Consider the following 53,557-nt stretch of genomic DNA (forward strand, 5'->3'; position numbering starts at 1 on the left):
CGGCGGTCTTGGCTTCCTCGGCCCTGAGGACGGCGCGGCCGTCCGACACCGGCGCGCCGTAGCTGCGCAGAAGGGCCTTGGCCTGGTATTCGTGGATGTTCATCGCTGATCCCCGTTCCATTCGGTCTGGCCCGCTCATCGCATGGGAGAGGCCCGTGACGAAGCGATAAATGCGGGAAAACCCGCCCGGAGGGGATAATTCGACATTTTGTGATCACGGCTCGAAAAAGTGTGATCACAAAGTCGAAAACCCGATTCGCGCAGGCCGAGATCAGTTGAAGTAGAGCGCGAAGCCCCCGGCGTTTCCGGCCGTCAGCCGCTCGAACGCGCGCCAGCTCTGGGCGCTGATGCGCGGGCCCTTCGCGGCATAGGGGTAGGCGCCCTTGCCGTGGATCCATTCGAGGATGTCGATGGGCGCGGGATCCTCGATATAGGCGGAAAGGTCGATCCCGTAGCCCGGCGGCAACAGCGGATGCGGCACGAGGAGCCGGCCGTCGAGCACCGCCTCGGCATCGGCGAGGATCGCTTGCCAGGCCTCGGCCACGCCGGGCGGCAGGGTCACCGGCAGCGCGGCGCTCTGAGACGGGTTCGGGATCCATTCGCGGTCGTCGTCGGTCTCGGCGGTGAGCGCGGCCCAGAACCGCCGGTTCTCGGCGATCATCGCGCGCCAGTCGTCGCGGGCGGCGGCGAGCCGCGCGGGGTCGGGTTGCTGGCGGAGCGCGGTGAGGACGACGAGGAGCGTGTCGAACTCGGGCTCCATGCCGGGCTTCGGCAGGGTGTCGCGGCCGGGCAGCCTGGCCTTGGCCGACTCGAGTTCGGCGCGGATCATCTGCTGGTCGCGGAAGAGCGCGTTCCGGGCCTCGTTCAGGGTGCGAAGCTCCTCCAGAAGCGGGTCAAGTTCGGCCTTGAGCGCCTGTTTCGCGGTTTCGTCGGTCGCCGTGTGCATGGCTTCGACGAGTTCCCGCTGGCGCTCGCGCAGGGGCTTGAGCTGGTCCTCCAGCGGTTCCAGCCGCGCGTCCAGATCGCGCCGTTGCGCCTCGAGTGCGGCGATATCGGCCGCCACCTGGTCCATGTCGTAGAAATTCTCGATCTCGGGCGCCTCCGCCAGCGCAGCGCGGGCGCGGGCCATGTCCTCGAGCGCCGCGGTCGGGTCGAAGGCGAGGAAGAGGTTGCCGAAACCGCCGAGCATCCGGGTATAGGCCATGAGCCAGGCGTGATCGGCCTCGTCGAAGCGGATCGTGATCGGGGCGGCGAGCGTGCCGTCCTGCAGCGCGATCCGGCCGACCCGGCCGAGCACGATCGGGGCGAGAAGCTCCACCGCGCCCTCGCCGGCGGCGCGCTGGCCATCGGCGTTCAGATCGAACCAGAGGTCCTGCAGCGTCAGCTCGAAGGGCTGGGCTTTGGCGCCGGCGGCGGACAGGGTGGCGCGCGCCCGGTCGAGATCGGCGAGGAAGGTCTCGACGATCCGCGACAATGTGTCGGGCGCAGCCAGCTTGGGGCGGGGGTTGATGTCCACCACGGGCCCGATGCGGAAGACCGGCACCATCCTGAGGTTCTGCCCGACCCCGTATTCATAGCGCGTCTGCAGCGCCTTCTCGACCGCGCGGAGGGTTTGCAGCATGCCGAGCTCGAATCCATGCGTCTCCGCCTCGCCCGCCAGCGCGTCGATCCGCGCCTGCAGACCGGGGGGCGTCTGGCTCTGGGCCGGGGAGAGGCCGGCCATCGCGAGGAGGCCGCCGAGAACGATCGGGGGGAATAACTTGCGCATGGGCTCAACACCTTGGGTCAAAACAAAAGCGCGGGCCGGTGACGGCCCGCGCTTCAGGAGATTTCAGTTTCGGCCCGAGGTCAAGCCAGCGACGGGTCGATCCCCTTGCAGGCGGCGACGAGGCCCTTCACCGCATCGACCGACTTGTCGAACATCGCCTGCTCGTCGTCGTTGAGCTTGATGTCGACGATGCGCTCGACGCCGCCGGCGCCGAGGATCGTCGGCACTCCGACATAGAGCCCCTTGAGGCCAAAGGCACCGTCGACGTAAGCCGCGCAGGGCAGCAGCCGCTTCTGGTCCTTGAGATAGGCTTCCGCCATCTCGATCGCCGAGGCGGCGGGGGCGTAGAAGGCCGAGCCGGTCTTCAGGAGCCCGACGATCTCTGCGCCGCCGTCACGGGTGCGCTGGACGATGGCGTCCATGTTCTCCTGCGTGGTCCAGCCCATCTTGACCAGATCCGGCAGCGGGATGCCGGCGACGGTCGAGTAGCGCACCAGCGGCACCATCGTGTCGCCGTGGCCGCCGAGCACGAAGGCGGTGACGTCCTTCATCGAGACGTTGAACTCGAGGCTGAGGAAGTGGCGGAAACGCGCCGAATCAAGCACGCCGGCCATGCCGACGACCTTCTCGGCCGGCAGGCCCGAGAACTGCTGCAGCGCCCAGACCATGGCGTCGAGCGGGTTGGTGATGCAGATCACGAAGGCGTTCGGGGCATGGGTCTTGATGCCCTCGCCCACCGACTTCATGACCTTGAGGTTGATGCCCAGAAGATCGTCGCGGCTCATGCCGGGCTTGCGCGGCACGCCGGCGGTGACGATGCAGACGTCGGCGCCGGCGATGTCGCTGTAATCATTGGCGCCCTTGAGCTTCGCGTCGAACCCTTCGACCGGACCGGACTGCGCGATGTCGAGCGCCTTGCCCTGCGGCGTGCCTTCGGCGATGTCGAAGAGGATGACGTCGCCGAGTTCCTTGATCGCGGCGAGATGGGCGAGGGTGCCGCCGATCTGCCCCGCGCCGATGAGGGCGATCTTGGGTCTGGCCATGATTTGTCTCCGGGTCCAGGTGAATGTCGCGGCATTGGGTAGCCCCTCGCGGCCTTTCGCGCAAGTCCGCTGCGCTGCGGCATCGCGAGATTGCTTTGCGCCGGGCGACCCATCGGCTATGCCGGGCGACATTGTCGGGCGGGGTTCCGGGTGATGGAAGGCGGCGTCTTCTGGGCGGTTGCAGTGCTGGCGGCGGTGCTGGTCGGGCTGTCGAAGGGCGGGCTGCCGGTGGTCGCGATGCTCGGGGTGCCGGTCTTGGCTCTCGTGGTGCCGCCGGTGACGGCGGCGGGGCTGCTCTTGCCGGTGCTGATCGCCTCGGATGTCTTCGGGCTCTGGGCCTACCGCCGCGTCTTCGACCGGCGCGTGCTCGCGATCCTCACGCCGGCGGCGGTCCTCGGCATCGGCTTCGGCTGGCTGACGGCGGCGCAGGTGTCCGAGCGGCTGGTGACCGGGATCGTCGGCGCGATCGGGCTTGTGTTCGCGCTGAACCTCCTGCTGCGCCCCGCGCCGCCGGCGGCCCCCGGACCGGCGCGGGTCGGGCCGGGGCTCTTCTGGGGGGCGGTCGCGGGCTACACGAGCTTCGTCAGCCATGCCGGGGCGCCGCCGTATCAGGTCTACGTGCTGCCCCTGCGGCTGGAGAAGGCGGCCTTCGCCGGCACGGCGACGGTGTTCTTCGCCTTCGTCAACGCGGTGAAGCTCGTGCCCTACTGGGCGCTCGGCCAGCTCTCGCCGGCCAATCTCGGCGTCGCGGCGGTGCTGATGCTGCCTGCCGTTGCGTCGGTCTTCGCCGGGGTATGGCTGGTCCGGGTGATCCCGACGGAGCTCTTCTTCCGGCTGGTGACCTGGGCGCTCTTGCTGATTTCCCTGAAGCACCTCTTGTCGGTGGTCTGACGGGCGTCAACGGTGATTGCCGGGTGCGGACGGGCCGGTGCGCCGAAGGCGTACTCGGTGGCGAGGATCACCCCAACGAAGCCGAGCGACAGGGCGAAAAGCTGCTGTTTCATGGGCGTCCCTTCCTATGGCCCGCGCTTCCGGCGGGCGGTGACGGGGCGATCCTGCGCCGCGATGCGGTAAATGTGGTTAACCCGGCGCGCGCCCGCGTTCCGGTGCCGGGAATCTGCTAGGATCGGTCCCGTGCAACATCGGAGGGACAGATGGGCAACGACCGGATCGACCTCAGATCGGACACCGTGACCGCGCCCGGCGAAGCGATGCGCGCCGCGATGGCCGCCGCCCCCGTCGGCGACGACCAGTACGGCGAGGATCCGAGCGTCAACCGGCTCCAGCAGGTCGTGGCCGAGCGGCTCGGCAAGGAGGCCGCGCTCTTCGTCGCGAGCGGCACGATGGCCAACCAGATCGCGCTGAAGCTCCTGACCCGGCCCGGCGACGAGGTGATCGTCGGGCAGGAGGTGCATGTCGCCTGGCACGAGACCGGCGCCGCGCCCGCCAATGCCGGGGTGCAGTTCGCGGCGATCGGGAGGGGCGGGCTCTTCACCGCCGCCGATCTCGACGCCGCCTTCAAGCCCGCGGGCCATGTCGTCTACCCGCCGACCACCCTCGTCGTGGTCGAGAACACCCACAACCGCGGCGGCGGCATCGTCTTTCCCCAAGCCGAGGCCGAGGCGGTCTGCGCCCGCGCCGCCGCGCTCGGGATGGCGAGCTATCTCGACGGCGCGCGGCTTTTCAACGCGGCCTGCGCGACCGGGCTGGCGCCGGAACGGCTCGCCGCGCCCTTCGACCTCGTGTCGATCGCGCTCTCGAAGGGGCTCGGCTGCCCGATCGGCAGCGTCATCGCCGGGCCGGCCGAGACCATCGCCCGTGCCATCAGGATCCGGCGGATGCTCGGCGGCGCCTGGCGGCAGGCCGGGATCGTCGCCGCCGCCGGGCTCCACGCGCTCGACCACAACATCGACCGGCTCGCCGAGGACCACGCCAATGCGCGGCTGATCGCCGGGGCGCTGGCCGGGGCGAAGGGGGTGGCGCTCGACCTCGCGACGGTGCAGAGCAACATCGTCGTCTTCGACCTCGCGCCCGGCGCGCCCGACGCCGCGACCCTCGTGCGGCGGGCGGCGGAGCGCGGGGTGCTGCTCGTGCCGTTCGGGCCGCGCCGGGTCCGCGTCTGTACCCATCTCGACGTGAGCCGAGAGGCCTGCGCCGCGGCGGCCGGGATCCTGTGCGAGCTTCTCGCCGCCTGACCGGCGGGTTTTCGCGGTCGCGAAGAAATTTCTGCGCTGCGGCATTTATGGGCTTGCGGAATCTGCCGGGAATGTGGTCATTTGCGAAATAATATTGCGAGGAGAGTTCGATGCCCCTTTCCGACGACCGGATGCGCCCCTACCGCTCGGTGCTCTACATCCCCGCCGCCCGCGAGCGTGCGCTGGAAAAGGCGCGCGAACTGCCGGCCGACGCGATCATCTTCGACCTCGAGGACGCGGTGGCGGCCGACGAGAAGGACAATGCCCGCGCGCTCCTCGCCGGTGTGCTCGCCACGGCCGATTACGGCACCCGTGCGAAGATCGTGCGGATCAACGGGCTCGACACGCCCTGGGGGCGCGAGGACGCCGCCGCCTTCCGGGGCGCGAAGGTCGACGCGATCCTCATCCCCAAGGTCGGTTCGCCCGCCGATGTGGATGCGGTGGCCGCCCTCATCCCCGACGTACCGCTCTGGGCGATGATGGAGACGCCCGCCGGCATCCTCAACGCCGCCGCCATCGCCGCCCATCCCCGGCTCGCCGGGATGGTCATGGGGACCAACGACCTCGCCAAGGAGCTCGGCACCCGCTTCCGTCCCGACCGCGAGCCGATGGTGGCGAGCCTCGGGCTCTGCCTTCTGGCCGCCCGCGCCTTTGGCCGCATCGCCATCGACGGCGTCTACAACGCCTTCAAGGACGATGACGGATTGCGGGCCGAATGCCGCCAGGGCCGCGACATGGGCTTCGACGGCAAGACCGTGATCCACCCCGCGCAGATCCCGGTCGCCAACGAGGAATTCGCCCCCTCCGAGGCCGAGATCGAGCTCGCCCGCCGCCAGATCGAGGCCTTCGACGCCGCGCAGCGCGCCGGTCAGGGCGTGGCCGTGGTCGACGGCAAGATCGTCGAGAACCTGCATGCCGTGACGGCAAGGCAGATCCTCTCGCGCGCCTCGGCTATTGCGGAACGCGCGATTTAGGGGAAACTGCGGCCCGGTTTCCCCGGCGCGCGAGGTGCGACATGCAAGTGATGATCCTTGGCCTGGTCCTCTGGACCGTGGCGCATCTCTTCAAGCGGGTGGCGCCCGGCCTCCGGGCGCGGCTCGGCGTCCTGCCGGGCAAGATGCTGGTGACCGTGCTCTCGATCGCCGCGCTTGCGCTGATGGTGATCGGCTACCGCCGCGCCGGGGTCGATCCGGTCTACACCCCCTGGCCCGGCATCGGGCATCTCAACAACCTCCTGATGCTGATCGCGGTCTTCCTGATCGGCGTGCCGCATTCGAAGGGGATCGTGAAGACGAAGCTGCGCCACCCGATGCTGCTCTCGGTGGCGCTCTGGGCGGTGGCGCATCTTCTGGTGAACGGCGACATGGCCTCGGTCGTGCTCTTCGGCTGGCTGGGGCTCTGGGCCCTCGTGTCGATGGCGCTGATCTCGTCGCAGGAGCCCTGGACGCCGCCGGCAACCGGCAAGCTCCGCTCCGACCTGATCGGGGCCGCAATCACGCTCGTCGTCTACGCGCTGATCGCGGGCGCGCATTACTGGCTCGGCTACAGCCCGTTCCTCGGGACCTACGGATGAAACTCTACCGCTTCCTCTCCGACGACGACACCTCGGCCTTCTGCCACAAGGTCACCGCCGCGCTCAATCGCGGCTGGGCGCTTCACGGCGCGCCGACCTACGCCTTCGACGCCGCGAAGGGCGTGATGCGCTGCGGACAGGCGGTGGTGAAGGAGACGGCGGGCACCTACACACCTGACATCAGACTGGGCGAGCAATGAAGACCAATCCGGGCCGTTTCTTCGAAGACTACACCCTCGGCGAGGTGATCGCCCATGCCGTGCCGCGCACCGTCTCGGGCGGCGAGCGGGCGCTCTACCACGCGCTCTACCCGGCGCGGGGCGCGCTCTATTCCTCGGACGAATTCGCGCGGGCCTCGGGCCTCGCCGCCGCGCCGATGGACGACCTCATCGCCTTCCACACCGTCTTCGGCAAGACCGTGCCCGACATCTCGCTCAACGCCATCGCCAATCTCGGCTATGCCGAGGGCCGCTGGCTGAAGCCGGTCTGGCCCGGCGACACGCTCCGGTCGGAATCCGAGGTCATCGGGCTGAAGGAAAACTCGAACGGCAAGTCGGGCGTCGTCTATGTCCGCACCCGCGGCCTGAACCAGGCGGGCGAGGCGGTGATGGAATACGTCCGCTGGGTGATGGTCAGGAAGCGCGACGCGAGCGCGCCCGCGCCCGAGACCGTGATCCCCGCGCTCGCGCCCGCCGTCGCCGCCGCCGACCTGGTGATCCCCGAGGGGCTCGATTTCTCCCGCTACGACTTCACGCTCGCCGGTGAGCCGCACCGCTGGGGCGACTACGCGATGGGCGAGCAGATCGACCACGTCGACGGCGTCACCGTCGAGGAGGCCGAGCACATGCTCGCCACAAGGCTCTGGCAGAACACCGCCAAGGTGCATTTCGACGCCACCCAGCGCGAGGACGGCAAGCGGCTGATCTACGGCGGCCATGTCATCTCGCTCGCCCGCGCGCTCTCGTTCAATGGCCTTGCGAATGCTCAGGTGATCGTCGCCCTCAACGCCGGCGCCCATGCCAACCCCTGCTTCTCCGGCGACACCGTGCGCGCCTGGTCGGAGGTGCTCGACAAGGCCGAAACCGCGGCGCCGGGCGTCGGCGCGGTCCGGCTGCGGCTCGTGGCGGTGCGCCACGGCGCCGAGCCCTTCGCGCTCAAGGGCGCGGACGGCAAGTACCTGACCGACGTGCTCCTCGATCTCGACTACTGGGCCTTGATGCCGATGTGATCGGATCGCGATGGACCGGAACGGGCAGGCGCTGCTAAACTTCGGCCATGACACGGTTTCGCGCCGCCCTCGCCGGGGCCCTGAGCCTCGTCGCCCTCACTCCGGCGCAAGCCGGGGCCTGCGAACTCGCGCTTCTTCTTGCGGTCGATGTCTCGGGCTCGGTCGACCGGCGCGAATACGCGGTGCAGATGCGCGGACTGGCCGAGGGGCTGCGCGATCCGGTCGTGACCGAGGCGCTCGTCCGGGGCCAAGCGGTGGTCGCGCTGATGCAATGGACCGGCGCCTCGCGTCAGGACCTCACCATCGGCTGGACCAAGGTCGGCTCCGTTGCCGACCTCAAGGCGCTGGCCCGCCGGGTCGAGACCGCGCCGCGGATCTGGACCGAGTTCTCCACCGCCATCGGCGAGGCCCTGAGCTTCGCCACCGACGTCGTGATCGACGCACCAGCCTGCCGCCGCCGGGTGATCGACATCTCCGGCGACGGGCGTTCGAACGAGGGCGCCGAGCCCGCCGAGATCCGCCCCGACCTCGAGGCGCTGGCGATCACCGTGAACGCGCTGGTGATCCGCGGCGACGACGAGGGCCTGCCGGACTATTTCGCGCAGAACGTGATGACCGGCGGCAATGCCTTCGTGGTCACGGCCGAGGATTACGACGAGTACCCCGAGCGGATGCGCCGCAAGCTCCGCCGCGAGACCGAGCGGCAGATCTCGGCGGACGAGGACGCAACGATCCGCCCGGCCGCGCTGCGCTGAGGGCCGCTCCTCGCCTCAGCCTTGGGCCGCAGGAAGCGCCATCTCCGCCATCCGCTCCATCAGCCAGCTGCGGAACGCCCGCGCCGGACGGCGGAGCGTGCCCGGATCGGGATAGATGAGGTGGTAGTATTCCAAGCCCGGCACCGCGACGCCCGGCAGGCAGGGCACCAGCCCCTGCGCCCGCACGATCGGGTCGCTCGCCGGCGCGCGGGCGAGCGCGATCCCGGCGCCGTGGCCGGCCAGCGCCGCCGCCATCACCGTCGAATCCACCATCACCACCCGCGCCCCGGCGCCGAGGAGCCGCAGGCTCTCGAACACATGCGGCCAGCCGGCGCGGTGGGTCGCGACCTCCAGCAAAGGATGCGCCAGAAGGTCGGCCGGGGCCTTGATCCGCGCCGCGATCTCAGGCGTCGCCACCGGGTAGAGCACCTCGCCGATAAGCCGGTCATGGGCGCGGCCGAAGGCCGAGGGCGCACCGAAGATGATCTTCAGGTCTGAAAAGGCATGGGTGAAGTCCTCGACCGCGTTGCCCGTGGTCAGGGTGAGCGCGATATCGGGATGGCGGGCGGTGAAATCGGTGAAGAGAGGCGCCAGCACGCCTTGCGCGAAGATATGCACCGCCTGGACGTAGAGCCGCTCCTCCCGCGCCCGGCCGAAGAGCCCCGCCGTCGAGGTCTCCAGCGAGACGAGCGACATCTGCACCGAGGGCAGGTAGGCCCGCCCCGCCTCGGTCAGCCGCACCGCATGCGCGTGCCGGGTGAAAAGCGGCATGCCGAGATGGCTCTCCAGCGCCTTGACCTGCTGGCTGACGGCAGGGGGCGACATGTTCAGCTCCGCCGCCGCGCGGGCGAAGCTTTCGGTCCGAGCCGCCGCCTCGAAGACGCGGAGCCAGTTCAACGAGGGGATGCGGGTGCGGTCCATGCGGGGAGGATAAGCTCAGCTTAACCTGACCGGCAAGAGATACCGTTCTGAACTTTGGCGCATCCGCGTTAGCGTTCCCCAACGCGACGGACAGGAGACTGCGATGTGTGTGCCCTTGATCGAAGGCCGCCTCACGGAGGCCGAGAAGGCGAGATACTGGGAGGACGGCTATCTCTTCCCGATCCAGGCGATTCCGGCCGAAAAGGCCCGCGCCTGGCGCTCGGAACTGGAGACAATCGAGCATGACTGGCTCGACGCCGGCCTGCCGCTGCCCTTGAACACCTACAAGCGCGTCAACGCCAACTGTGTGCTGCCGTTGGCGCACCGGATCGGCACCGACCCCGCGATCCTCGACATCGTGGAGGGCATCCTCGGGCCCGACCTCCTGATCTACGGGGTGGAGTTCTTCGTCAAGGAGCCGCGCACCAAGCATAAGGTCTCGATGCACCAGGACCTGACCTACTGGGGCCTCGGCGCGATCGACGGCATGGTGACGATGTGGCTGGCACTCTCGCCCGCGACCCGCGCCTCGGGCTGCATGGAGTTCGTGCGCGCGAGCCACCTCAACCCGATCCTGCCGCACGAGGACACCTTCGCCGAGGACAACCTCCTCTCGCGCGGACAGGAGGTCAAGGTCGACGTCGCCCCCGAGGACCGGGTGCCGATCGAGCTCATGCCCGGCCAGATCAGCCTCCACCACGGGCTGACGATCCACGGCTCCGGCCCCAACACCACCGACGACCGCCGCATCGGCGCCGTCGTCCGCTACGTGACCCCGGAAATCGCCCAGCTTGTCGGCGACAAGGACTACGCGATGCTCGCTCGCGGCGCCGACCGGCTCGGCAACTTCATCAACTACGCCGCCCCCACGGCGAACTTCACCCCCGCGAGCCTTGCGCTCTACGAGGAAATCCGCTCCGCTCAGGCCAAGTTCCTGATGCATGGCACCACCAACGACAAAGGTCTGTACGCAGAGGCACGCTAATGGAAAAAGTCAGCTTTACCCAGATGAAGGACGGCACGAAGGAAGAATACGAATTCCTCACCGCCCACGAGATCGACCACACCAAGCACACCGCCGACCGGCTGCTGACGGCCCTCGTCGACCTCGACAAGAGCCTCTCGGGCTACCAGATCACCCGGCTCGGCCATTCGGTGCAAAGCGCCACCCGCGCCTGGCGCGACGGCGCCGACATCGACTGGGTGGTCTCGGCCCTCCTCCACGACATCGGCGACATCTACGCCCCCTACAATCACGACGAATACGCCGCGACGATCCTGAAGCCCTTCGTCCGCGAGCAATGCTCCTGGTGCGTCCAGACCCACGGCGACTTCCAGATGCTCTACTACGGCCACCATCTCGACGGCTTCGACCAGAACAAGCGCGAACGCCACCGCGGCCACCCCTATTTCGACGACTGCGCCGAGTTCTGCGAACGCTGGGACCAGGCGAGCTTCGACCCCGACTACGACGACCTGCCGCTCGAATTCTTCGCCCCGATGGTCCGCGAGGTCTTCGCCCGCAAGCCCTACGACCCGAAGGTCATCCGCCGGGGCGAACGGGTGCCCTTGACGGATGCGAAGGTCGCCGCCGAACGCTGACGGGGCATATGGGCAAGCCGCGCGATGCGGACGGAACGCCGCCCGGCCCTTGCCAAACCCCGCCAACGCGGCTATAGGGCGCCACTCGAATACCCCGCGAGGCCGGCCAAGTGGCATTGCCGAGTCGCGCGTTCACTCTGACGAGGAGATGGAAATGCCCAAGATGAAGACCAAATCGGCCGCCAAGAAGCGGTTCAAGATGACGGCCTCGGGCCGCGTCAAGGCTGGTGTCGCCGGCAAGCGTCACGGCATGATCAAGCGCTCGACGGACTTCATCCGCAAGGCGACCGGCACGATGCTGCTGGCCGACGCGGATGCGAAGATCGTCAAGAAATACATGCCGTACAACCGCTGAGGAGAGTGACCCATGTCCCGCGTTAAATCCGGCGTCGTCACCCACGCCCGCCACCGCAAGGTGATCAAGAAGGCGAAAGGCTACTACTCGGCCCGTTCGCGCAACTTCCGCACCGCCACCCAGGCCGTCGACAAGGCGCAGCAGTACGCGACCCGCGACCGCAAGGCCCGCAAGCGCAATTTCCGCGCGCTGTGGATCCAGCGGATCAACGCCGCGGTCCGGGCGCTCGACGCCGAAATGACCTATTCGCGCTTCGTCAACGCGCTCTCCAAGGCCGGGATCGAGGTTGACCGCAAGGTGCTCGCCGATCTCGCCGTGCATGAGCCGGCGGCGTTCGAGGCCATCGTCGGAAAGGCGAAGGCCGCGCTCGCGTAAACTCTCTCTCCAGAGGGACAGTGTGAACCCCGCGAGTGGCCGGAACGGCCGTCGCGGGGTTTTTCTTTGGCGGCCTTGAATTCGGGGGGCCGTGTGATAGCAGAAGGCCGGTAGCCGCCGGAGGGTCATATGGACGGATTGGACACGCTCAAGGGCAAGTATCTGGAAGGGATTTCCGGGGCGGGGGACGAGACCGCGCTGGAGGAGATCCGTCTTGCCGCGCTTGGCAAGAAGGGCGAGATCTCGCTGAAGATGCGCGAGCTTGGCCAGATGGACCCCGCCGTGCGGCAGGCCGCCGGGGCGGCGCTGAACCGGCTCAAGGACGAGATCGACGCCGCACTTCGCGCGAAGAAGGCGGCGCTGGCGGATGCAGCACTCGACGAGCGGCTGAAGGCCGAATGGCTCGACGTGACGCTGCCGGGGCGGCCGCGGCGGATGGGGACGATCCATCCGGTGAGCCAGGTGACCGAGGAAGTCACCGCGATCTTCGCCGACATGGGCTTTGCCGTGGCCGAGGGGCCGCAGATCGAGAGCGACTGGTACAATTTCGACGCCTTGAACATCCCGCCCGAGCATCCCGCGCGGCAGGAGCATGACACGTTCTTCATGGCGCGCGCGGAAGGCGACGACCGGCCGCCGCATGTCTTGCGCACCCATACCTCACCGGTGCAGATCCGGGCGATGCAGACCCACGGCGCGCCTTTGCGGGTGATCGCGCCGGGCCGGGTCTACCGGATGGACATGGACCAGACCCACACGCCGATGTTCCACCAGGTCGAGGGGCTGGCGATCGACCGCGATCTCTCGATGGCGAACCTGAAATGGGTGCTGGAGGAGTTCTGCCGCGCCTTCTTCGAGGTCGACACAGTGGAACTGCGGTTCCGCGCCTCGCATTTCCCCTTCACCGAGCCCTCGGCCGAGGTCGATATCCGCTGCTCCTGGGAGGGCGGGCAATTGAAGATCGGCGAGGGCGACGGCTGGATGGAGATTTTGGGCTCCGGCATGGTGCATCCGAAGGTGCTGGCGGCGGGCGGGATCGACCCGAACGAATGGCAGGGCTTTGCGTTCGGGCTCGGCATCGACCGGCTGGCGATGCTGAAATACGGGATCCCGGATCTGCGGGCGTTCTTCGAGAGCGACCTCAGGTGGCTCAGGCATTACGGCTTTGCCGGCCTTGATTTGCCGACGGTGCATGGGGGGTTGAGCAGGTGAGTGACTGGCCATCCGTAATAATATGGATTCTTGGCGCTGTCGTTTTTGTTGCCATTTTTGTTAGTAACGCTACGAGTTATAGGTCATTTTGTCTATGTGCCCCTAACTTGGTAAATCTGAAGAAAAGAATGGTGGCCTACGCCTCTCTCTCTGCAGGTAATGTCAAGGGATCTGAGCACGGTAGCGGAGCAATCTTGGACAAGGATGCTCACGGAATTCTGCTTGGAACGCTGAAAAAGGTTGAAAGCAAAAACGCAAACCTTGCTACGATCATTGCGCTTATTTTGGGTTTTTCTCTAAATGCGACCATGAGTCAAAGCGTGCAATACCTTAAGGTTGCTGGGGCGGTCGGGTCATTTGTTATGCTGATGCCGTTGTATTTTTCTCTCGCGGGAATGCGTCAAATAGATCAGCACGATTTCTTGAACCTGCCGAATATGGATAGAGAGCGCGTAATGCAACGTGAGCTAATGCGTGATCTGCTCAATAAGGAGCGGATGTTTAGGATGGCGAGGGCGCTCGTGTTGGGAATATCATTATTCCTTGTCTCCGTGACCGCAGGGGGCGCAGTGATAGGAAAACCGCCAGTGTACTCTGCAATGCGTGCTGACGTGAAGAAATTGGATGTGAACCTAACTGTTGCGGCGCATGGGTTCTATGAAGATAGGGCAAGAAAATGAAATTCACCCTCTCCTGGCTGAAAAAGCATCTCGACACCGCGGCCTCGCTTGCCGAGATCACCGAGGCGCTCACCGATCTCGGGCTCGAGGTCGAGGAGGTCGTGGACCCGGCCGAACGGCTGGGCGCGTTCCGCATCTGCCGTGTGATCGAGGCGGTGCAGCATCCGAATGCCGACAAGCTGCGGCTCTGCCGCGTCGCCACCTACCCCGACGGCCCCGGCGGCCGGATGGAGGAGGTGCAGGTGGTCTGCGGCGCGCCGAATGCGCGGACCGGGCTCTACGGCGTCTTCGCGCCGGTCGGCACCCATGTGCCGGGCACCGGGGTGGACCTCAAGCCGGGGGTGATCCGGGGCGTCGAGAGTAACGGGATGCTCTGTTCGGAGCGGGAACTGATGCTTTCGGACGACCACGAGGGGATCATCGACCTGCCCGAGGAGGCCGAGCTTGGTGCGCGCTACATCGACTGGAAGGGTCTCAACGACCCGATGATCTACATCAAGATCACCCCGAACCGGCCCGATGCCTTGGGCGTGCGCGGCATCGCCCGCGACCTCGCGGCGCGGGGGCTGGGTACGCTCAAGCCGCAGGTGGTGGAGCCGGTCGCGGGCAGCTTCAGGAGCCCGATCGGGGTGACGATCGACGAGAGCCTGAAGGAGAAGGGCTGTCCTCTCTTCACCGGGCGGGTCATCCGGGGCGTGAAGAACGGGCCGAGCCCGGAATGGTTGCAGCGGCTCCTCCTTGAGACCGGGCACCGGCCGATCTCGGCTTTGGTCGATATCACCAACTACTTCACCTTCGACCAGAACCGCCCCCTGCACGTCTTCGACGCCGACAAGGTGAAGGGCGGCCTGCGGATCCATGCCGCGACGGGCGGCGAGGAACTGGAGGCGCTCGACGAGAAGACCTACCGGTTCCAGCCGGGCATGATGGTGATCTCGGACGACGAGGGGCCGGAGAGCATCGCCGGCGTGATGGGCGGGGCGCCGACCGGCGTGACCGAGGAGACGGTCAACGTCTTCCTTGAAAGTGCCTACTGGGACCCGATCACCATCGCGACGACGGGACGGGCGCTTCGGATCCATTCCGACGCCCGCTACCGGTTCGAGCGCGGGGTGGACCCGGCGTTCACCCTGCCGGGGCTGGAGATGGCGACGCGGATGATCCTCGAGCTTTGCGGCGGCGAGGCCTCGGAGGTGGTGATGGACGGCGCGGTGCCGGAGACGGCGCGGGCCTACCGGTTCGATCCGAAGCGGGTGGTCAGCCTCGTCGGCATGGACATTCCCGAGGGCGCGCAGCGGGGCACGCTGGAGGCTTTGGGCTTCACGCTCGAGGGCGGGATGGCGAGCCCGCCGTCGTGGCGGCCGGACATCCTCGGCGAGGCCGATCTCGTGGAGGAGGTGGCGCGGATCGCGTCGCTGACGAAGCTCGAGGGCAAGCCGATGCGGCGGGCGCGGCCCGGCGTGCCGAAGCCGGTGCTGACGCCGATGCAGATGCGCGAGAAGGCGGCGCGGCGGATGCTCGCCGGGCTCGGCTACAACGAATGCGTGACCTATTCCTTCATCGACGCCGAGGCCGCGACCTTGTTCGGCGGCGGCACCGAGGCGACGCGGGTGGAGAACCCGATCTCCTCGGAGATGACGCATATGCGGCCCGATCTTCTGCCGGGGCTGCTGGCGGCGGCGGCACGCAACCAGGCGCGGGGCTTTGCGGATCTGGCGCTCTTCGAGGTCGGGCCGGCGTTTGCCGGCGGCGAGCCGGGGGAACAGTCGCTTCATGCGACCGGGCTTCTGGTCGGCGCCTCGGCGGCGCGCGATCCCTACGGCTCGCGCCGGGCGGTCGATCTTTACGACGCCAAGGCCGATGCCGAGGCGGTGCTGTCGGTCCTCGGCGCGCCGGCGCGGATGCAGGTCAGCCGCAAGGTGGCGGGCTGGTGGCATCCGGGACGCGCGGGCGTGATGGGGCTCGGCCCGAACGCTTTGTGCGCCTTCGGCGAGGTGCATCCCAAGGTCTTGAAGGCGATGGGCGTGAAGGGCCCGGCGGTGGCCTTCACGGTCTTCGTCGAGAAGGTGCCGTTCCCGAAGGCGAAGTCCGCGACGCGGGCGGCGCTGGGGATCTCCGACCTGCAGGCGGTGGAGCGCGATTTCGCCTTCGTCGTCGACAAGGGAGTCGAGGCGCTGACGCTCGTGAATGCCGCGCAGGGCGCCGACAAGGCGCTGATCGAGGCGGTTTCGGTCTTCGACCAGTTCACCGGCGAGAAGGCCGAGGCGCAGATGGGCGCGGGCAAGAAGTCGCTCGCGATCTCGGTGCGCCTGCAGCCGCGCGACAAGACCCTCACCGACGAGGAGATCGAGGCGGTTTCCGCGAAGATCGTCGAGAAGGTCGCCAAGGCCACGGGCGGGGTGCTGAGGTCGTAACATGCGCTGGCTGGCGCTTCTGCTGGCGCTGGTGGCCGGGCAGGTTCGGGGCGAGGCCTTGTGCGTCGTCCCGCTCGCCGGCGGTGGGCCGATCACGGAACTGGAACGGGAAGATCCCAGGCGCATCGCCTGGGACGCGACCGTGATTCCGGGTTATCCGTGGCTGATCGTCAAGCCGCAGAGCCGCTATCCGCTCTACACGGTGCGGGGACTGCGGTTCGAGGAACTGGGCGCGGATTACCCGGCCACGGATCTATCCCAGTACAAGTTCTTCGCGCAGCGCCGCGACGGGAGCGTGATCGGCTTTGGCGCGAATCCGCGCCAGCTCTGGCTGCTGGAGCCGGGCGCGCGGGAGTTCAGGCCGGTGCCGGGGCTTCGGGACTATATGCTGAGCCGATATGATCCAGAACAGGACCGGATCTACCAGTTGCTTCGCGACGGCAGGCTTTATGAAGTCGCGAACGGACGGCAGCGCCTTTCCGAGCTGAACGGCCTGTCCTACTCAAACCGGGACGGCTTGGACCTCGGCGGAGACACCGCGCTGCCGCGATATGTGCCCGTCCTCGGCGGATATCTTGCCGCGTCCGACGGCCAGATCTGGTTTCACCCCGAGCGCGGCGGGATGTGGGAGCCGCTCGACTTCGGCGAGCCGGTCGCGCTGGGGTGGCGATTGCCAGAAGCTCCGGTTCTCGTCGACAGTGGCGGGCGGGTTATTCTGGACATGCCCATGCAAGTTTTCGTGCTGGATGCGAGCGGCGCGGTTCCGAGGCTTCTTTACAGCGTCGCGACGCGGCGCCGGCCGGTCATGGCCGGTGGGCGTGCCATCGTCTGGCGCGTTAATGGCCGGTCGACATGGTTCGAGCGTGTGATCCTCGGAAACGATTCCGATGAATGGCTGCCGGACCTCGTCCTCTTGGGGCCGAATGGGGTAGAGCCGGTCCCGGGCAGTCCGGTTCGGGCGCGCAATGCCGAGCAGGAGGGCCTTAGGCTGGGGCAGTCTGATGCGCGGAACTTGCCCGTGCCCGGGCGGGATCAGGTGATCGTCGAGGACGACGAGCGGAATCGCTACCTGTGGGACGGAACGCGGATGGTTGCGATGCCACAGCTCGCGCCGTCGCGCATTGGCCGTTATGTGCGTTTCGCCCGGCTCGGGGATCTCGACGTCTTCCTCAGCGAGCAGGGGTTCTTCTCGTTCGACGCGGATTTCGCGGTCGAGAAGCTGCCGATGCCGTTCGAGCCCTCCGGCCTTCTGTCCCCCGTGCATTCAGAAAACTTCGGCGGGTCGTTCCTCGTCGCGCCGGATGGCGGGGGGCTCTGGCTCACGCGGGACGGTCGCGACTACGAGCCCGTTGAGAACCGCACCAATGCGAAGATACTGGAAGTCGTCGCCGACATCCCGGAGCGCAGGGCGACACTCGTATCGACTGGGGGCGGAGCGGCGCTGCTTCTCGACTGCGCGCAACGGAGGTAGGATGGAAGCGTCCCGAACGCGGGAGGTAATCGCCGAGGCGGATGTCGTCATGGTGCTGCAGGGGCGCGAGCCCCCACGCGCGCCGAAGGAGATCGAGGCGGTTTCCGCGAACATCGTCGAGAGGGTCGCCAAGGTCACGGGCGGGGTGCTCCGGGGCTGATTCTGGATTGTCCGTCCCGGCCGCCGGTGCGATCCTGCATCGGCGACCGGGAGGGTGACATGCAGGTCAGGGCGCTTCTCTTCGATATCGGCGGCACGGTGTTTGACTGGCACACGCCGATTGTTACCACCTTGCGGCGGCACAGGGAGTTTGCGGGTCTCGATCATGCGGGGTTCGCGCGTGAGTGCCGGGCGGCATTCCTCGAAGAAGCGGGTGCCGCGGCTGAGGGCGTCTCCGGCCGGCGCGGTTCTGACGAGATGCTCGCGGGCGTGATGGACGCCCTTCTGGCGCGATCCGGCCTGCTGCCGGACGCCACGGTGCGGCGCGATCTCCACCATGCGTGGCGGAGGATGCCGGCCTGGAGCGGAGCCCGCGACGGCCTTCGCGCGCTGCGCCTGACATACCCGGTCCTGCCGCTGACGATCCTCAGCTGGCCGATGGCCGCCGGTTCGTCGAGGGTGAGTGGCCTCGAATGGGACGGGTTTCTCTGCTGCGAGATGATCGGCAGCTACAAGCCCGATCCGAGTTGTTACGCCCGTGCGGCGGAGATCGTCGACTGCCGGCCCGAGGAGATCGCCATGGTGGCCGCGCATCCGAGCGATCTGCGCGCGGCCAGTCTATGCGGATATCGCACCGTCTACGTCTTGCCGCAGATCGAGGATCCGGGCGAGGACTACCACGCGGACGGGCTTGAGGACGAGTTCGATCTGGTCGCCTCGGATTTCGGCGATCTCGCCACCAGGCTGTCGCCGGGCGCTTAGCGCGGCTGATACGCGCTGTTCGTGCGATGCGATGGCGGGCGTGCCCTCAGGTTGCCTGCCCCAGATAATCGGCGAGAAGGTCGAAGACCAGCCGGATGCGCCGGCTGGTGTGGAGCTCGCGGTGGGTGGCGAGCCAGATCGGGAAGACGATCGGCGGCAGCTCGGGCAGGATCCGCTCCATGCCGGGATCGCGGGCGGCGAGTTCGTCCCACATCGGCGCGATGCCGAAACCCTGACGGGCGAGTTCCCAGGCGACGATGCCGTTCTCCGAGCCGATGCGGAAGTTCGCGGTAGACAGCGGCATGCCGAGCGGGCGGAGGTAGTCGAGCATCCGCTCGTTGTCGCCGAAGCCCACGAAATCGTGCCGGGCAAGGTCGGCGAGGCTTTGAGGTCTCCCGCGGGCGTCGAGATAGGAGCGGGCGGCGTAGAAATGCGCCTCGGCCTCGCGCACGAGGCGGGCGACGAGGTCGGGCTGCTCGGGGCGGACATGGCGGATCGCGATATCGGCCTCGCGCCGCATGAGATCGCGGATGTCGTCGGCGGCGACCACGTCGATCTCGAGCCGCGGCGCGGCCTCCCTCAGGCGCTTCAGCGCGGCCGGGAGGACATAGGCCGACATGCCCTCGCTCGCGGTGATCCGCACCTTGCCCTCGATCGACTGCGACTGGCCCGCGGCGGCGAGCGCGACGCGGTTCGCGGCCTCGCCCATCGCGCGGACATGGGCCAGAAGCTCGCGCCCCGCACCGGTCAGTTGCAGCGAGCGACCGATGCGTTCAAAAAGGAGGAGGCCGAGATCGTCCTCGAGTGCCGCCACCTGGCGGCCGAGCGTCGGCTGGGTGAGGCCGAGAACCCGCGCGGCGGCCGAAAGCGAGCCTTCCTCGGCGGTGGCGAGGAAGGCGCGGACATGGTTCCAGTCGAAGCGGCCGGGACGGTCATTCATGCGTATATGTATAAGCCAACTGCGGATTTCGGCAATTCCCCGAGGGGAAACGCATGGATAATCTTTGCGGTAAAGGAGACACGACATGCAGACCGCCGCGAAGTTCTGGGATGGCATCGCCGAGAAATATGCGAAGTCGCCCATCCGGGACATGGAGTCCTACACGTACACGCTGGAGCGGACCCGCTCCTACCTTTCCCCGGACGACCGGGTGCTGGAGCTTGGCTGCGGCACCGGATCGACCGCGCTGCTTCTGGCGCCGCGCGTCGGCGAGATCACGGCGAGCGATGTCTCGCCGGCGATGATCGCGGTCGGGCGGCGGAAGGCCGAGGCGGAGGGGGTTTCGAACATCCGCTTCACCGCCGTCGATGTACTCGACGAGGCGCCGGGCGAGGGGGAATATGACGCGGTTCTCGCCTTCAACCTCCTGCATCTCCTGCCCGATCCGGAGCGGGCCCTGCGTCGGATCGCGGCGCGTCTGAAGCCGGGCGGGCTCTTCATCTCGAAGACGATCTGCCTGCCCGAACCGGGCTCGGGCTGGACGCGAGAACGGCTGGTGCTGACGCTTATGCGGGGGGCGCTGCCGGTCATGCAGCTTTTGGGAAAGGCACCCTTCGTGCGGTTCACGCGCATCGCCGAGCTGGAGGCGATGGTGACGGCGGCCGGGTTCAGGATCATCGAGACCGGTAACTATCCCGTCCAGCCGCCGCGGCGTTACATCGTGGCGCGGAAGGTGGCGGGCTGACCGGGGCGCCGCGCTTGGCCGGGGCGGGCGGGTCTGGCAGACTGGGACGGTTCCGATCGGAAGGAGGGCCGCATGTTCACCGACCGCGTCGAGGCCGGGCGGAAAATGGCCGACGAGATCGAGGCGCTGGCGCCGGAAATGCCGGTCGTGCTGGCGCTGCCGCGCGGCGGCGTGCCGGTGGCGGCGGAGATCGCGGCGCGGCTCGGTGCGCCCCTGGGGCTGATCCTCGTGCGCAAGATCGGCGTGCCGGGGCATGAGGAACTGGCGGCGGGCGCGGTGGCCGAGGGCGGCGCGCCGGTCTTCAATCCCGATGTGCTGGCGTCGATCCGGCGAGGCCCGGAGGATTTCGCCGATGCCGTCGCGGCCAAGCGGCGCGAGATGGCGGAACGGAGACGGATCTATCTTGGCGACCGGGCCGAGCCTGACCTCGCGGGAGCGACCGCGATCGTCGTCGACGACGGCATCGCCACCGGCGCGACGCTTCGGGCCGCGCTCGGGGCGCTGAGGGCGGCGGGGCCGGCGGCGATCGTGCTCGCCGTTCCGGTGGCGCCGGAGGAGGCGCTGGCGGAGTTCGCGGGTCTTGCCGACCGGGTGATCTGCCTTCAGACGCCGCGCCCCTTCATCGCCGTCGGCGCGCATTACCGCGCCTTCCCGCAGGTGGCGGATGCCGAGGTGGTGGCGCTGCTCGATTCCGCCGACGGGCGCGGCGGCTAGCGCCGGGGGCTTGCCATCCGGCCCATGCCCCGTGCTAGGCTCGCGCGGCGCAACATTTACCGGCAGGGACAGGATATGCTCAAGGAATTCAGGCAGTTCGTCGCTCGCGGCAATGTCATGGACATGGCCGTCGGGATCATCATCGGCGCGGCGTTCACCGCGATCGTGACCTCGGTTGTCGAGGACCTGATCAACCCGATCATCTCGCTCTTCACCGGCGGGCTCGACTTTTCCGGCCTCGGCGTCCGGCTCGGCGAGGGCGAGGGGGCGGCGGTCTTCGGCTACGGCAACTTCATCATGGCGCTGATCAACTTCCTGATCATCGCCTGGGTCGTGTTCCTGCTCGTCAAAGGCGTGAACCGGATCAAGGACGCGGTGATGAAAGCCGAGGAGGCGGCGCCGGCGCCGTCCGGGCCGACCGAGATCGAGCTTCTGACCGAGATCCGCGACGCGCTGAAGAAGGGCTGAGGGGGCGGGCGCAAGGCAGGTGGCGCGATCGCGGGCCCGCGTGCTTTGCGGGCACTGCGGTCACCTCTCGGGCGCCGCCTCTCCGAGGCTTTGTTGCGCTCGTCGGTGAGCAGGACTCACTTCTCGAATCCAGAGCGTTAGCGCATGCTAGAACCATCTTGCGCCCGCTCCCGAATGGCCGACCGGTCGGACCTGACGCGTCGCCGTCCCCGCGTCTGGCAATGGCCGCGTAGCGGGCGCGGGTGGCGCAAGCGCCCTTTGCCGTGACCCTCTCGATGGCCCCGACCTCCGACGCATCGGCGTCGATGCCGAAAGGCACTTCCGGCCATGCGCGCCGCCTGGATGGCCCGTGTTTCCCGGCGAGCCACACCTCGTCATTCCCGGCCCTGATACCCCTCACCGGTTCGGCGTGCTGAAAGCCGGTACCGGCAATTCGAGCCCGGCCAGGTCCGGCAGGCTGGCGGCTTCTGTCTGCCCGCACAGCCCGGCGAACCGGCTGGAGTCGCATGGTGAGACCTTCACCCGATTTGCCCCACAAACCCCGGGGCGGAAAACAGCACATGCCGGGCAGGTTCGGTGTCGAACCCCATGCCAGAAAGCCGTGGGAAAGCCCCATCGAAGCACCGCAACTTGGCAGCGTGACGCCCGGCCGTGCAAGCACCCTGCAGCGGCAACAGCCCGAAGCAGACCGGCGGCAAGGTCCGAGCCCCGCCCCTTTCCCTTCCCGCGCCCTTTCGCTAAGGAAAACGCGACAAGGAACGGGACCCGACGATGCCGATGGAAAAGACCTTCAACGCGGCGGAAGCCGAAGAACGCCTCTACGCCGCCTGGGAAAGCGCCGGCGCCTTCAAGGCCGGCGCCAACGCCAAACCGGGCGCCGAGACCTTCTGCATCATGATCCCGCCGCCGAACGTGACGGGCTCGCTCCACATGGGCCACGCGTTCAACAACACGCTCCAGGACATCCTCGTCCGCTGGCACCGGATGCGCGGCTTCGACACGCTCTGGCAGCCGGGGCAAGACCATGCCGGCATCGCCACCCAGATGGTCGTCGAGCGCGAGCTCGCCAAGGACAAGTCCAACGCCACCCGCCGCGAGATGGGCCGCGAGAAGTTCCTCGAGAAGGTCTGGGAGTGGAAGGGCAAGTCCGGCGACACGATCATCACCCAGCTGAAGCGCCTCGGCGCCTCCTGCGACTGGTCCAGGAACGCCTTCACCATGTCCGGCGCCCCCGGCGCCCCCGCCTCGGACGAGGGCAATTTCCACGATGCCGTGATCAAGGTCTTCGTGGACATGTACGACAAGGGCCTGATCTACCGCGGCAAGCGCCTCGTGAACTGGGACCCGCATTTCGAGACCGCGATCTCCGACCTCGAGGTCGAGCAGATCGAGGTGCAGGGCCACATGTGGCACTTCAAGTACCCGCTCGCCGGCGGCGAGACCTATGAGTACGTCGAGAAGGACGAAGACGGCAACGTCACCCTGCGCGAGACCCGCGACTACATCTCCATCGCCACCACGCGCCCCGAGACCATGCTCGGCGACGGCGCCGTCGCGGTCCACCCGTCGGACGAGCGCTACGCCCCGATTGTCGGCAAGCTCTGCGAAATCCCGGTGGGACCGAAGGAACACCGCCGCCTGATCCCGATCATCACCGACGAATACCCCGACCGGACCTTCGGCTCGGGCGCGGTGAAGATCACCGGCGCGCATGACTTCAACGACTACGGCGTCGCCAAGCGCGGCAATATCCCCTGCTACCGGCTGATGGACACCAAGGCCCATATGCGCGCCGACGGCGCGCCCTACGCCGAGGCCGCCGCCGTGGCCATGGCCGTCGCCCGGGGCGAAAAGACTCTGACCGAGGCCGAGACCGACGCGCTCAACCTCGTCCCCGACGACCTCCGCGGCCTCGACCGCTACGAGGCCAGGAAGCGCGTGATCGACCAGATCACCGCCGAGGGCCTCGCGGTCACGGTCCTCACGAAGTCCATCGACAAGGAAACCGGCGCCGAGCACCTCGAACGCCTGCCGCTGGTCGAGCAGAACAAGATGATGCAGCCGCATGGCGACCGCTCCAAGGTCGTCATCGAGCCGATGCTGACCGACCAGTGGTTCGTCGACACCGCGAAGATCGTCGAACCGGCGCTGGAGGCCGTCCGCAAGGGCATGGCAGCGCAGGAGGCAGGGCAGTTCGACGAGACTGCGAACTACACCCGGATTCTCCCCGAACGCGACGCCAAGACCTATTTCCACTGGCTCGAGAACATCGAGCCCTGGTGCATCTCCCGCCAGCTCTGGTGGGGCCACCAGATTCCGGTGTGGTACGGGCCGGAAGAAAACACAATTGAAGGTCGAAAGAACGGTTTCGCCGCCGAGGATTATGTTGTCCCGTTCTGTGGCGCGCATTTTTCAGACGTCGTCGCTCGAGCTGCGGCGAAATATGGCGTCTCGAATGTCGTTGAATTCGAAGAAGTCCAACCGAGCGGTGGGCAGTGGACACCGGACGACGAGTATTGCTCCAGACTCTCCGAAGGAAAGACCGAGGAAGAAGCGCTCGATTTCGTCATGCTCCGCCGTGACCCCGACGTCCTCGACACCTGGTTCTCCTCCGGCCTCTGGCCCATCGGCACGCTCGGCTGGCCCGAGGAGACCGAGGAGCTGAAGAAATACTTCCCGACCGACGTCCTCGTCACCGGTTTCGACATCATCTTCTTCTGGGTCGCCCGGATGATGATGATGCAGCTTGCCGTCGTCGATCAGGTCCCCTTCCACACCGTCTATGTCCACGCCCTCGTCCGCGACGAGAAGGGCAAGAAGATGTCGAAGTCCCTGGGCAACGTCCTCGACCCCCTCGACCTCATCGCCGAATACGGCGCCGACGCGGTCCGCTTCACCCTGACCGCGATGGCCGCGATGGGCCGCGACCTCAAGCTCTCCAAGGACCGCATCGCCGGCTACCGCAACTTCACGACGAAGCTCTGGAACGCCACCCGCTTCGCCGAGATGAACGGCGCGCTTCGCCGCGACGTCGGCCATACGCCTGCCATACATTTTTCCGACACTTCGCATACCGTGAACCGCTGGATCATCGGCGAGACCGCCCGCGCCCGGCTGGCGGTGGACGAGGCGCTCGCGGCCTACCGCTTCAACGATGCCGCCAACACCCTCTACGCCTTCGTCTGGGGCAAGGTCTGCGACTGGTATGTCGAGTTCGCCAAGCCCCTGATGGACGGCGACGACGCCGCCGAGACCCGCGCGACGATGGCCTGGGTGCTCGACCAGTGCTACATCCTCCTGCACCCCTTCATGCCCTTCATCACCGAGGAGCTCTGGGGCCAGACCGGAACCCGCGAGAAGCTCCTCGTCCACGCCGAATGGCCGGAGTACGGCGCTGATTTCATTGACGAAACCGCCGACCGCGAGATGAACTGGGTGATCGCCCTCATCGAGGAAATCCGCTCCGCTCGCGCCCAGATGCACGTGCCGGCGGGCCTCAAACTCCCCCTCGTGATGACCGCGATGGACGAGAAGGGCCGCGCCGCCTTCGCCCGCAACGAGCCGATGATCACCCGCCTCGCGCGGCTCGACGGCATGACCGAGGGCACGGCCCCGAAAGGCGCGATCACGGTTCCGGTCGAGGGCGGCAGCTTCGCCATCCCGCTCGAGGGCGTGATCGACATCGCCGAGGAAAAGGCGCGCCTTTCCAAGACCTTGGAGAAACTGGAGAAGGATCTGAACGGCCTCAGGGGCCGTCTCTCCAACCCCAAGTTCGTCGAAAGTGCCCCCGAGGAGATCGTCGAGGAAACCCGCGAGAAACTCACCCTCGGCGAGGACGAGGCCGCGAAACTGAAAGCCGCCCTGAAGCGCCTGTCCGAAATCGGCTAGGCTTCTTCATTGCCCAAATACCCCGGGGGTCCGGGGGCAGCGCCCCCGGCCTCGCCACCTGACGAGAGGCCAGCCATGACCGGACCCCGCTACACGCAACTCGTCGCAAGCCTCCCCGCCACCGTGCCCTTCGTCGGCCCGGAAACCCAGGAACGCACCCGCAACCGCCCCTTCGCCGCCCGACTCGGCGCCAACGAGAACCTCTTCGGCCCCTCGCCGAAAGCCGTCGAGGCGATGGCGAAAGCTGCCCGCGATATCTGGATGTACGGCGATCCGGAAAACCATGACCTCCGCCACGCGCTCGCCGCGCATCACCGGGTCGAACTGGAAAATATCGTTGTGGGAGAAGGGATTGACGGCCTTCTCGGCTACCTCGTCCGGATGCTCGTCGGCCCCGGCGACGCGGTCGTCACCTCCGAGGGCGCCTATCCGACGTTCAACTTCCACGTGGCGGGCTTCGGCGGCACGCTCCACAAGGTGCCCTACCGGGGCGACCACGAGGACCCCGAGGCGTTGATCGCGAGGGCCAGGGACACCCGGGCGAAGCTCATCTACCTCGCCAACCCCGACAATCCGATGGGCTCGTGGCACAATGCCGAAACCATCTCCCGAATGATCGCGGCGATTCCGGACGGCACGCTTCTCGCCCTCGACGAGGCCTATGTCGAGCTTGCCCCCGAAGGCACCGCCCCCGCCATCGACGCGGACGACCCGAGGGTCATCCGGATGCGCACCTTCTCCAAGGGCTACGGCATGGCCGGCGCGCGGGTGGGCTATGCCATCGGTGAGGCCGGCCTCATCACCGCCTTCAACAAGATCCGCAACCATTTCGGCATGTGCCGCATCAGCCAGGCCGGCGCGCTCGCGGCGCTTCAGGACCAGCCTCACCTCGCCGACATCCGCGCGAAGGTCGCCGCCGCCTGGGACGAGATCGGGCGTATCGCCTCGGCGAACGGCCTCGTGGCGCTGCCCTCGGCCACCAACTTCGTGACGGTCGATTGCGGCCGGGATGGCAGTTTCGCGCGTCTCGTGCTCGCCGAACTCACCGCCCGCGACATCTTCGTCCGCATGCCCTTCGTCGCCCCCCACGACCGCTGCATCCGGGTGAGCTGCGGCCGCCCTGAAGACCTCGCCCGCTTCGCCGAGGCCCTGCCGGAGGCGCTGGCGGCCGCGCGCGGCTAACCAGCCCCGGCCACGACCTCGGCGGCCGCGTCGAGCGCCCCTGGCCCGTGGGGGATGTCGAGCGCGCGCATCCCGGCCTCCATCACCGCGAGCGTTCCGAGCGTCATGTGGGCGTTCACATGGCCCATATGCGCCACGCGCAGGAAATCGTCGCGGGCCGGATCGTCCGGCTCGACCATGCCGATCCCGACCCCGAGCGTCACCCCTGCCACCGCTTCGCACCAAGCCCGGAGCCGCGCGGCGCCGCCGCCGCCGATCCGCGCTGCCGTCACCGCATGGCTGCGGTCACCCGGGGCGGCGATGTTGAGTGCAATGTCACCGCCCCGACCCCAGGCGTCGAACGCCGCCCAGACCGCGCGGGCGAGCACGGCATGGCGCGCCCAGGCGGCCTCCAGACCCTCCTCGTGCAGCAGCATCGTCAGGGCTTCGCGCAGGCCGTAGAGGTGATGGGTCGGCGGCGTGCCGCCGAATCGGTGCCAGAACTCCGCCGGATCGGCGCGCGACTCGAACTCCCAATAGGGGGTGCGCAGGTCGGCATCGCGCGCCGCGGTCCGCGCCCGGTCCGAGAGCCAGAGGAGGCCGATCCCCGGCGGGCACATCAGCCCCTTCTGGCTCGCCGCGACGAGCACGTCGATCCCCCAGTCGTCCATCCGGAGCGCCTCGCAGCCGAGCGAGGCGACCGCGTCCACCGCGAGAAGCGCGGGGTGGCCGGCCACGTCGATCGCCGCCCGGACCGCGGCGAGGTCGTTGCGGACCGCGGTCGCGGTATCGACATGGGTCACGAGAACGGCGCGGATCTTTCGATCGGTGTCGGCCCCGAGCGCCGCGGCAATGGCGGCCGGATCGGCCGGTCGGCGCAGGCCGAAATCGATCCTCTCGACCGCGACGCCCATTCCTTCGGCGGCATTGGCCCAGCCCGCTCCGAAGGCACCGGTCACCGCCACCAGCGCCCGGTCGCCGCGCGAGAACATGTTGGCAATCGCCGCCTCCCAGGCGCCGTGGCCATTGCCGACATAGATCGCGACGGCGGCGCGGGTCGCGGCGGCCCGGCGGAGATCGGCGAGAACCCCCTCGGCCATCGCGATCAGCTCGCCGGCATAGATGTCGGGTGAGCCGCGATGCATCGCGGCGAGCACGCGGTCGGGCACGACGGTGGGGCCGGGAATGGCGAGATAGCGGCGACCGTTCGACAGCGTCATCGTCTGGCTCCTCCTGTCAGGAACGACTATGCGCGGGCCCCATCGCAGGTCAACCGCGTCGAGAGCCCTTTACCTCCCGCGCCCGGAACGGCATCTTGCCGGTCCCGCCCCCGAGGGCGGTCAGGAAGAAGGACGCGAACGATGACGGGCGAAGCCGCACCAGACCGCCGGGTGTTCGAGATTGCCGGGCGGGACGCGAAGCCGTTCCTGCAGGGCCTTGTCACGAACGATCTCGGGCGCCTGTCGGAGGGGCTCGTCTATGCCGCGCTCCTGTCGCCCCAGGGCAAGTACCTTGCCGATTTCTTTCTCGTTCCGGACGGGGACCGGATCCTGCTCGATGCCCACGCGACCCAGGCCGAGGCGCTCGGCCGGCGGCTCGCGATGTATCGGTTGCGGGCGGAGGTGACGATCACCCTGACCGATCTCAAGGTCACGCGCGGGCTCGGCGACGCGCCCGAGGGCGCCTTCGCCGATCCGCGCCACCCGGCGCTCGGCTGGAGGCGCTACGGGACCGAGGCGGGCGGCGCGCCGCAGATCGACTGGGACGCGATCCGCGTCGCCCAGTGCATCCCCGAGACCGGGATCGAGCTGATCCCGGAGGAGAGCTACATCCTCGAAGCGGGCTTCGAGCGGCTCAACGGCGTCGACTTCCGCAAGGGCTGCTATGTCGGCCAAGAGGTCACCGCGCGGATGAAGCACAAGACCGAGCTCAGAAAAGGGCTCACCCGCGTGACAGTCGATGGCGAGGCTCCGGCCGAGACCGAGATCACCGCCGAGGGCAAGCCCGTCGGGCGGCTCTTCACCCGGTCCGGAGATCACGCAATCGCTTATCTGCGGCTCGACCGCGCGGGCGGCGAGATGCGGGCCGGTGCCGCGCGGATCGCGCTGGCATGAAAAAGCCGCCCGTCGGGGCGGCTTTCGGGTCAGGCAGTGCGGCGCGGCTCAGGCGCGTTCGCTGTATTCCATGAATTCGGTGTGGACGACGATGTCCTCGTCCTGGCCGATGAACGGCGGCACCATGATCCGGACGCCGTTGTCGAGGATCGCCGGCTTGTAGCTGTTGGCGGCGGTCTGGCCCTTCACCACCGGCTCGGTCTCCACGACCTTGCAGACGACCTTCTGCGGCAGCTGCATCGAGAGCGCCTCGTCGCCGTAATACTCGATCGTCGCGACCATGCCGTCCTGCAGGAACGGGCGGCGGTCACCGAGGAGGTCGGCCGGCAGCTCGATCTGCTCGAAGGTCTCGTTGTCCATGAAGACGAGCATGCCGTCGTTCTCGTAAAGGAACTGCTGGTCCTTCTGCTCGAGCCGCACCTGCTCGACCTTGTCTTCCGACCGGAAGCGCTCGTTGAGCTTGCGGCCGTCACGGAGGTTCTTCAGTTCGACCTGTGCGAAGGCGCCGCCCTTGCCGGGCTTGACGTGGTTGACCTTCACGGCAGCCCACAGGCCACCGTCGTGCTCCAGGACGTTGCCGGGGCGGATTTCGTTGCCGTTGATCTTGGGCATGTCTCTAAACCTTGACGGAAGGTTGAATGGAACTGGGCGGCACATATATATGCCGGGCTTCGAGGTGACAAGCAGGCTAGATACTGTAGGCCCCGGAACGACCTATGCACAAGATGCATGGCAGTCATTCCAAAAGGGGAATACCGAATCGGGGGCGAAACACCATAGACAGCGGAACGCCGAGAAACACAAGAGCAAGAAGAACGGAAGTCAGGAAATGCGCGATTTCGTGGATGGCACCGCATTCAACTACGAGCAAGGCCAGAGGTCGCGTAAGCTTTTCGCGGCGGTGGTCCTTGCGGCGCTGGATGATGCGATTGCCGACGACAAGAAGTATGGCAACGGGCCGGAGCAGATTGCCCGCTGGGCGCGGTCGCGTGACGGCCGCGAGGTTCTGTCCTGTGCCGGGATCGACCCCAACGAGCGGGTCGTCAAGGGCCTGATGGAATTCGTCGGCAAGGGCATCCGTACCTCCGTCGCGCTGTCGCGCGAGGAAAGCGAACGGCGCCACGCGGCCGAGGAAGCCGAAGCGGCGTAAGCAGGCCGGCGCAAGCAAAACGAAAAACGCGCCCCTCGGGGCGCGTTTTTCGTTTCCGTTTCCAAGACCGGGGCGCGGTTCAGTCGGACTTGCGTGCGTCGAGCGCCCGTTGAATCTCGCGTCGAACCAGCATGCGCATGTTGCGGGTCACGCGCTCGCCGAGAGGTCCTTGCAGCTCCTGCCGGATCAGCTCGGCCACGAGCGCGCGCAGGGCTTCGATCTCGGCGTCCTCGACGTGGTCCTCGACATCATCGGACCAGAATGCGCTTGCTTGTCCGGGGGCAGCCGCGGGCTCAACGGCGGAGTCCGGCTCCGTCATTCCGGTGTCAGCAACCGCGTCGGCGGCCGTCAGATGGAGCCGGCGTGCCGGTCCGGGTTCAGCTGCCTCCTCGACCTCGATATCAGGATCGGGGGCCTCGGCCGTCTCATCGCGATCAGGCGACTCGGGCTGTACGTCCGGAGCGTCGGACATGGGGTTTTCGTCGTCATCGGTAAAGACTGCCCATGGCTCGTCATCGTAGCGATCCTGTGATGCCTCGGTGTGGCGGTCGCCCTCTTCGTCGGCCAAGTCGACATCTGCACTCGCTTCCGCGAAGCTCGGTGCGGAATCCCCGGCCGCCGGCTCGTCCGTCTCTAAGCCGTCTTCGATGAACTCCTCTTGCGCGAGGGCCTCGTCCGGCACCGCGATCTCGCTGCCGTCCGGCTCGAAGTCGTCGCCGATTCTGGCGACCGCGACCTCGAGTTCGGCGATCGTCGCCTCCAGAGACTGCCGACCTGTGTCGGCGTGCAGTGCTTCGACCGCCGTCGGTGACTCGAGGTCGGCGGCCGTATCGAGGGCAGCGTCGGCGCCTTCCTCGGCCTCCGGCAGCAGCTCTTTCTCGTTCCCGGCGACCCTCAGCGCGTCGGTCAGGACCAGCTTGTCATCCGAATCGTCAGGCGCCGGAGTCCGCTCTGGCGCGGGGGCCGGGCGATGGCGCCCATCCTCTGACACTAGGCGGCGAATCGAGGAAAGCACGTCCTCAATTTCCGGATTCGTCCGCAGATCAGACATGGAAACACCTCAACCGTTCGGACTCTCATTGTAGAGCGCCCCGGCCGAGCCGGCAACCGAGGCCGGCGCTCAGTTCCTGCCGATCGCCTTCATGACCCGATCGAGGCTCTCGCCCTGCACCGAGGTCAGCGGCGCGGACTTGACGGCGTTGTAATAGCCTTCCGGATCGTAGATCGGCACGCCAAGGCCCAGTTGCTCGGCCGTCAGCAATCCCATCGACGACAGGAGCGCATAAATCGCGATCTGGTATCTCGCCTCGGCGGAAATCCGGTTGCCGCGCGCGTCCAGAAGCTCCTGCTCGGCGTCGAGCACGTCGAGCGTCGTGCGGGCGCCGAGCTTGGCCTCTTCGCGTACACCGTCATAGGCGATCGTGGCGGCCTCTATCTCGAGCTCGGCGGCGGAGATCTGCGCACGCGCGACCTCGATCTCGGCCCAGGCGGTGCCAAGGTCGCGAACCACGTTCACGCTCGACTGCAGCAGCACCGACCGCGCCGCGTCACGCTGCGCGATCGACTTGCGATGCAGCGACGAGAGTCGGCCGCCCGCATAGAGCGTCTGGTTCAGCTCGACGCCGACGGATGACGAGTCGTTGCCGTCCTCGTCGATGCCGACCGAGGCCCTGCCGATGATCGTGGGCATCCGCTCCGCCGCCGCGAGCGTGACCTGGAGGTCGGCCGCACGCGCCTGGAACTGCGCCTGGCGAATGGACGGATGGCTGCGCTGCGCGATCGCGCGGGCTTCCTCGATCGAACGCGGCAGGGCGGGGCCGCGCGGCGCCGCCGCAAGGCTGCCGGGATACTGGCCGGTGGCCGCCCGATAATCCTCGCGCGCCACGGCAAGCTCGCGCTCGGCTGCGGCAAGACCGGCCCGTGCGGCGGCAAGCCGCGCCTCGGCCTGCGCGACGTCGGTCCGCGTGACCTCGCCGACGTCGAACTGGTCTTGGGCGGCGCGCAGCGTCTCGCTCAAAACACGGACCGAGTTCTCGTTGATCGCGACGTTCTCGACCTGGCCGCGGACGACGAAATAGGCACGGACAGCCTCGAGCAGCACGTCCTGCTCGACACCGATCAGCGACTGGCGGGTCGCCAGAACCGTTTCCTTGGCGATGTCGACCCCGATCCGGTTGCGGCCGAAATCCAGCAGCGTCCACTGCGCATTGAGCCCCAGAAACGACCTCAGCCCTTCGTTCTGCAAGTCGTTGGTATATCCGACGTCCAGCGCCCAGGCGGCAACCGGCCGCAGCGTCGAGACCGCGGTGGCCACGTCCTCGTCGGCGGCGCGCAGCACGGCGCGGTTCTGCTCGATGATATTGGAGGTCCGGTAAGCGGCAACCAACGCGTCGGCGAGAGTCTCGGCCCAGGCCGGAGCCGCCGCGACCAGCGAGAGGGCCGTTAGCCCGGCGGTCAGCGCACGCCTGGAGGGGAGGAATTTCGTCGAAGGTTTCATTCGGTCTCTCTCTCCCGTCGCCGTTGGCCGTCTCCCACTGCGGGAGCCGACCTAGAGTGTGAACGTCCGCTTTTGATCGAACCCCGGCAGCACCGGTGCCGAAGCATTGAAGGCCAGCCGCCAGGTCACCTGGCCGTCGGCCTTGTGGCCGATCCGGCAAAGCCCGAGCGGTCCTTCCATGAACAGGCAGGCGATGCGCCCGCCTTCCTTGAGCTGGGCGAGAACCGCGGCGGGCACGGTCTCGGCCGCACCTTCGACCACGATCGCGTCATAAGGGCCGTGCTTGGCGGCGCCGCCAGCAAGCGGAGCCTCGATCACCGCGGCATTGTCGGCGCCCTCGGCCGAGAGCCGGGACTGCGCCTGAGCGGCAAGCTCGGGATCTTCCTCGACCCCCACGACCGCCTCGGCGATCCGCGCGATCACCGCCGTCGTGTAGCCGAGCCCGCAGCCGATATCGAGCACGAGGTCGCTCGGCTGGATGTCGAGAGCGTCCAGCATCTTGGCGAGGGTCCGCGCCTCGAGCATCTCGCGGCCGGCGCCGATGGCGAGATTGCCGCCGACATAGGCGGCCTCGCGGCGAGAGCCCGGCACGAACGCCTCACGCGGGACCGAGAGCATCGCTTCGATGATCGGAAATTTCGTGACGTCGTTGGGACGGACCTGGGTATCGACCATCATCGTGCGAAGGGCGGCGAAATCGGTCATTGACTGAACTCATGGCATTGGCTTCAGGTTGCCCAACCTCTTGCCACAGAAAGAAAGGAGGGGCAACGGGGCAGGATGTCCTCAACTGGCAACTTCCGGCGCGCTATCGGCTTGCGCGACGATTTGGCATGGTATATCTCGCTTCCACCTCCGGCGGGTTGGCGGAGAGGTTACGCAGCGGATTGCAAATCCGTGAAGACCGGTTCGATTCCGGTACCCGCCTCCACTTCCTTCTGAAACATGGGCTTGGCGGCCGGACGGTCGGGTGTGATGACTGGTGGGGCACACGCCCTAGGAAGCCGTTATCCCATCTAAGTTCTTCAAGACACGGGATTTCTCAATTCCGATGGCTACCCCACTGCCCCTGTGGCCAGGGCCCACTGATTTCGCGTCGGTGGCATGGTTCGGGCTCCGCAAGCGGATCTGAACATGACCAACCCTTTCTAGCTGACGGATGGAGGAGGATCAGAAATCGGTTCAGCGGACCGTTTTCCCGACGACCCAGATGGTGCGTCTTCAACCGATCGCCGCTCGGTCGATCCACTGGATCGCTTGCTGACGCGCCTCGAGTCCCACGAGCCATGGCAAGCCGCGATTAGATGACCGGCGCGCGGCGAGTGGCATTGTCTTTATTAATCGCCATGGGTCGCGGTGGTGCGATGCACCTTGCGGGTGCGGACCGCCCAAGACCCTCTACAACCGCTGGAAGCGACGCGGCGACAGGGGGGGCTTCGCCCCGGATCGTGGAAGGTCTCGCCTCCGAAGGTCGGCGCTCCTGCACCACCCCGTGGGGCACCATCCAGGCTGGTTCCGAGAAGCACTAAAAGACAAGGGGATACGCCTCTGTATCCCCGGCCGTGAGTCCAACGCAAAAGCCGTCCGCTCCGACAAGCGCCGCGACATGCGGCGCAACCGGATCGAGATCATGTTCGGACGTCCGAAGGGCTGGCGCCTCGTCGCAACCTGATACGGCGGATGCCTTCTGAAGATCCATGTGTCTGGAACCCGGCCCGCGAAACCTGCCGCCGCCGCCGGGCGCAGATCACTTCATTGTCAGGGCGCCAAACTTGTGCGGCTCCGTGCTGCCACTTACCCTTCGGGCACCACTTTTCCCAAGCGGATGTCATCTGGATGTCCTGTCGTCAGGTATTTCACCGAAGGACTTCGACATGAGCGACAGAAAGCAGTGGCTTACCCTCGCCTTCCTCGCGGCTCTGGCCGCCGGGCCCGTCTTCGCCGATACCGAAATCACCAAAGACGTCGTGATGAGCCACCTTCAGGGTGTGGGTCAGCTCGACGTGGGCGCGGCGGTCGCGCCGTATGCTGACGACGCCACGCTCATCTTGGCCGACAAGGTCTACCACGGGTCCGACGAAATCCGTGGCTTCTTCAAGACCTTCTTTGCCGAGTTCTCGCAGGCCGACGTCTCCATGGAAACCGAAGCGCTCGTATTCGAGGGAAACACCGCTCTCACGACGTGGAATGCCGAGTCGCCGAACAATGTCTATGAATTCGGTGCGGATACTTTCGTTGTGCAGTATGGAAAGATCGTGAGCCACACGATGGCCGCGCGCATTACCCCGAAATAGCGGCTCGCGATTTGGGCCGCGGCGGCGGTTTCTTCCCCGCCGACTTCAAGCAGGAGCAGTCGCCGTCCGACCCGGAAACGAAAAGGCCCGCCGGGGGGCGGGCCTTTGGCGTCGCGTGAGGGGCGATGTCAGATCTTCAGCGCGGCTTCGGCGGTGATCGTCTCGAGCCCGAGTGCCTCGCCCACGGCGGCATAGGTGAGCTTGCCGGCATGGACGTTGAGGCCGTTCAGGAGATGCACGTCGTCGGCGCAGGCCTGGCGCCAGCCCTTGTTGGCGAGGGCGAGCATGAACGGCATCGTCGCGTTGCCGAGCGCGATCGTCGAGGTGCGGGCGACGGCGCCCGGCATGTTGGCCACGCAGTAGTGCATGATGCCGTCGACCTCGTAGACCGGGTCCTGGTGCGTCGTGGCGCGCGAGGTCTCGAAGCAGCCGCCCTGGTCGATGGCGACGTCGACGAGCGCGGCGCCGGGCTTCAGCTCTTTCAGCTGCGCCCTGGTGATCAGCTTCGGCGCGGCGGCGCCGGGGATCAGCACGGCGCCGATGATCATGTCGGCCTGGCGTGCCAGCTCGATGATGTTGCCGGCCGAGGCATAGGAGGTCTTGAAGGTGCCGCCGAAGACGTCGTCGAGATAGCGCAGGCGCGGGATCGAGCGGTCGAGCACGGTGACATCCGCGCCCATGCCGGCCGCGATCTTCGCCGCATGGGTGCCGACGACGCCGCCGCCGATGACGATGACCTTGGCCGGGCCGACGCCGGGCACGCCGCCCATCAGCACGCCGCGGCCGCCGTTGGCCTTCTGCAGCGTCCAGGCGCCGACCTGCGGCGCGAGACGGCCCGCGACCTCGGACATCGGCGCGAGGAGCGGCAGGCCGCCGTTGCGGTCAGTCACGGTTTCGTAGGCGATGCAGGTCGCGCCGGAGGCGAGGAGGTCCTTGGTCTGCTCCGGATCGGGCGCGAGGTGGAGGTAGGTGAAGAGGATCTGGCCCTCACGCAGCATCTTGCGCTCACCCGCCTGCGGCTCCTTCACCTTCACGATCATGTCGGCTTCGGCGAAGACATCGGCAGCCGTCGGCAGGATCGTCGCGCCGACCGCGGTGTAGTCCGCGTCAGCGAAGCCCGCGCCGAGGCCGGCGCCGGTCTCGATCACCACCTGGTGGCCATTCGCGATGGCCTCGCCCGCGGCGTTCGGCGTCATGCCGACGCGAAATTCCTGCGGCTTGATTTCCTTGGGGCATCCGATCTTCATGGGGTCCTCCCGAAATATTCATGCAGGGCAGGATGGCGCAGGCGGCATGAAATTGCTTTGAGATTTTTCTGGTCATTTGGGGTAGCTTTCGTGATAACTTCGAAGAACATGGGATTTGTTCGAAGGATCTTGCGTGATTATGCAACTCGACGCGACGGACAGGCGAATCCTGACGGTTCTGCAGAAGCAGGGGCGGATCACCAATGCCGAGCTTTCAGAGCAGGTGAACCTCTCGCCCTCGGCCTGCCACCGGAGGGTGCAGCGGCTCGAGGAGGAGGGCTATATCGATGGCTTCGTGGCGCTCCTGAACGCGCGCAAGCTCAGGCGGCCGACCACGGTCTTCGTCGAGATCACGCTCTCGGGTCAGGCCGACGAGGTCCTGGAGGAGTTCGAGCGGGCGGTGAAGCTGGTGCCGGACATCCTCGAATGCCACCTGATGGCGGGGTCGGCGGATTATCTCCTCAAGGTCGTGGCCGAGGATACCGAGGATTTCGCCCGCATCCACCGCCAGTTTCTCGCCCGGCTGCCGGGGGTGGCGCAGATGCATTCGTCCTTCGCGCTCAGGACGGTGCGGCAGACGACGGCGATCCCGGTCTGAGGTCGTCGTTCAGTCGCTCCCCGGCCCGAAACGCCGTGGCATGACCCGGCCACTTTCATGGGCCTGACCGTCTCGGATCAGCAGGCTTGAGAAAGTTTCGCTGGCGGTAATTCGGATCAGAAGGTTTGAGAGCGTTTCGCTGGTGGCGATTCGGGCGGGCGGGAAGAAAAGCACTGTGCCGACGAGAATCTGAAGCACGACGACGATGTTGAGCCAGGTGCGGAACGGTTCTTTTTTGGTCTTATGCCGCAATCGGTGTTGCGCGAGTTTCGCGCCGCCGCCACCGAAAAACGCGGCGAGCAACAGAGTTTGCTCGGAGATACGCCAGTCGCCGGTTCGCGCCCTTTTCTTGTCGATGGCGAACAAGAGGTAGGAAAATGCGTTCGTGACCCCGAGAACGCCGACGATCCAGGGCACTAATTCCACGAATGCACCCATCAACCGCGCAGGCCGGTTTCTTCGAGGAGGCCCATGCGCTTGGCCTCGTAGTAATAGCCCTTGGAGTACCACATCACCGCCCGGTCGCGGTTGCCGCGCGCGACAAGCCAGGCGCCGCGCAGGTACTTGCCGGCGTAGCGCAGGTTGGTTTCGGCATCGAGGAGCCCCGCGGGGCGGCCGCGATAGCCCATCGTGCGGGCGGTCTGGGGATGGATCTGCATCAGCCCGTAGTAGGGGCCGTTGCGGGCTTCGGGGTTGTAGCCGCTCTCGCGCCGCACGACGCGGTGGATCAGATCCTCGGGCATGTCGTAGATGCGGGCGTATTTCGAGATCAGGCGGTTGACCTCGGCGGAGCCCTGCGGGCCGTCGCCACGGTGGCGGTGGCGCCGGGAGCCGCAGCCGGCGAGGCCGGCGAGGAGGAGCGCCAGGGCGGCGCGGCGGGGCAGGTCTGTCATCGGGGTCTCCTTCCGTGGCGATTTGGTAGCCGAGTGGCGCGGCGGGGAAAAGGGGGCGGGGCCCCGGATGGGCGCGGCGGGCGATTTGGTGTATGTTTCTCGCGCGGCGCCGGCGCGGACGCGCCGCGGTGCCGCCTGCAAATGGGGGGGCAAGACATGGCTTATGTGGACTGGGAGATCCGGGGGCCGAAGATCGCCGGGTGCAGCTGCGACTACGGCTGCCCGTGCGAGTTCAACGGGAGGCCGAGCCGGGGCTATTGCCGGGGGGTCGAGGCGCATCTGATCGAGAAGGGGCATTTCGGCGAGGTGCCGCTTGACGGTCTGGTGGTAGCGGCCTGGTATCGCTGGCCCGGCGCGGTGCACGAGGGCGGCGGCGAGGTGCAGGGCATCATCGACAAGCGCGCGAGCCCGGAACAGGTCGAGGCGCTGTTCAAGATCCTCGGCGGCGAGGAGCAGGAACCGACCACGATGTTCAACATCTACGGTTCGACGATGGAGAAGGAGTTCGATCCAGTCTTCGAGGAGATCCAGTTCGCCTGCGACATGGCGGCGCGGACGGGCTCGTTCCGGGTGGGCGACATGCTGCGGCTCGACATCGAGCCGATCCGCAACCCGGTGACGGGCAAGCCGCACCGAGCGCGGATCGTGCTGCCGGAGGGGTTCGAGTTTTCGGAGGCCGAGATGGGCAGCGCGGACCTCAAGGTGAATGTCGAGGGGCTGGCCGATTTCGGTCACGACAAGTGCTATGGCGCCTTGTTCCATGCGGCTTACGGGCCGCAGGGGATCATCCGCGGCGCGGCCTGACACGGCGATGCTCGCCGCCTTCGAGAGGCTGGCGCGGGACGGGCGGCCGGTTCTGGTGACCGCGCTCGGGCTCATCTTCGCGGCCGCGGCGCTCTGGATGCTCTGGGGCGCGGGGATGGGCATGACCGCCTGGGCCATGACCCGGGCGGCGCTCTTTCCGCATCTTCTCGGGTTCGAGGCCGAGGCCGGGATGGAGATGGGCCGCAATCTCGTCGGGCCGGCGGGGTGGAGGCTGCGCTACGTCGCGCTGATGGCGCTGATGTGGTGGGCGATGATGATCGCGATGATGCTGCCTTCCGCGCTGCCGATGATCCTGATCCATGCCCGCGTGGTCGCACGCGGCCGGGCGCGCGGGCACGCGATGCGCGCGTCACCGGGCTGGTTCGCGGCGGGCTACCTCGCGGTCTGGCTCGGCTTTTCGGTCGTCGCGGCGGTCATGCAGCTTGCGCTGGTCGAGACGGGGCTGATCTCGGGGATGATGCTCTGGTCGGAGAGCCGCTGGCTCTCGGCCGGGCTGCTGGTGCTGGCCGCCGCCTATCAGGTCTCGGGGCTGAAATACCGCTGCCTCGTCGAGTGCCGCTCGCCGATGGAGTTCCTCGCGCGGCACTGGCGGGACGGCGCCTGGGGCGCCTTCGGCATGGGGCACCGCCACGGCGCCTTCTGCCTCGGCTGCTGCTGGCCGCTGATGCTTCTCTTGTTTGTCGGCGGGGTGATGAACCTGCTCTGGATCGCGGCGCTGGCGCTTCTGGTGCTCGTCGAAAAGCTCGCGGGGCCGGGCGTGGCTGTGGCGCGCGCGGGCGGTGCGTTGCTTCTGGTCTGGGCCGCGGCCACGCTCGCGGTCTGAGGCGGGCAACGAAAAACCCCCGGGCGCTGCCTCGGGGGTCCTCGTCTTTGCGGGGTTGCCCCCGCCAGCAATTCCAGTCGCCTCAGAGAGCGCCTTCGCGCTGGGCCTTCTTGCGCGCCAGTTTACGGGCACGGCGAACGGCCTCAGCCTTCTCGCGCGCTTTCTTGACGGAGGGTTTCTCGAAATGCTGCTTGAGCTTCATCTCGCGGAACACCCCCTCGCGCTGAAGTTTCTTCTTCAGAGCACGAAGCGCCTGTTCGACGTTGTTGTCGCGAACGCTGACCTGCATGTGGTTGTCACCACCTTCCTAAGTTAGAGTTGCAATCGGTTGCAGGAAGCGCCCCTATAGCAAAGCCCTCCGGTTTTGTCTATGGGAAGGCGATCGGGGGCGGAGCGCATGGAAAACAACGGCTTGGATATTGGATCGGCGCCAGACCGGCTTCTGGACGCGGCACTTTGCCATGTCGCCTTCGACGGCTGGTCGGAGATGACCTTCCGTGCCGCAGCGGAGGATTCGGGGATCGGCGTGGACCTGGCGCGGGTGGTCTGCCCGCGCGGGGCGCTGGACCTCGCCGCCGCCTATCACCGGCGCGGCGACCGGCTCATGGCGGCGGCTTACATGGCGACCGATCTGACCGGGCTCAAGATCCGCGAGCGGGTGGCGCTGGCGGTGCGGCTGAGGCTCGAGGCCGCCGACCGCGAGGCGGTGCGGCGTGGGGCCGCGCTCTTCGCGCTGCCGCAGCACGCGGCGGAGGGGGCGGCGCTCATCTGGGGCACGGCGGACGCAATCTGGCATGCGCTCGGCGACACGTCGGACGACATCAACTGGTATTCGAAGCGCGCGACGCTTGGCGCGGTCTATTCGGCGGTGGTGCTCTACTGGCTCGGCGACGAGAGCGAGGGCCACGGGGCGAGCTGGGAGTTCCTCGACCGCCGGGTCGAGGACGTGATGCGGTTCGAGAAGTTCAAGGCGCGGGTACGCGAGATGCCGGTGCTCGGCGCCGCACTCGCGGGGCCGCTGAAGGCGCTGGGGCGGATCAAGCGGCCGGACGGCGCACCGCGCGACCTGCCGGGACGGGTCGGGGAAGGGGAGAGGACATGACGCTGCCGAAGACGATGCGGGCGGTCGAGATTTCGAAGCCGGGCGGGCCGGAGGTGCTGCAGCTGATCGAGGCGCCGGTGCCGGTGCCGGGGCCGGGGCAGATCCTGATCGAGGTCGCCTGGGCCGGCGTGAACCGGCCCGACGCCCTGCAGCGCGCGGGCGCCTATGCGCCGCCACCCTCGGCCTCGCCGCTGCCGGGGCTGGAGGCTTCGGGACGCGTGGCGGCCCTCGGGCCGGACGTCGCGGGCTGGAAGGTCGGCGACGCGGTCTGCGCGCTCCTGCCGGGCGGCGGCTATGCCGAGTACGTCGTGACGCCTGCCGCCCACGCGCTGCCGGTGCCGGCCGGCATGGAACTGCGCGAGGCGGCCTGCCTGCCCGAGACCTGCTACACGGTCTGGTCGAACGTCTTCCAGCGTGGCGGGCTGAAGGCGGGCGAGGTGTTCCTCGTCCACGGCGGCTCCTCCGGCATCGGCACGACGGCGATCCAGATCGCCTCCGCGCTCGGCGCGCGGGTCTTCACCACGGCCGGATCGGCGGAGAAGTGCACGGTCTGCGAGGAATTGGGCGCCGAGCGCGCGGTCAACTACCGCGAGGCGGATTTCGTCGAAGCGGTGCGCGCGGCGGGCGGGGCCGACCTGATCCTCGATATGGTCGGCGGCGACTACATCCCGCGCAATGTCAAGGCCCTGGCCGATGACGGGCGGCTGGTGCAGATCGCCTTCCTCTCCGGGCCGAAGGTGGAACTGAACTTCGCCCAGTTGATGACCCGGCGGCTGACGATCACCGGCTCGACCCTGCGCCCGCAGAGCGACCTCGCGAAGGCGCGGATCGCTGAGGACCTGCGCGCTCATGTCTGGCCGCTGATCGAGGCCGGGCGGGTGCGCGTGGTGATGGATTCGGAATACCCGCTCGCCGAGGCTGCCGAGGCGCACCGGCGGATCGAAAGCTCCGGCCATATCGGCAAGATCGTGTTGAAGGTGAAGTGAACGCCGCCTGACCGCGACGATTCCGCACGTGCAATCCCCCGAGAAGGGCGTTACGCTGCGGCGCAGCAAGAACGACACGTTCGGGGGACGGAATGACAGGCAAGGTCATCGCGGTCGTGCAGCAGAAGGGCGGGTCGGGCAAGACCACGCTCGCGGTCAACCTCGCCACCGCCGCGATCCGGCGGGGGATGACGGTGGCGCTTCTCGACACCGATCCGCAGGGCTCGCTCGGGCGCTGGTTCATGACCCGGCGCGAAAGGCTGGGCGAGGCAGGGCTGGAGTTCTCCACCTCCTCGGCCTGGGGCGTGTCCTACGAATGCGAGAAGCTGAAGCGTGACGTCGATCTCGTCATCGTCGACACGCCGCCGAAGGTCGATGCCGACCTCAGGCCCGCCTTGCGCGAGGCCGATCTGGTGCTGGTGCCGGTCGCCTCCTCGCATGTCGATCTCTGGGCCACGGACGGTGTCCTCGACCTCGCCGCGCGCGAGCACAAGCGCGCCTGGCTGGTGCTCAACCGCACCCGCGCCGGCACCCGGCTCTGCGAGGACGTGGCGCGGGCGGCCGAGGAGCTGACCGCGGGCGTCGCGGCGTCTCGGATCGCCAACCGGGTCGTCTATGCCGAGACGCTGGGCCTCGGCCTCGGCGCGGTCGAGTCCGGGCAGAAGGCGGCGCGGGAAGAGGTCGAGGCTTTCGCCGACGAGGTGATGGGGCTTCTGGAGGCCTGACTTGCATCGGCGGCGCGCGGCCCCATATCGGTCGGGATCCAACACGCGAGGAAAGGCACCGCCCGATGAAATGTCCCGCCTGCACCACGACCCTGACCATGACCGAGCGCTCAGGGGTCGAGATTGACTATTGCCCGAACTGCCGGGGGGTCTGGCTGGACCGGGGCGAGCTCGACAAGATCATCGACCGTACCGTCGCCGCCGCCGCGCCCGCGGTGGCGCTTAGCGAACCCCAACGCCAGGTTGCGCGCGACGAGGACCGGCGCTACCGCGACGACGATGGCGACCGGCGCTACCACAAGAAGAAGCGCGAGAGCTTCCTGTCGGAGCTTTTCGATTTCTGATCGCGGTTTACAGCCGCCCGGCCGGGCGCGATAGTTGATCCGAACGCGCCCGGAACGGAGTGAGGCAATGCCGACGATTGACAAGGAATTCACGGGGCAGACCGTGATCACGACATTCGAGATGACGCCCGGGACGGCGCAGGATCTGATGGACGAGCTCACCAACGCCTATCAGGAGTTCATACGTCACCAGCCCGGCTTCATCGGCGCCGGGCTGCACATGAACGACGCCCAGACCCGGATCGCCAACTACTCGCAATGGCGCGACCGCAAGGACTTCCAGGCGATGCTGCGCAGCCCCGAGATGCGCGAGCGCAACCGCCGGATCTCGGCGCTTTGCTCGCGGTTCGAACCGGTGATGTACGAGGTCGTCGAGGCACTCGGCTGAGGCCCGCCGTCAGTAGTGGATCCTCAGGCCGAGCCGGAACGTGTCCGCATCGGCCGAGGCCTTGTTCAGCCCGGCATTCGACATGTGGAAATAGCCGAGCGAGACGGCGAGCCGCTCGTTCAACGGCAGGCTGATGTCGAGCCCGGTGCGGAACTGGATGGTCTCGTCATCGATGAAGGTGCCGCTCTGGCCGCTCTCGAACAGGGCGGTGCCGGTGTGCGGGGTCAGCGTGATTCTTCCCCAATGGAAGTCCTTGCGCAGACCGGCGGTGAGATAGGCGCCGCCGTCGCCGAAGGCGCCGAGGCCGTAGAGCGGCTGCAGCCCCCAAAACAGCTCTCCGTCAGGCAGGTAGTCGACCGACCAATGGTTGCGGGAGCCGACGAGAGCGGTCGTGTCGTTGAGCATGCCGCCGGAGATCAGCCAGCTTCCCCGGCTTTCGGCCGAAGCGGTGCCGGCTGCGGCGACGAGTGCCGCGATGAGAAGCGATGTCGTGAAACGGGCCATAACGGTGTTTTTGCCGGAAAAGTTATCCATGATGGGAACCCTGCCACCGCAATCCGCTCCCGCAAACCGCGGAGTTGTGGAAAATCCTCCTCTGTGGCGCGCGCGCCTCGCGTCCGGGCGGCGAATGCGCACGCGCCCGGCGGTCAGGCGAACCAGGTGCCGCCGTGGTGATCGCGCAGCGACCAGGCCGCGAGAAGCAGCGTCGCGAGGCCGGTTGCGACGAAGTTGCCCGTCACCAGGCCGTCTGCGGCCGTCATCGCGGCGAAGCCGAGCACCCAGGGCGAGACGATGAGCCAGAGCCCGATCGCCATGTCCACCCATTCCTCCCAATCGTGGAACTCGACGATTGCGGCGATGGCGATGCCGACGATGATCGCGCCGAACAGGAGCGCGTTCCAGAATGCCGGTGCCAACGCGGTGAATCCGAGGATCCACGGCGACAGAAGCAGCCAGGCGCCGAGCAGGAGGCAGATCCAGTCCTGCCAGGTGCCAGTGGATTTCTTCATGAAGTTTGTCATTGCTTACCCCTCCTCTGAGCGGTCAGCCGCGACGGTGTCCCGCCGCGGCAGGACCGTAAGGCCGGCGCATCGTTGACGTGCCGGCACGTTGCTGAATCTGGTAAGGGTTCCCCGGATTTCAAGAGGTTGCGGCAACCGGGCGCACAAGTTCCGATTGTCCCGAGGGATCCGGGTCGGCCGGCTATCCGTCCGCGCGCAGGATCGAGGCGATCGGACCGATGCCGCTGTCGGCCGCGCCGGTATAGATGATCCTGACCGTGTCGCCGGCAACGAGGTCGGGCGCGAGTTCGGTCTTCTCGTCGAACTGCCACACCGTCTTGTCTTCGAGCACGATGACCCGGTCGACGCGGTCGAAGGCGAGGATCGTGCCGGTGGTCTCGTCGGCGGTCGCGGCGGTGGCGAGGAGCAGGGGGAGGGCATAGAGAAGCGCACGCATGGCCATCACTCCGAGGGACTGCCGGGCGATGGTAGCATCGGCCGGGCGAGTCGGGCAGGGAAACACCGGGCCTCGCGAAACTCCGCCGGGGATGGCTCCGGCGCTTGCATGGCGGGCCTTCGCGAGACATAAGGCGCGCGGCCCGTCCCTCCCGTGGCGGGCGGGAAAACGGACCATTCGGGGGGCGGTGAGGCGGATGAAGACGTTTGCGGTTCTGGTATCGCTGGTGGCGCTTCTTTTCGTTGCGGGCTGCGCCGCGGCGCCGGGTGCGGGCGGCGGCGCGGAGGTCGCGAAGCTGGCTGCGGGGATCCGGGCACTCGGTCCCGAGGTCGATCCCGAGGAGGCGGCGCGAGCCGCCGAGATCGCCTATTCCTGGTCGCAGCACCTCGCGGTCGAATACGAGATCACCGACCCGCCGCTCGTCCACAACACCAAGGTCAACATGGGGCTGCGTCCGCGCGGGCTCTGCTGGCACTGGGCCGAGGACATGGAAAAGCGGCTGAAGCAGGAAAACTTCCGCACGCTGGAGGTCCAGCGCGCCATCGCGACGCCGGACTTCCTCGGCATCGACCATTCGACGGCGCTGGTGAGCCTGCCGGGCGGGACGATCTACGACGGCATGGTGCTGGATCCCTGGCGGAACGGCGGCAAGCTCTTCTGGTCGCCGACGCTGGCGGACCCGCGCTACAAGTGGCGCCCGCAGGGCGAGGTCCATGCCGAGAAGCGCCGACTGGAGGTCGCGCGGGGCAAGATCGCGGTCGGAGGGTAAGGCCGGGCAGCGGCGCCGCGGCATGCGTTCGCCCGTTGCGCGGCGACCACCACGTCGTGTAGCCTCGATACGATCCGGATCAGGTTTCGTGCCGCCATGCGCCCGCGCATCAAGATCGCCGAGGACAACTACTTCTCGACCTTTTCCGGGATGACGGAGACTCTGCCGACCGGGGTGGGCCTCGATCTGGAGGGGGCGCTGCACATCCACTGCGGCGCAGACATCGCGACCTTCAACCCCTCGATCCTGCGTGAACCCTCCGTGCCCGTCGAGCGCTTCCTGCGGCAGGCGTCGGCGTTTCACGGCCAGCACGGCTCTCCTGCCTGGACGATCGCGACCCGCGTGCCGGATGCTCCGATCGCGGAGCCGGCGCTCAAGGGGCAGGGGTTTCGCTATGGCTTCGATGTGCCGTTCATGGTGCTCGACGAGATTCCCGGCCCCGAGAGACTCGACGGGCTGGTGGTCGAACGGGTCACCGGGATCGATGGCCTCAGATGCCATTTCGAGATCGTCGCGCAGGCCTTCGAGACGCCGTTCGGCTGTTTCGAACCGGTCTGCCACCCGGCGATCCTCGACGCGCGGTTCGGCTTCTTCGTCGGCCGGTGCGACGGCGTCCCGGTCGCGACCGCGCTCTACGCGGTTTCGACCGGCGCGGGCGTGGCCTGTGCGGGCATCTACAACGTCTGCACCCTCGCGTCGCACCGGGGACGGGGGCTCGGCCGCGCGATGACCGCCCATGCGATGGACGCGGGCCGGCGCGAGCACGAATGCGTGGTCGCGGTCTTGCAGGCGTCGTCGATGGGACGGCCGGTCTACGAGCGCATGGGGTTCCGCGAAGTCACGCGGTGGACCATGTGGCTCCCGCCGCGGTGAGCCGCGGGGGAAGGCCGTCGTGTCCGGCAGTTCCGGCCCGATCCTTGCGGATCGGGCGTTCGACGCTGACGACCTTCCACTGGAAGGTCGTCCAGGCGCGTCTCACCCTTGCAGCGTCCGGACCCCGATCCCTTCGCCGCGGGCCTTGATCGCCTGCACGGCCGAGATCGAGCCGGCGGCGGTCGTGTAATAGGGGATCTTGTCGTAGAGCGCGACCGCGCGGATCGAGCGGCTGTCCTCGATGGCCTGTTGCCCCTCGGTCGTGTTGAAGAGGAGCGCGATCTCGCCGTTCTTCAGCCGGTCGACGATGTGGAGCTTGCCCTCCTGCCGGCCCTCGTAGACCTTGTTCACGGTCTCCGAGGCGATCCCGTTCTCGGCCAGGAAGGCGGCGGTGCCGCGGGTGGCGATGATCTCGAAGCCGAGCCCCGCGAGGTCACGGGCGGCGGCGGCCATCTCGGGGGTCTTGTCCATGTCCTTGATCGAGATGAAGACGCGGCCGGCTTCCGGCAGGTTCGTGCCGGCGCCGAGCTGGGCCTTGAGGAAGGCGAGCGCGAAGCTGCGGTCCCAGCCCATGACCTCGCCAGTGGAGCGCATCTCGGGCCCGAGGATGGTGTCGACGCCGGGGAAGCGGGCGAAGGGCATCACCGCCTCCTTCACCGAGTACCAGGGCGTGATCGGGTTCGCGAGCGTCAGCGGATCGGCATAGGGCAGGTCGGTGTCGGGGCCGACGCCCTCGGGGTAGGGGTCGCGCATCGGGAAGTTCGCCATCGGCTCGCCGGCCATGAGGCGGGCGGCGATGGAGGCAATGGCGCTGTCGGTGGCCTTGGCGACGAAGGGCACGGTGCGGCTCGCGCGAGGGTTCACTTCGAGGACGTAGATCGTGCCGTCCTTGATCGCGAACTGGACGTTCATCAGGCCCTTGACCTTCAGGGCGAGCGCCATCGCGACGGTCTGGCGCTTCAGTTCCTCGACCGTTTCGGCGGTGAGGTTATGGGGCGGCAGGCAGCAGGCGCTGTCGCCCGAATGGACGCCGGCCTCCTCGATATGCTCCATGATGCCCGCGACATGGACGGTCTCGCCATCCGAGAGCGCGTCGACATCGACCTCGATGGCGCCGGTGAGGTAGCTGTCGAGCAGCACCGGGTTCTTGCCCGAGACGTCGACGGCGTGGGTGATGTAGCGCTTGAGGTGGTCCATGTCGCGCACGATCTCCATCGCGCGGCCGCCGAGGACATAGGAGGGGCGGATCACCAGCGGGAAGCCGACGCGCTCGGCGATGGCGACGGCCTGCTCGTCGGACGAGGCGATGCCGTTCACCGGCTGCTTGAGGTCGAGGTCGTTCAGCAGCTTCTGGAACCGCTCGCGGTCCTCGGCGAGGTCGATCGCATCCGGCGTGGTGCCGAGGATCGGGATGCCCTCGGCCTCGAGCGCGTTGGCGAGCTTCAAGGGCGTCTGGCCGCCGAACTGGACGATGACGCCGTGCAGCGTGCCGTTTTCCTGCTCGACGCGGAGGATTTCGAGGACGTGTTCGAGGGTCAGCGGTTCGAAATAGAGCCGGTCGGAGGTGTCGTAGTCGGTCGACACGGTCTCCGGGTTGCAGTTGATCATGATCGTCTCGTAGCCCGCCTCGGTCAGCGCGAAGCAGGCGTGGCAGCAGCAGTAGTCGAACTCGATGCCCTGGCCGATCCGGTTCGGGCCGCCGCCGAGGATGACGACCTTTTTCGCATCGCTCGGCCGCGCCTCGCATTCCACGTCGCCCATCGCGGGGGCCTCGTAGGTCGAGTACATGTAGGGCGTCTGCGCCTCGAACTCGGCGCCGCAGGTGTCGATGCGCTTGAACACCGCCTTGACGCCGAGCCGCAGGCGGGCGCGGCGGACCTGGCCCTCGTCGCGGCCGGTGAGTTTCGCCAGCCGGGCATCGGTGAAGCCCATCATCTTGAGGCGGCGCAGGCCATCGGCGGTGACGGGCAGGCCATCTTTGCGGATCTGCGCCTCTTCCTCGACGATCTCGCGGATGCGGGCGAGAAACCACGGATCGAAGGCGGTGTGTGCTTGAATATCGTCATCACTGAAGCCGTAGCGCATGGCCTGGGCGATGATCCTCATGCGGTCGGGTGTTTGAGCAGAAAGCGCGGCCGCGATGGCGGTCTTGTTGTCTTTCTCAAATCGCCTTCGTTGCTCCTGGTCGGCGAGAAATTGATCGTATTCGGTGTATTTGTAACCACGTTTCTCCGTCCACGTGACGCCCTCGATCTTGATCTCGTCGAAGCCGGTCAGGCCGGTTTCCATGCTCGCCAGCGCCTTTTGCAGCGATTCATGGATCGTTCGGCCGATCGCCATCGCCTCGCCCACCGATTTCATCGCGGTGGTGAGCTCGGGCTTGGAGCCGGGGAACTTCTCGAAGGCGAAGCGCGGGATCTTGGTCACGACATAGTCGATGGTCGGCTCGAACGAGGCCGGGGTCACCTTGGTGATGTCGTTGTCGAGTTCGTCGAGCGTGTAGCCGACGGCAAGTTTCGCCGCGATCTTGGCGATCGGGAAGCCGGTGGCCTTCGACGCCAGCGCCGAGGAGCGCGAGACGCGCGGGTTCATCTCGATCACGACCATGCGGCCGTCCTTGGGATTGATCGCCCACTGGACGTTCGAGCCGCCGGTCTCGACCCCGATCTCGCGCAGCACGGCGATCGAGCCGTTGCGCATGATCTGGTATTCCTTGTCGGTCAGCGTCAGCGCCGGGGCGACGGTGATCGAATCGCCGGTGTGCACGCCCATCGGGTCGACGTTCTCGATCGAGCAGACGATGATGGCGTTGTCCGCCTTGTCGCGGACAACCTCCATCTCGTATTCCTTCCAGCCCAGAAGACTCTCGTCGACGAGGATCTGCGCCACCGGCGAGGCATCGAGGCCCGAGCGGCAGATGCGTTCGTAGTCGTCGCGGTTGTAGGCGACGCCGCCGCCGGTGCCGCCCAATGTGAAGGCGGGGCGGATGATCGCCGGCAGGCCGATGTCTTCGAGCGCGTCCATCGCCTCGGCGACGCCGGCGTTGACGTCGTACTTGCCGTTCTCTTTCTTCGGCGCCGCGATGATGGTCGCCTTCGGATTCTCCAGCCCGATCCGGTCCATCGCCTCGCGGAAGAGCTTGCGATCCTCCGCCATTTCAATCGCTTGCCGGTTGGCGCCGATCAGCTCGACATTGAACTTGTCGAGCACGCCCATGTCGGCGAGCGCCAGCGAGGTGTTGAGGCCGGTCTGTCCACCCATCGTCGGCAGGAGCGCGTCGGGGCGTTCCTTCTCGATGATCTTGGCGACGATCTCGGGGGTGATCGGCTCGATATAGGTGGCGTCGGCCATGCCGGGATCGGTCATGATCGTCGCGGGGTTGGAGTTCACCAGGATGACCCGGTAGCCTTCCTCGCGCAGGGCCTTGCAGGCCTGGGCGCCGGAATAGTCGAACTCGCAGGCCTGGCCAATGACGATGGGGCCGGCTCCGATGATCATGATGGACTTGATATCGGTTCTTTTCGGCATGGCGGTCCCCTTCGCGCAAATTGGACGGGGTTATAGTCAAGACGGCTCGCGGCGCAAGGGCCGATCGGGCGGCCAGCGCCACGGCAGCGGCGCGCGCCCGCGCAGCCTCGGAAGCCGGAATCCTATAGCATGAGAGGTTGGTCTTGCGAACCTCCCCGCCACGCCGCGCCCGCACCGGCAGGGTCCTGCCGCCGTGCTCTCAAGGGCGCAGCAGGTGCTTCCTCGGCCGCGCGCCCTTGACTTCACTGCTCCGGGCGGGTGTATCGGCGTCGAATATCCGCAACACCCAAAGGGCAGATCAAATGCACGCGTATCGCAGCCATACCTGCGCCGAACTCAACAAGGCCCATGCCGGGGAAACCGTGCGGCTGTCGGGCTGGGTGCACCGGGTGCGAGATCACGGCGGCGTCCTCTTCATCGACCTGCGCGACCATTACGGCATGACCCAGGTGCTGGCCGACAGTGACAGCCCGGCGTTCAAGGCGATCGAGAAGCTCAAGGCCGAGACCGTCGTCCGCGTCGACGGCCGCGTCAAGGCGCGGGACGCGAGCCTCGTGAACTCCAAGATCCCGACCGGCGAGATCGAGGTCTATGTCACCGACCTCGAGGTGCTGGGGCCGGCCGAGGAGCTGCCGCTTCTCGTCTTCGGCGATCAGGAGTATCCCGAGGAGACGCGGCTCACCTACCGCTTCCTCGACCTGCGCCGGGAAAAGCTGCACCGCAACATGATGCTGCGCAGCCGCGTGGTGAAGTCGATGCGCGACCGGATGTGGGGTTCGGGCTTCACCGAGTTCCAGACCCCGATCATCACCGCCTCCTCGCCCGAGGGGGCGCGCGACTTCCTCGTGCCGAGCCGCCTGCATCCGGGCAAGTTCTACGCGCTGCCGCAGGCGCCGCAGCAGTTCAAGCAGTTGATCATGGTGGCGGGCTTCGACCGCTACTTCCAGATCGCGCCCTGCTTCCGCGACGAGGACCCGCGCGCCGACCGTTCGCCCACCGATTTCTACCAGCTCGACCTCGAGATGTCCTTCGTCGAGCAGGAGGATGTCTTCGCCGCGATCCAGCCGGTGATCCAGGGCGTCTTCGAGGAGTTCGGCGGCGGCCACAAGGTCGACGCGGTCTGGCCGCGCATCTCCTACGCCGACTCGGCGCTCTGGTACGGCACCGACAAGCCGGACCTCCGCAACCCGATCAAGATGGCCCGCGTTTCCGAGCATTTCGCCGGTTCCGGCTTCGCGATCTTCGCCAAGCTTCTGGAGCAGGAAGGCACCGAGATCCGCGCGATCCCGGCGCCGGGTGGCGGCAGCCGCAAGTTCTGCGACCGGATGAATGCCTTCGCCCAGAAGGAAGGCCTGCCGGGCATGGGCTACATCTTCTGGCGTAAGCGCGGCATTGACTCCTCCCTCGAGAACACGCGCGATTTCCTGACTGAGTTTCTGTCGACTGCTCTTAAAGGGCAGCCTACAGACGGCATTGCTGAAAGGCATTCTGCACCATCTTCCGATGAGCTTGACGAGGTTAAGAACCGCATAGTCGCCGCAGTCAGCGAAGGCGATTTTGAGAAGGCTAAGTTTATTCAGGATGCCCATTTTGGTCACTTGGACGCGGCCGGACCCGTCGCCAAGAACATCGGCCCCGAACGGACCGAGGCGATCCGCCGCCAGCTCGGTCTCGGCGAGGGCGACGCGGTCTTCTTCCTCGGCGGCCATCCGGCGCAGTTCGAGGCGGTTGCGGGCCGGGCGCGCACCGAGATCGGCCGCGAGCTGGGCCTGACCGAGCAAAACGCCTTCCGTTTCGCATGGATCGTCGATTTCCCGATGTACGAAAAGGATCCCGAGACCGGGAAGATCGACTTCAGCCACAACCCGTTCTCGATGCCGCAGGGTGGCATGGAGGCGCTCGACGGCGATCCCCTGAAGGTTCTGGGCTACCAGTACGACCTCGCCTGCAACGGCTACGAGATCGTCTCGGGCGCGATCCGGAACCACCGGCCGGAGATCATGTTCCGCGCATTCGCGCTTGCGGGCTATCCGAAGGAAGAGGTCGAGAACCGCTTCGGCGGCATGGTCAAGGCGTTCAAGTTCGGCGCCCCGCCGCATGGCGGCTGTGCGGCCGGGATCGACCGGATCGTGATGCTGCTCGCCGACGAGCAGAACATCCGCGAGGTCATCATGTTCCCGATGAACCAGCGGGCCGAGGACCTGATGATGGGCGCGCCCTCCGAGCCCACCAACCAGCAGATGCGCGAGCTGCGGCTGCGGGTCACTCCGAAGGAGTGACCGGCGCCGCGCCGGTGTCGCGGATGTTCCACTGGCGCCGGAAACCGCGGTCGAGCCCGATCAGGAAATCCTCGAAGACACGCAGCTTACGCGGCTTCAGCCGGTGGCGCGGGTGCACGATGTGGACTGGCAGGCCCGCCGGGCGGAAGGCGTCGAGAACGGTGACCAGCCGACCAGCGCGGATGTCGCTGTAGACGAGGTAGCTCGCCAGTTGCAGCAGTCCCGCGCCGTGGCGCGCTGCCGCGATCGCCGGTTCGACCGAATCGAAGAGCAGCGGGCCGCGGACCGGTATCGTGACGTCGCGCCCGCCGATGCGGAAATGCCAGGGCGGCGGCGGCGTAGCGTCGCGCGGCAGCCGGGGCAGGCAGGCGTGGCGCGCGAGATCGTCGGGATGCTTCGGAACCCCGGCACGTTCGAGATAGGCCGGCGCGGCGACTGTGATCATTGGCAGACGGGTCACTGGCCGCGCCACGACGTCGCGCTCGGGCGGCGGCCCGAGGATCACGGCGGCGTCCAGCCGCATGCCGACGAAATCCGGCATGTCGCTCCGCACCAGGATCTCGAGCTCCATCTCGGGATGGGCGGCGAGAAAGCCCGGCAGGGCGGGCGCGACGATGATCCGCGCAATGCCCGGCGGCATCTGGACGCAGAGGCGTCCCCTCGGAGACCGTTCGGCGGCGCCGATGTCGTCCTCAAGCTCCTCAACCTCGGCGAGGATCCGGCGGGCGCGGTCGAGATAGCGGGCGCCATCCTCGGTCAGCCGCATCCGCCGCGTGGTGCGTTCGAGAAGCTGGACGCCGAGATGGCGCTCGAGCTCCGCCACGATCGTCGAGGCGGCGCCACGCGCATAGCCGAGATCGGTGGAGGCCGCTGACAGGCTGCCGAGCTCGGCCACCCTCAGGAACAGCCGCATCGCGCGCAGGTGATCCATGAATTGTCCGGAAAAAGCGGAGACTGAAACCAGATTGCCCCCGTTTATCGGAAAAGGAAAGCGGCGTATCCGGCTTGCCATTGACCTCCGGCGCGTCCGGAAACTGCCAATGGAGAGAAAGACATGAACGCCGATACGGGATTTGAGACGGAAACGAAGACCGATCTCTACTATGCGGTCCACAAGGGCATAAGGCTTGCCAATGCGCGCATGCTGATTGCGCTCGGTCAGGCCGACGCGGCGGACGAGCCGGCGCTGCTGGAGACGCTCGGGCGGTTGTCGGCGCATCTCGACCTGAGCCTTGCGCACCTGACGCACGAGAACCAGAAGATCCACGCCGCCGTCGAGGCGCGGCTTCCCGGCGGCTCGGACCATGCCGGCGAGGACCACGACCACCATCTGGAGGCCTTCGCGGACCTGCGGCGGATGGCCGAGGAGGTGGCTCAGGCCGGTTCGGACCGGGCGGCGCGGCTGCGCCGGCTCTATCAGCGCTTCGCGCTCTTCGTGGCCGATGACCTCACGCATATGCACGAGGAGGAGACCGAGTTGATGCCGCTCATCGCCGCGAATTTCTCGGGCGCCGAGATCAAGGGGATCGAGCATTCCATCGTGTCAGCCATCGCGCCGGAGAAGATGGCGGCGTTCCTCAAGGTCATGCTCGGCGCCGCCTCGCCCTCCGAACGGGTCGGCATGGTCAGCGGGATGCGGCAGGCGATGCCGCAGGAGGCCTTCGACGGGCTTTTCGCTGCCGTGGTCGGACCCGACTGGCGGATGGGCGACTGGGCGGCGATGGAGCGCGCGCTGTGTTGAAGAGCGCCGGTTGACCTTCGGCTGCCCGATGACGAGAAAGCCGCGCCTTATAGGGCGCGGCTTTCCCGTGAGGGTGGATACGAAAGGAACGTGTCAGAACGCCGATGCGGCGCTGGCGGAAATCGAAATTGTCAACGAAAGGAGCCCGGTGCCGAACACCGTCGCATGAGCGGCGCGCGTGAGTTTTTCTTTGTTTGCGATCCGCAAGAACCGATCCTTCATGGCGGTGCATTCCCCTGGGCAGCAGGCTCTCCCACCCATCTTGGCGGCAAATGCGGCAGGAATGGGGAATCTGTGGGGCCGGGTTGTGGCCGTCGGATGTCCTGCGGGAGGCGGCGACGCCCGTTGCGCCCCGCGTTTCAGGACCTAGACTGCGGAGCGCAACGGCGGAGGAGCGGATGGCGGAACAGCGGAACCTGAGAGAGCCGGTGCCGGACTGGACGCCGCCGCGACGGCCGGATCGCGAGGTTCTGGAGGGGCGCTGGGTGCGGCTC

57 protein-coding genes, 1 tRNA gene and 1 pseudogene (1 of these 59 cut by a window edge) are annotated in these 53,557 nt (G+C 67.4%); 40 read left to right on the forward strand and 19 right to left on the reverse strand.

Features of this window, described 5'->3' with window-relative positions; genetic code table 11:
- Positions 1–271: 271 nt before the first annotated feature.
- The gene (locus OM960_RS14320; protein ID WP_264772426.1) at positions 272–1,768 is read right to left on the reverse strand and encodes a hypothetical protein; all 1,497 of its coding nucleotides are present in this window, start codon (positions 1,766–1,768) and stop codon (positions 272–274) included.
- Positions 1,769–1,848: 80 nt separating this feature from the next.
- On the reverse strand, positions 1,849–2,811 hold the full coding sequence (mdh, locus tag OM960_RS14325) for a malate dehydrogenase (protein ID WP_263337368.1): 963 nt from the start codon (positions 2,809–2,811) through the stop codon (positions 1,849–1,851).
- A gap of 153 nt (positions 2,812–2,964) precedes the next feature.
- On the opposite strand from mdh, the gene OM960_RS14330 reads away from it, so the two are divergent.
- From OM960_RS14330 to OM960_RS14360, 7 genes are all read left to right on the forward strand, one after another.
- Positions 2,965–3,702 (forward strand): sulfite exporter TauE/SafE family protein, encoded by a 738-nt coding sequence (locus tag OM960_RS14330; RefSeq protein ID WP_264772427.1) that lies wholly within the window; start codon positions 2,965–2,967, stop codon positions 3,700–3,702.
- A 263-nt stretch (positions 3,703–3,965) separates the two neighbouring features.
- A complete protein-coding gene (locus OM960_RS14335; protein WP_264772428.1) occupies positions 3,966–5,006 on the forward strand; it encodes a threonine aldolase family protein in 1,041 nt (346 codons plus the stop codon).
- 131 nt (positions 5,007–5,137) lie between these two features.
- The gene (locus tag OM960_RS14340) at positions 5,138–5,980 is read left to right on the forward strand and encodes an HpcH/HpaI aldolase/citrate lyase family protein (RefSeq protein ID WP_264772519.1); all 843 of its coding nucleotides are present in this window, start codon (positions 5,138–5,140) and stop codon (positions 5,978–5,980) included.
- 41 nt (positions 5,981–6,021) lie between these two features.
- Positions 6,022–6,579, forward strand: a complete 558-nt coding sequence (locus OM960_RS14345) for an NnrU family protein (RefSeq protein ID WP_264772429.1) — start codon at positions 6,022–6,024, stop codon at positions 6,577–6,579.
- Positions 6,576–6,779 (forward strand): DUF1737 domain-containing protein, encoded by a 204-nt coding sequence (locus tag OM960_RS14350; RefSeq protein WP_263337358.1) that lies wholly within the window; start codon positions 6,576–6,578, stop codon positions 6,777–6,779. Before OM960_RS14345 ends, OM960_RS14350 begins: the two co-directional genes overlap by 4 nt.
- Entirely contained in the window at positions 6,776–7,807 is a 1,032-nt protein-coding gene (locus OM960_RS14355) for a MaoC family dehydratase (RefSeq protein WP_264772430.1), read from the forward strand. The genes OM960_RS14350 and OM960_RS14355 overlap by 4 nt, the downstream gene beginning before the upstream one ends.
- Positions 7,808–7,854: 47 nt before the next feature.
- The gene (locus OM960_RS14360) at positions 7,855–8,562 is read left to right on the forward strand and encodes a DUF1194 domain-containing protein (protein WP_263337354.1); all 708 of its coding nucleotides are present in this window, start codon (positions 7,855–7,857) and stop codon (positions 8,560–8,562) included.
- 15 nt (positions 8,563–8,577) lie between these two features.
- Here OM960_RS14360 and OM960_RS14365 read toward each other — a convergent pair whose 3' ends face one another.
- The gene (locus OM960_RS14365) at positions 8,578–9,483 is read right to left on the reverse strand and encodes a LysR family transcriptional regulator (RefSeq protein WP_264772431.1); all 906 of its coding nucleotides are present in this window, start codon (positions 9,481–9,483) and stop codon (positions 8,578–8,580) included.
- A gap of 103 nt (positions 9,484–9,586) precedes the next feature.
- On the opposite strand from OM960_RS14365, the gene OM960_RS14370 reads away from it, so the two are divergent.
- The 10 genes from OM960_RS14370 to OM960_RS14415 all read left to right on the forward strand — a co-directional run bounded on the left by OM960_RS14370 (position 9,587) and on the right by OM960_RS14415 (position 18,513).
- A complete protein-coding gene (locus OM960_RS14370; protein ID WP_264772432.1) occupies positions 9,587–10,468 on the forward strand; it encodes a phytanoyl-CoA dioxygenase family protein in 882 nt (293 codons plus the stop codon).
- On the forward strand, positions 10,468–11,085 hold the full coding sequence (locus OM960_RS14375) for an HD domain-containing protein (RefSeq protein ID WP_263337348.1): 618 nt from the start codon (positions 10,468–10,470) through the stop codon (positions 11,083–11,085). The genes OM960_RS14370 and OM960_RS14375 overlap by 1 nt, the downstream gene beginning before the upstream one ends.
- Before the next feature lie 154 nt (positions 11,086–11,239).
- Positions 11,240–11,440 (forward strand): 50S ribosomal protein L35, encoded by a 201-nt coding sequence (gene rpmI, locus OM960_RS14380; RefSeq protein WP_263337345.1) that lies wholly within the window; start codon positions 11,240–11,242, stop codon positions 11,438–11,440.
- Between the two features lie 12 nt (positions 11,441–11,452).
- Positions 11,453–11,815, forward strand: coding sequence for a 50S ribosomal protein L20 (rplT, locus tag OM960_RS14385; RefSeq protein ID WP_263337343.1), 363 nt, complete (start codon positions 11,453–11,455; stop codon positions 11,813–11,815).
- Between the two features lie 129 nt (positions 11,816–11,944).
- Positions 11,945–13,027, forward strand: a complete 1,083-nt coding sequence (gene pheS, locus OM960_RS14390) for a phenylalanine--tRNA ligase subunit alpha (RefSeq protein ID WP_263337341.1) — start codon at positions 11,945–11,947, stop codon at positions 13,025–13,027.
- A 128-nt stretch (positions 13,028–13,155) separates the two neighbouring features.
- A complete protein-coding gene (locus OM960_RS14395) occupies positions 13,156–13,707 on the forward strand; it encodes a hypothetical protein (protein WP_264772433.1) in 552 nt (183 codons plus the stop codon).
- Positions 13,704–16,121, forward strand: a complete 2,418-nt coding sequence (gene pheT, locus OM960_RS14400; RefSeq protein ID WP_264772434.1) for a phenylalanine--tRNA ligase subunit beta — start codon at positions 13,704–13,706, stop codon at positions 16,119–16,121. Before OM960_RS14395 ends, pheT begins: the two co-directional genes overlap by 4 nt.
- 1 nt (position 16,122) lies before the next feature.
- On the forward strand, positions 16,123–17,592 hold the full coding sequence (locus OM960_RS14405) for a hypothetical protein (protein ID WP_264772435.1): 1,470 nt from the start codon (positions 16,123–16,125) through the stop codon (positions 17,590–17,592).
- A 1-nt stretch (position 17,593) separates the two neighbouring features.
- Positions 17,594–17,752: a hypothetical protein gene (locus OM960_RS14410; RefSeq protein ID WP_263337330.1), complete on the forward strand. Its 159-nt coding sequence runs from the start codon at positions 17,594–17,596 to the stop codon at positions 17,750–17,752.
- Positions 17,753–17,811: 59 nt separating this feature from the next.
- Complete coding sequence (locus OM960_RS14415) at positions 17,812–18,513, forward strand: HAD-IA family hydrolase (RefSeq protein ID WP_264772436.1); 702 nt, start codon at positions 17,812–17,814, stop codon at positions 18,511–18,513.
- A 46-nt stretch (positions 18,514–18,559) separates the two neighbouring features.
- Here OM960_RS14415 and OM960_RS14420 read toward each other — a convergent pair whose 3' ends face one another.
- Positions 18,560–19,453, reverse strand: a complete 894-nt coding sequence (locus OM960_RS14420) for a LysR family transcriptional regulator (protein ID WP_264772437.1) — start codon at positions 19,451–19,453, stop codon at positions 18,560–18,562.
- Positions 19,454–19,538: 85 nt separating this feature from the next.
- Between OM960_RS14420 and OM960_RS14425 the strand changes: the two genes are divergently transcribed.
- The 5 genes from OM960_RS14425 to OM960_RS14445 all read left to right on the forward strand — a co-directional run bounded on the left by OM960_RS14425 (position 19,539) and on the right by OM960_RS14445 (position 26,450).
- The gene (locus tag OM960_RS14425; RefSeq protein WP_263337324.1) at positions 19,539–20,198 is read left to right on the forward strand and encodes a class I SAM-dependent methyltransferase; all 660 of its coding nucleotides are present in this window, start codon (positions 19,539–19,541) and stop codon (positions 20,196–20,198) included.
- A gap of 72 nt (positions 20,199–20,270) precedes the next feature.
- Entirely contained in the window at positions 20,271–20,912 is a 642-nt protein-coding gene (locus OM960_RS14430) for a phosphoribosyltransferase (protein WP_264772438.1), read from the forward strand.
- A gap of 75 nt (positions 20,913–20,987) precedes the next feature.
- A complete protein-coding gene (gene mscL, locus OM960_RS14435) occupies positions 20,988–21,380 on the forward strand; it encodes a large conductance mechanosensitive channel protein MscL (RefSeq protein WP_264772439.1) in 393 nt (130 codons plus the stop codon).
- A gap of 771 nt (positions 21,381–22,151) precedes the next feature.
- A complete protein-coding gene (locus OM960_RS14440) occupies positions 22,152–25,268 on the forward strand; it encodes a valine--tRNA ligase (RefSeq protein WP_264772440.1) in 3,117 nt (1,038 codons plus the stop codon).
- Between the two features lie 75 nt (positions 25,269–25,343).
- On the forward strand, positions 25,344–26,450 hold the full coding sequence (locus tag OM960_RS14445; protein ID WP_263337316.1) for a pyridoxal phosphate-dependent aminotransferase: 1,107 nt from the start codon (positions 25,344–25,346) through the stop codon (positions 26,448–26,450).
- On the opposite strand, the gene OM960_RS14450 is transcribed toward OM960_RS14445, so the two are convergent.
- Positions 26,447–27,649, reverse strand: a complete 1,203-nt coding sequence (locus OM960_RS14450; RefSeq protein WP_264772441.1) for a pyridoxal-phosphate-dependent aminotransferase family protein — start codon at positions 27,647–27,649, stop codon at positions 26,447–26,449. The genes OM960_RS14445 and OM960_RS14450 overlap by 4 nt on opposite strands.
- A gap of 141 nt (positions 27,650–27,790) precedes the next feature.
- Here OM960_RS14450 and ygfZ point away from each other — a divergent pair, with 141 nt between their 5' ends.
- Positions 27,791–28,543, forward strand: coding sequence for a CAF17-like 4Fe-4S cluster assembly/insertion protein YgfZ (gene ygfZ / locus OM960_RS14455; protein WP_264772442.1), 753 nt, complete (start codon positions 27,791–27,793; stop codon positions 28,541–28,543).
- 48 nt (positions 28,544–28,591) lie between these two features.
- Here the strand turns inward: ygfZ and efp are convergent, their stop codons facing one another.
- Positions 28,592–29,155, reverse strand: coding sequence for an elongation factor P (gene efp, locus OM960_RS14460; RefSeq protein WP_263337308.1), 564 nt, complete (start codon positions 29,153–29,155; stop codon positions 28,592–28,594).
- A gap of 217 nt (positions 29,156–29,372) precedes the next feature.
- Here efp and OM960_RS14465 point away from each other — a divergent pair, with 217 nt between their 5' ends.
- A complete protein-coding gene (locus tag OM960_RS14465) occupies positions 29,373–29,693 on the forward strand; it encodes a DUF6280 family protein (RefSeq protein ID WP_263337305.1) in 321 nt (106 codons plus the stop codon).
- A gap of 79 nt (positions 29,694–29,772) precedes the next feature.
- Here OM960_RS14465 and OM960_RS14470 read toward each other — a convergent pair whose 3' ends face one another.
- The 3 genes from OM960_RS14470 to OM960_RS14480 form a co-directional block, all read right to left on the reverse strand.
- The gene (locus OM960_RS14470) at positions 29,773–30,744 is read right to left on the reverse strand and encodes a hypothetical protein (protein WP_264772443.1); all 972 of its coding nucleotides are present in this window, start codon (positions 30,742–30,744) and stop codon (positions 29,773–29,775) included.
- 69 nt (positions 30,745–30,813) lie between these two features.
- Positions 30,814–32,190 carry a TolC family outer membrane protein gene (locus OM960_RS14475; RefSeq protein ID WP_263337300.1) on the reverse strand — a complete coding sequence of 459 codons (1,377 nt, stop codon included), beginning with the start codon at positions 32,188–32,190 and terminating at the stop codon, positions 30,814–30,816.
- 51 nt (positions 32,191–32,241) lie between these two features.
- Complete coding sequence (locus OM960_RS14480) at positions 32,242–32,895, reverse strand: protein-L-isoaspartate O-methyltransferase family protein (RefSeq protein ID WP_263337297.1); 654 nt, start codon at positions 32,893–32,895, stop codon at positions 32,242–32,244.
- A gap of 152 nt (positions 32,896–33,047) precedes the next feature.
- On the opposite strand from OM960_RS14480, the gene OM960_RS14485 reads away from it, so the two are divergent.
- From OM960_RS14485 to OM960_RS14495, 3 genes and pseudogenes are all read left to right on the forward strand, one after another.
- Positions 33,048–33,121: transfer RNA gene (locus OM960_RS14485), tRNA-Cys, on the forward strand.
- Positions 33,122–33,466: 345 nt separating this feature from the next.
- Positions 33,467–33,859 (forward strand): annotated as a pseudogene (locus OM960_RS14490) (transposase); the annotation flags it as partial.
- A gap of 205 nt (positions 33,860–34,064) precedes the next feature.
- Positions 34,065–34,484, forward strand: coding sequence for a nuclear transport factor 2 family protein (locus OM960_RS14495; RefSeq protein ID WP_264772444.1), 420 nt, complete (start codon positions 34,065–34,067; stop codon positions 34,482–34,484).
- Between the two features lie 128 nt (positions 34,485–34,612).
- Here the strand turns inward: OM960_RS14495 and ald are convergent, their stop codons facing one another.
- Complete coding sequence (gene ald / locus OM960_RS14500; RefSeq protein ID WP_263337291.1) at positions 34,613–35,731, reverse strand: alanine dehydrogenase; 1,119 nt, start codon at positions 35,729–35,731, stop codon at positions 34,613–34,615.
- 139 nt (positions 35,732–35,870) lie between these two features.
- Between ald and OM960_RS14505 the strand changes: the two genes are divergently transcribed.
- Positions 35,871–36,329: an Lrp/AsnC family transcriptional regulator gene (locus OM960_RS14505; RefSeq protein ID WP_263337387.1), complete on the forward strand. Its 459-nt coding sequence runs from the start codon at positions 35,871–35,873 to the stop codon at positions 36,327–36,329.
- 9 nt (positions 36,330–36,338) lie between these two features.
- Here the strand turns inward: OM960_RS14505 and OM960_RS14510 are convergent, their stop codons facing one another.
- Positions 36,339–36,767, reverse strand: coding sequence for a DUF1294 domain-containing protein (locus OM960_RS14510; RefSeq protein ID WP_263337287.1), 429 nt, complete (start codon positions 36,765–36,767; stop codon positions 36,339–36,341).
- Positions 36,767–37,222, reverse strand: coding sequence for a lytic transglycosylase domain-containing protein (locus OM960_RS14515; RefSeq protein ID WP_263337283.1), 456 nt, complete (start codon positions 37,220–37,222; stop codon positions 36,767–36,769). The genes OM960_RS14510 and OM960_RS14515 overlap by 1 nt, the downstream gene beginning before the upstream one ends.
- A gap of 156 nt (positions 37,223–37,378) precedes the next feature.
- Between OM960_RS14515 and OM960_RS14520 the strand changes: the two genes are divergently transcribed.
- Together OM960_RS14520 and OM960_RS14525 are read left to right on the forward strand one after the other, a co-directional pair.
- Positions 37,379–38,026, forward strand: coding sequence for a DUF1326 domain-containing protein (locus OM960_RS14520; RefSeq protein ID WP_263337280.1), 648 nt, complete (start codon positions 37,379–37,381; stop codon positions 38,024–38,026).
- Positions 37,983–38,870 (forward strand): DUF2182 domain-containing protein, encoded by an 888-nt coding sequence (locus OM960_RS14525; protein ID WP_264772445.1) that lies wholly within the window; start codon positions 37,983–37,985, stop codon positions 38,868–38,870. Before OM960_RS14520 ends, OM960_RS14525 begins: the two co-directional genes overlap by 44 nt.
- An 82-nt stretch (positions 38,871–38,952) precedes the next feature.
- Here OM960_RS14525 and rpsU read toward each other — a convergent pair whose 3' ends face one another.
- A complete protein-coding gene (gene rpsU / locus OM960_RS14530) occupies positions 38,953–39,159 on the reverse strand; it encodes a 30S ribosomal protein S21 (RefSeq protein WP_011748553.1) in 207 nt (68 codons plus the stop codon).
- Between the two features lie 129 nt (positions 39,160–39,288).
- Between rpsU and OM960_RS14535 the strand changes: the two genes are divergently transcribed.
- From OM960_RS14535 to OM960_RS14555, 5 genes are all read left to right on the forward strand, one after another.
- A complete protein-coding gene (locus tag OM960_RS14535) occupies positions 39,289–39,972 on the forward strand; it encodes a COQ9 family protein (RefSeq protein ID WP_432759522.1) in 684 nt (227 codons plus the stop codon).
- Positions 39,969–40,958 (forward strand): NAD(P)H-quinone oxidoreductase, encoded by a 990-nt coding sequence (locus OM960_RS14540; protein ID WP_263337232.1) that lies wholly within the window; start codon positions 39,969–39,971, stop codon positions 40,956–40,958. The genes OM960_RS14535 and OM960_RS14540 overlap by 4 nt, the downstream gene beginning before the upstream one ends.
- Positions 40,959–41,050: 92 nt before the next feature.
- Positions 41,051–41,683: a ParA family partition ATPase gene (gene parA, locus OM960_RS14545; protein ID WP_263337230.1), complete on the forward strand. Its 633-nt coding sequence runs from the start codon at positions 41,051–41,053 to the stop codon at positions 41,681–41,683.
- Positions 41,684–41,748: 65 nt separating this feature from the next.
- Positions 41,749–42,027, forward strand: a complete 279-nt coding sequence (locus OM960_RS14550; protein ID WP_264772446.1) for a TFIIB-type zinc ribbon-containing protein — start codon at positions 41,749–41,751, stop codon at positions 42,025–42,027.
- 67 nt (positions 42,028–42,094) lie between these two features.
- The gene (locus OM960_RS14555) at positions 42,095–42,415 is read left to right on the forward strand and encodes an antibiotic biosynthesis monooxygenase family protein (RefSeq protein ID WP_263337225.1); all 321 of its coding nucleotides are present in this window, start codon (positions 42,095–42,097) and stop codon (positions 42,413–42,415) included.
- Positions 42,416–42,424: 9 nt separating this feature from the next.
- On the opposite strand, the gene OM960_RS14560 is transcribed toward OM960_RS14555, so the two are convergent.
- The 3 genes from OM960_RS14560 to OM960_RS14570 all read right to left on the reverse strand — a co-directional run bounded on the left by OM960_RS14560 (position 42,425) and on the right by OM960_RS14570 (position 43,873).
- On the reverse strand, positions 42,425–42,919 hold the full coding sequence (locus OM960_RS14560; protein ID WP_264772447.1) for an acyloxyacyl hydrolase: 495 nt from the start codon (positions 42,917–42,919) through the stop codon (positions 42,425–42,427).
- 143 nt (positions 42,920–43,062) lie between these two features.
- Positions 43,063–43,437 (reverse strand): SPW repeat protein, encoded by a 375-nt coding sequence (locus tag OM960_RS14565; protein ID WP_264772448.1) that lies wholly within the window; start codon positions 43,435–43,437, stop codon positions 43,063–43,065.
- Positions 43,438–43,618: 181 nt separating this feature from the next.
- Positions 43,619–43,873 carry a hypothetical protein gene (locus OM960_RS14570; RefSeq protein WP_264772449.1) on the reverse strand — a complete coding sequence of 85 codons (255 nt, stop codon included), beginning with the start codon at positions 43,871–43,873 and terminating at the stop codon, positions 43,619–43,621.
- Positions 43,874–44,069: 196 nt separating this feature from the next.
- Between OM960_RS14570 and OM960_RS14575 the strand changes: the two genes are divergently transcribed.
- The gene (locus OM960_RS14575) at positions 44,070–44,642 is read left to right on the forward strand and encodes a hypothetical protein (RefSeq protein ID WP_264772450.1); all 573 of its coding nucleotides are present in this window, start codon (positions 44,070–44,072) and stop codon (positions 44,640–44,642) included.
- A 96-nt stretch (positions 44,643–44,738) separates the two neighbouring features.
- The gene (locus OM960_RS14580) at positions 44,739–45,515 is read left to right on the forward strand and encodes a GNAT family N-acetyltransferase (protein ID WP_264772451.1); all 777 of its coding nucleotides are present in this window, start codon (positions 44,739–44,741) and stop codon (positions 45,513–45,515) included.
- Positions 45,516–45,617: 102 nt separating this feature from the next.
- Here the strand turns inward: OM960_RS14580 and carB are convergent, their stop codons facing one another.
- Positions 45,618–49,043, reverse strand: coding sequence for a carbamoyl-phosphate synthase large subunit (carB, locus tag OM960_RS14585; protein ID WP_264772452.1), 3,426 nt, complete (start codon positions 49,041–49,043; stop codon positions 45,618–45,620).
- 302 nt (positions 49,044–49,345) lie between these two features.
- Between carB and aspS the strand changes: the two genes are divergently transcribed.
- Positions 49,346–51,322, forward strand: coding sequence for an aspartate--tRNA ligase (gene aspS, locus OM960_RS14590; protein ID WP_264772453.1), 1,977 nt, complete (start codon positions 49,346–49,348; stop codon positions 51,320–51,322).
- Here the strand turns inward: aspS and OM960_RS14595 are convergent.
- Complete coding sequence (locus OM960_RS14595) at positions 51,306–52,253, reverse strand: LysR family transcriptional regulator (RefSeq protein ID WP_264772454.1); 948 nt, start codon at positions 52,251–52,253, stop codon at positions 51,306–51,308. The two genes, aspS and OM960_RS14595, sit on opposite strands and share 17 nt — an antisense overlap.
- A 123-nt stretch (positions 52,254–52,376) precedes the next feature.
- Between OM960_RS14595 and OM960_RS14600 the strand changes: the two genes are divergently transcribed.
- On the forward strand, positions 52,377–53,063 hold the full coding sequence (locus tag OM960_RS14600) for a hemerythrin domain-containing protein (protein WP_263337202.1): 687 nt from the start codon (positions 52,377–52,379) through the stop codon (positions 53,061–53,063).
- Positions 53,064–53,156: 93 nt separating this feature from the next.
- On the opposite strand, the gene OM960_RS14605 is transcribed toward OM960_RS14600, so the two are convergent.
- Entirely contained in the window at positions 53,157–53,285 is a 129-nt protein-coding gene (locus OM960_RS14605; RefSeq protein ID WP_263337200.1) for a hypothetical protein, read from the reverse strand.
- A 176-nt stretch (positions 53,286–53,461) separates the two neighbouring features.
- On the opposite strand from OM960_RS14605, the gene OM960_RS14610 reads away from it, so the two are divergent.
- A protein-coding gene (locus OM960_RS14610) for a GNAT family N-acetyltransferase (protein WP_263337198.1) crosses the window boundary here: on the forward strand, positions 53,462–53,557 show its beginning. The gene runs 633 nt beyond the window's last position; only the first 96 of its 729 coding nucleotides appear in the window; its start codon is at positions 53,462–53,464; its stop codon lies off the right edge, out of view.

Origin of the sequence: Defluviimonas salinarum (assembly GCF_026013545.1) — a bacterium.
GTDB lineage: Bacteria > Pseudomonadota > Alphaproteobacteria > Rhodobacterales > Rhodobacteraceae > Albidovulum > Albidovulum salinarum.

Excerpts from the sequence above, each read along its gene's own strand:
- OM960_RS14510 (WP_263337287.1), bottom strand. The coding sequence starts at position 36,767 with ATGGGTGCATTCGTGGAATTAGTGCCCTGGATCGTCGGCGTTCTCGGG.
- OM960_RS14475 (WP_263337300.1), bottom strand. The coding sequence starts at position 32,190 with ATGAAACCTTCGACGAAATTCCTCCCCTCCAGGCGTGCGCTGACCGCC.
- OM960_RS14365 (WP_264772431.1), bottom strand. The coding sequence starts at position 9,483 with ATGGACCGCACCCGCATCCCCTCGTTGAACTGGCTCCGCGTCTTCGAG.
- OM960_RS14405 (WP_264772435.1), top strand. The coding sequence starts at position 16,123 with ATGCGCTGGCTGGCGCTTCTGCTGGCGCTGGTGGCCGGGCAGGTTCGG.
- OM960_RS14360 (WP_263337354.1), top strand. The coding sequence starts at position 7,855 with ATGACACGGTTTCGCGCCGCCCTCGCCGGGGCCCTGAGCCTCGTCGCC.
- OM960_RS14480 (WP_263337297.1), bottom strand. The coding sequence starts at position 32,895 with ATGACCGATTTCGCCGCCCTTCGCACGATGATGGTCGATACCCAGGTC.
- OM960_RS14580 (WP_264772451.1), top strand. The coding sequence starts at position 44,739 with ATGCGCCCGCGCATCAAGATCGCCGAGGACAACTACTTCTCGACCTTT.
- OM960_RS14450 (WP_264772441.1), bottom strand. The coding sequence starts at position 27,649 with ATGACGCTGTCGAACGGTCGCCGCTATCTCGCCATTCCCGGCCCCACC.
- rpmI (WP_263337345.1), top strand. The coding sequence starts at position 11,240 with ATGCCCAAGATGAAGACCAAATCGGCCGCCAAGAAGCGGTTCAAGATG.
- efp (WP_263337308.1), bottom strand. The coding sequence starts at position 29,155 with ATGCCCAAGATCAACGGCAACGAAATCCGCCCCGGCAACGTCCTGGAG.
- OM960_RS14505 (WP_263337387.1), top strand. The coding sequence starts at position 35,871 with ATGCAACTCGACGCGACGGACAGGCGAATCCTGACGGTTCTGCAGAAG.
- OM960_RS14430 (WP_264772438.1), top strand. The coding sequence starts at position 20,271 with ATGTTCACCGACCGCGTCGAGGCCGGGCGGAAAATGGCCGACGAGATC.
- OM960_RS14440 (WP_264772440.1), top strand. The coding sequence starts at position 22,152 with ATGCCGATGGAAAAGACCTTCAACGCGGCGGAAGCCGAAGAACGCCTC.
- OM960_RS14600 (WP_263337202.1), top strand. The coding sequence starts at position 52,377 with ATGAACGCCGATACGGGATTTGAGACGGAAACGAAGACCGATCTCTAC.
- OM960_RS14540 (WP_263337232.1), top strand. The coding sequence starts at position 39,969 with ATGACGCTGCCGAAGACGATGCGGGCGGTCGAGATTTCGAAGCCGGGC.
- carB (WP_264772452.1), bottom strand. The coding sequence starts at position 49,043 with ATGCCGAAAAGAACCGATATCAAGTCCATCATGATCATCGGAGCCGGC.
- OM960_RS14375 (WP_263337348.1), top strand. The coding sequence starts at position 10,468 with ATGGAAAAAGTCAGCTTTACCCAGATGAAGGACGGCACGAAGGAAGAA.
- OM960_RS14495 (WP_264772444.1), top strand. The coding sequence starts at position 34,065 with ATGAGCGACAGAAAGCAGTGGCTTACCCTCGCCTTCCTCGCGGCTCTG.
- mscL (WP_264772439.1), top strand. The coding sequence starts at position 20,988 with ATGCTCAAGGAATTCAGGCAGTTCGTCGCTCGCGGCAATGTCATGGAC.
- OM960_RS14515 (WP_263337283.1), bottom strand. The coding sequence starts at position 37,222 with ATGACAGACCTGCCCCGCCGCGCCGCCCTGGCGCTCCTCCTCGCCGGC.
- OM960_RS14525 (WP_264772445.1), top strand. The coding sequence starts at position 37,983 with ATGCGGCTTACGGGCCGCAGGGGATCATCCGCGGCGCGGCCTGACACG.
- OM960_RS14470 (WP_264772443.1), bottom strand. The coding sequence starts at position 30,744 with ATGTCTGATCTGCGGACGAATCCGGAAATTGAGGACGTGCTTTCCTCG.
- OM960_RS14350 (WP_263337358.1), top strand. The coding sequence starts at position 6,576 with ATGAAACTCTACCGCTTCCTCTCCGACGACGACACCTCGGCCTTCTGC.
- OM960_RS14330 (WP_264772427.1), top strand. The coding sequence starts at position 2,965 with ATGGAAGGCGGCGTCTTCTGGGCGGTTGCAGTGCTGGCGGCGGTGCTG.
- OM960_RS14575 (WP_264772450.1), top strand. The coding sequence starts at position 44,070 with ATGAAGACGTTTGCGGTTCTGGTATCGCTGGTGGCGCTTCTTTTCGTT.
- ald (WP_263337291.1), bottom strand. The coding sequence starts at position 35,731 with ATGAAGATCGGATGCCCCAAGGAAATCAAGCCGCAGGAATTTCGCGTC.
- parA (WP_263337230.1), top strand. The coding sequence starts at position 41,051 with ATGACAGGCAAGGTCATCGCGGTCGTGCAGCAGAAGGGCGGGTCGGGC.
- OM960_RS14570 (WP_264772449.1), bottom strand. The coding sequence starts at position 43,873 with ATGCGTGCGCTTCTCTATGCCCTCCCCCTGCTCCTCGCCACCGCCGCG.
- OM960_RS14395 (WP_264772433.1), top strand. The coding sequence starts at position 13,156 with ATGGTGGCCTACGCCTCTCTCTCTGCAGGTAATGTCAAGGGATCTGAG.
- mdh (WP_263337368.1), bottom strand. The coding sequence starts at position 2,811 with ATGGCCAGACCCAAGATCGCCCTCATCGGCGCGGGGCAGATCGGCGGC.
- OM960_RS14520 (WP_263337280.1), top strand. The coding sequence starts at position 37,379 with ATGGCTTATGTGGACTGGGAGATCCGGGGGCCGAAGATCGCCGGGTGC.
- ygfZ (WP_264772442.1), top strand. The coding sequence starts at position 27,791 with ATGACGGGCGAAGCCGCACCAGACCGCCGGGTGTTCGAGATTGCCGGG.
- aspS (WP_264772453.1), top strand. The coding sequence starts at position 49,346 with ATGCACGCGTATCGCAGCCATACCTGCGCCGAACTCAACAAGGCCCAT.
- rplT (WP_263337343.1), top strand. The coding sequence starts at position 11,453 with ATGTCCCGCGTTAAATCCGGCGTCGTCACCCACGCCCGCCACCGCAAG.
- OM960_RS14370 (WP_264772432.1), top strand. The coding sequence starts at position 9,587 with ATGTGTGTGCCCTTGATCGAAGGCCGCCTCACGGAGGCCGAGAAGGCG.
- OM960_RS14345 (WP_264772429.1), top strand. The coding sequence starts at position 6,022 with ATGCAAGTGATGATCCTTGGCCTGGTCCTCTGGACCGTGGCGCATCTC.
- OM960_RS14465 (WP_263337305.1), top strand. The coding sequence starts at position 29,373 with ATGCGCGATTTCGTGGATGGCACCGCATTCAACTACGAGCAAGGCCAG.
- rpsU (WP_011748553.1), bottom strand. The coding sequence starts at position 39,159 with ATGCAGGTCAGCGTTCGCGACAACAACGTCGAACAGGCGCTTCGTGCT.
- OM960_RS14565 (WP_264772448.1), bottom strand. The coding sequence starts at position 43,437 with ATGACAAACTTCATGAAGAAATCCACTGGCACCTGGCAGGACTGGATC.
- OM960_RS14555 (WP_263337225.1), top strand. The coding sequence starts at position 42,095 with ATGCCGACGATTGACAAGGAATTCACGGGGCAGACCGTGATCACGACA.
- OM960_RS14445 (WP_263337316.1), top strand. The coding sequence starts at position 25,344 with ATGACCGGACCCCGCTACACGCAACTCGTCGCAAGCCTCCCCGCCACC.
- OM960_RS14420 (WP_264772437.1), bottom strand. The coding sequence starts at position 19,453 with ATGAATGACCGTCCCGGCCGCTTCGACTGGAACCATGTCCGCGCCTTC.
- OM960_RS14425 (WP_263337324.1), top strand. The coding sequence starts at position 19,539 with ATGCAGACCGCCGCGAAGTTCTGGGATGGCATCGCCGAGAAATATGCG.
- pheT (WP_264772434.1), top strand. The coding sequence starts at position 13,704 with ATGAAATTCACCCTCTCCTGGCTGAAAAAGCATCTCGACACCGCGGCC.
- OM960_RS14340 (WP_264772519.1), top strand. The coding sequence starts at position 5,138 with ATGCGCCCCTACCGCTCGGTGCTCTACATCCCCGCCGCCCGCGAGCGT.
- OM960_RS14335 (WP_264772428.1), top strand. The coding sequence starts at position 3,966 with ATGGGCAACGACCGGATCGACCTCAGATCGGACACCGTGACCGCGCCC.
- OM960_RS14320 (WP_264772426.1), bottom strand. The coding sequence starts at position 1,768 with ATGCGCAAGTTATTCCCCCCGATCGTTCTCGGCGGCCTCCTCGCGATG.
- OM960_RS14595 (WP_264772454.1), bottom strand. The coding sequence starts at position 52,253 with ATGGATCACCTGCGCGCGATGCGGCTGTTCCTGAGGGTGGCCGAGCTC.
- OM960_RS14605 (WP_263337200.1), bottom strand. The coding sequence starts at position 53,285 with ATGAAGGATCGGTTCTTGCGGATCGCAAACAAAGAAAAACTCACGCGC.
- OM960_RS14550 (WP_264772446.1), top strand. The coding sequence starts at position 41,749 with ATGAAATGTCCCGCCTGCACCACGACCCTGACCATGACCGAGCGCTCA.
- OM960_RS14415 (WP_264772436.1), top strand. The coding sequence starts at position 17,812 with ATGCAGGTCAGGGCGCTTCTCTTCGATATCGGCGGCACGGTGTTTGAC.
- OM960_RS14560 (WP_264772447.1), bottom strand. The coding sequence starts at position 42,919 with ATGGCCCGTTTCACGACATCGCTTCTCATCGCGGCACTCGTCGCCGCA.
- OM960_RS14410 (WP_263337330.1), top strand. The coding sequence starts at position 17,594 with ATGGAAGCGTCCCGAACGCGGGAGGTAATCGCCGAGGCGGATGTCGTC.
- OM960_RS14355 (WP_264772430.1), top strand. The coding sequence starts at position 6,776 with ATGAAGACCAATCCGGGCCGTTTCTTCGAAGACTACACCCTCGGCGAG.
- pheS (WP_263337341.1), top strand. The coding sequence starts at position 11,945 with ATGGACGGATTGGACACGCTCAAGGGCAAGTATCTGGAAGGGATTTCC.